Raw genomic sequence first — 52,151 nt, 5'->3', positions numbered from 1 at the left:
CCTCCAAGCCGTCGTCGGAGAAAATCCTCATCAACGAAAACGGCGAGATCGACGGCCTCAGCTGAGCCACGACAAACATCCGGCCCGGGAGCGTATCCCGGGCCGGACGGCCGACTGCCGTCACCTCACTGCGGTGAAAAAGCAAATTCCTGGCGGCGGAGCAAAAAGCGCACCGTATCCTGCCCAGACAATTCCATGATCGACGGCTCGCCTGCTCGGACGATCAGGTTTTTATCCCGCAGAAACGAGAGCCATTCACGGCTTGATATAGGTATAGCCCTGTTGCTGGAGGCGGCTGAGTTCGGCGACACCTGACGGCACGATATCTTCCTCGAATACCTCGAAGAGATCGTTTTCGTAGTCGATGTTCCTGCCCTTCAGGGTGTTGTTGCAAATGAGAAACTGCACGCCCTGCGCCTTGAGGCTCGTTACGTCGGACTGAAGCTTTTCGTTGGCCATCGCCTCGCGCAACAGGTTCACGCCATCGCCATGGAGGAGAATCTTGGCGGTCAAACGATCCCGGCCGACCGCGTTGATGTGGTTCTGAACATTGTTCAACGCTGTGCGATAGGCCTTTGCGGCTTCACCACCCGAATAGTTGATATGGTAGACGACCTTCTGTTCGCCATATCTATCCTCCGCCTTTGCCGGCGCCGCCAGCGACAAGCCGGCAAAGACAAAGGCGACCACGAGCAGCAAAAATTTCGGCATTCGCATGCATTCCTCCCATTGGCCGCGTGCTGGCGGCGTGTTTATTCGAACCTCTTCAACTGGCTTGCGTGCCTATGATGAACTTGCGCTTGAGCGCTATTCTATGCCGGCCGTGGGAGCTTCATCATCCGCCGCATTGTCCGGCGTGACGTCCAGCACGGCGGCGTGCATGCGGATCTCGGCCTTGCCAGGCTTGCAGTCCTTCATGCACGGCTCGGCCTTGTCGGCATAGTGCTTTTCGGAAAGCCGGTCGTCGTCGACGAAATTGTCTTCGTTAGGCAGCCGGATCGAGGTGAAATTCTCCTTCGACAGCTCGAATTCCTCGTCGGTGACGACGTTGTTCAGATAAAGCACATAGGCCGTCAGCGCGTAGACGTCGTCGTCGCTCAGCGAACGGGCATCGCCGAAGGGCATTGCGCGGCGAATATAATCATAGACGGTCGACAGATAGGGCCAGAAGGAGCCGACGGTCTTTTCCGGGCGATCGTTGGTCAGCGTATCCTGACCGCCGGCAAGTACCGGCCAGCGCCCGACGGCCTCGCCGAAATCACCGTGGCAGGACGCACATTGATCAGTGAACAGCGCCTCGCCTTGGGCAACCGTGCCGCGCCCCTCGGGCAGACCGGCTCCATCGGGCCGAATATCGATATCCCAGGCGGCAATTTCGTCTTCCGTTGCTGCCCGCCCGAGATGATAGACACCATGGGCCGGGATCTCCTCGGCGACCTCGGCTGCTGCCTCCGCAGGGGCGGCTTCGGTCGAAGCCGCAGCCTTCGTCTCAGTCGGTTCGGCAGCAGCGCCCGATTTTTCCTCCGCCGGCGCTTCGGGAGCTTCACCTGCCGGCGCAGCGGGCGCCGCATCCGCCGAGAAGGTCTTGAGGTAGGCGGTCAGATCGGCGACCTCCTCTTCCTTCTTCAGCCCGGCAAAAGCCATCTTGGTGCCTTTGACGAACTCCTTGGGCTTGGCAAGAAAGGAGGCAAGCGTTTCCTCCGTCCAGACCAGGCCGCCCTCGCCCGCCTTGGCCATGGCCGACGAATATTTAAAGCCATCGGTGCTGCCAGCGACGCGTCCGAAGAGATCGTTCAGATGTGGACCGACACGGTTCTTGGCGCCTTCGCCGACGGCATGGCATGCCTTACAGCGGGCAAAGACGCTCTCGCCCTTGGCCGCATCCTGTGCGGCAACCGAGGTGACGGAGGCGAGGAGCGCGACCCCTGCCGCGAAAGCTCCGCTACGAAATCTCGACATTTTCAATCACTCCGTCGCGGTTTACGTGCCAGGTCTGGATGCCGTTATTGTGGTAGATCGAGTTCTCTCCGCGCGCGGCGCGCAGCTCATCCTTGGTGGGCTGGATGAAGCCGGCCTCGTCGATGGCGCGCGACTGCAGGAACAGCTCCGAACCGTCCCAATCGAACTCGTGGTAGAATCGGTGCAGCGACTTGGAGAGGCTCGGTCCGTCGATGCGCGCCGTCACCCAGTTGCGGCCGCCATCGAGGCTGACATCGACACGCTTGATGGTGCCGTTGCCGGACCATGCCAGCCCGCTGAGCACGGTGCGGCCGCGCTTGTGTTTGATCGGCGCCTGCGGACTTGGATTGGTGATCACCGACTTCACGTCCATCAGCCAGGTAAACCGGCGCGCCTTGCCGTTGGCCAGCAGGTCTGTGTATTTCGAGGTTTCCTCGCGCTGGTGCCAGGGCTCGTCGCCAACTTCGATGCGGCGAAGCCATTTGATCCACATATTGCCTTCCCAGCCGGGCACGACCAGGCGCAGCGGATAGCCCTGCTCGGGGCGCAGCGCCTCGCCATTCATCTTGAAGGCGACGAGGCAATCGTCGAGAGCCTTTTCGAGCGGGATCGAGCGCGTCATCGCAGAGGCGTCGGCACCCTCAGGCATGATCCATTTGGCGCTGGTTTTGACGCCGGCTTCCTCGAGCAGATATTTGAGCGGCACGCCCGTATACATCACGCAATGCACCATTCCATGCGTGAACTGGCAGCCATTGAGCTGGGCGCCGCGCCATTCCATGCCGGAATTGGCGGCGCATTCGAGGAAATAGACGCGGTTTTCGCGCGGAAAGCGCATCAGGTCGGCCATGGTGAAGACCAGCGGCGTGTCGACCAGACCGTTGATCATCAGCCGGTGCTTCTGCGGATCGACCACGGCGATGCCGGCGTGATGCCGCTCGAAACACAGTCCGTTCGGCGTGATGATCCCGTCAAGCTCATGCAGCGGCGTGAAATTGACCGACGAGATAGGATCGGCCGTCAGCCACGCCACGTTGCGGCGGATGACCTCGCTTTCGAACTGCGACGGCTTGCCATAGGGGTGGGCATCGACGCCGTCGCCGGAATAGCGGTTCCAGTCCTGAATCTCGGTGATCGCCGGATCGCCTGCGGCAAGCGCGCCACCGGCGACCGAGCCGGCAGCAGCCGCCACCCCGCCGGCAAGCCCGGCCTTCAGGAATTGCCTTCGCGACGCTCCGGTCTTCGCGACGCTGTCCACAACGGTCATAGATTCCTCCCGGTTTGCTGCGGAATCATATTCAATTTTTTCTATATATCAGAGCGCAATCGGTTTGTCGAATGCCGGAACGCCGGCTTAAGCATCGGACCGAAACGTCGAATCCGGTTTGGACGCCCGGCGCCTAACTCAATCCGCCAGCTTGACCGAACGGTTGGCTTCGAGCTTCACAACCGGGTTTTTGGCGAGGTAGTCCTCGACAACATCCCAGATCGGCGGACCTTCGGTATTCTCGTTGACCGAGGCCCAGCCGGCGACGACATAGTCCTTATCGGCGGCGATGGGCTCGCCGGATTTGAGCAGCGTCATATTGGAAATGCGCCCGCCCATCTCGCCTTGCGGGTCGATGGTGTAGCCCATGCCGCCGACACGCACCATGTCGCCGCCCTGCTGGTAATAGGGATCCTTGTTGAACAGATTGTCGGCGACGTCCTCGAGGATTTCCTTCAGCACCTTGCCGCTCATGGTCGAGCGATAGGCGGCCGGGTAGGTCATGGCGCAGGCGTTGTGGAGATCCTCGACAGTGATTTTCTGGCCGGGCAGAACCGACGTGCCCCAGCGGAAGCCCGGCGACAACGCGATATCGGCTTCGCGCACGTCGAGCAGCGCCTGGCAGATCAGGTCGTCGAAGGTGCCGTTGAAGTTGCCGCGCCGGAACAGCAGCGATTCGGTGGTGGCGAGTTCGCGCTTGAGTTCCTGTTCATAGGGCGCACGCAGCTCGCCGATCAGCTTGGTCATTTCGGCATCGGGGGCGATCACGTCCGAGAATACCGGGATCAGGCGATGGCGGAAGCCCTTCATCTCGCCGCCCTGCACGTCGAGATCGAGCCGGGTGACGAACTTGCCGTGCGAGCCGCTGGCAATCAGCAGGGTCTTGCCGACCAGCACCGGCTCCGGCAGCGCATCATGTGTGTGCCCGGTGAGGATGACGTCGATGCCCTCGACGCGAGAAGCAAGCGCGCGGTCGACATCGAAGCCGTTGTGCGACAGGAGCACGATCAGCTCGGCGCCGTCTTCCCTGGCGGCCGCGATGTTGGCGACGATATCCTCCTCGCGGATGCCGAACGACCAGTTCGGGAACATCCAGCGCGGATTGGCGATCGGCGTATAGGGAAATGCCTGGCCGATGACGCCGACCTTCACGCCGCCCTTCTCGAAAACCTTGTAGGCCTCGAAGGCCGGCTCGTTCCATTCGGCATCGTAGATATTGCCGCCGAGAAACGTGAACGGCAGCGCCTCGACGATCTCCTGCACCCGGTCGGTGCCATAGGTGAATTCCCAATGGCCGGTCATGGCGTCGGGCGCCAGCGCGTTCATGGCGTCGACCATGTCCTGGCCCTTCGTCTGCAGCGAAGTGTAGCTGCCCTGCCAGGTATCGCCGCCGTCAAGCAGCAGCATATTGTCGCCGCGCTCGGCACGGATACGCTTCACGATCGTGGCGATGCGGTCGAGCCCGCCCATCTTGCCATAACCCTTGGCCAGCGCCTCGAAGTCCTGCGCCGTCAATGCATAGGCATGCGGCGATCCCGGAGTGATGTCGTAGAGTTTCAGGAAATCGGCGCCGGTGACATGCGGCGGCAGGCCGGCGACCGGCCCAACGCCGAGATTGACCGAAGGCTCGCGGAAATAGACCGGCATCAACTGGCCGTGGATGTCGGTGACATGGACGAGCGTTACGTTGCCGAAGCTGTCAAAGTCGAGAAGGTCGTTCTCCGACAGTGCCTGCTGAGCGGCCGCGCGCGACCATTTGCCGACAAGGGCGGGGCCCGCAATCGCCGAAAGCGCTGCCGTGGCCATCAGGAATTCGCGTCGTGAGAACATCTTTACTCCAGAAGAACCTGCGGACCTCCGGCGCGCGGCCAGATGCGTCAGCACACAGGGAGTGAAGGCGGGTCAGCCCGCCGCGACCAGAGCGCCGTGAGTCCCGACGGACCGTACTGGCGCTCTTGTTGTTTCCACTGCATCGCCCCAAAATCAGAATCGACTTTAAGGCAGCACGATGCAGCAATTCAAAGCGTTAGCGCGTCCTTTGTGCGTCCGGAATAGACGCACAGTGCGCTAATGCCGGACGGCCGGCGTCTCGACGGCAAGCCCGGTGCCGCGCCAGGTCACGTAAAGCTCCAGCGCCATAAGATCGTCGGAAAAGGCCTTCGGCGTTTCCGCGCGGGTGTCGCGAACGCAACCGCGGAAACGCTTGTGCAGCGATACCAGACCATCCTTCAGCCGGTAGGTCGGGAAGCCGTTGGCCTGTCCCTGGCTCAAATGGTCGGCGCGGATCATCTTGCCGGCATTGGCTTCGTGGCACGACGCGCAGGCGAGATTGAGCTGACCGGTGCGCGTGTAATAAGTCTCCTTGCCGCGGTCCCACCAGCTTTGCAGGTCGCCCTGGGTAAGGTCGAGCGACACCGGCTCACCGAGCGACTGGTGCTTGATGTAGCTGGTCAAGGCGACCTGTTCCTCGGCATCGAACTTGTAGGCTTCCGCCCCCATATTCTCGACGCGGCACTTGTCGATCTGCAGTTCGATGTTGATCGGGCGCTTGGCGTCGGCGTCCCATTTGGGATAGTGCGCGCCGACCCCCTTCATCGTTTCGGACGCGTCATTGTGGCAGGAGGCGCAGGACTTGCCCTTGGTGCCATCGACCGTGTTCCAGACTTCCTCGCCGCGTTCGACCGCCAGCATGCCGGGATTTTCGAACGAGTCTTCCTGCAGCGCGCGGGTTTCGGCCTCGCGGAACAGCCAGCCCGACAAGACCTCGTCGAAGGGCAGGCCCTCCGGCGCCTTGGCGTGGGTGATGATTTCGACGCCGTCGATGGAAAGTTTGGCATCGATGGGATCGGCCGTGGCCATCGTCAAGGCCGTCGCCGACGCCATGAACGCGCCCAATGCGACAGCGGCAAATTTATGTTTCACGGCCTTCCTCCCCCAGCTTGCTTGTCGGGACCGCCAGCGCGGCCCCTCGCGGCTTACTTCACTTCGATCTTCTGCTCGTCGGAATAGACCGAGCCGTCATCGTCCACCCAGGTGAACTTGAACGTTCCGCTTTCGTTGATCTTGGCGTTGAACTCGAAATAGGGATTTGCCGAGACCGCCGGATCCAGATCGCAGGAAAACACCGGCGCGCCGTTGAACTCGCAGGTGAACTTATTGATGATCTGGCGCGGGATAACCTTGCCTTCCTTATCCTTGCGCTGGCCGGATTCCATCTCGTGGCTGATCAGCGTCTTGATGGTGATGACCTCGCCGGCCGAAGCCGACTTCGGCAGTTTCACGCGTGGTTTTGGGGTAGCCATGTGAATATTCCTTCCTGACCGCTCAGCCGCCGCAGCCGCCGATGGTCACCTTGACCTGCTTCTTGTCGACGAACACCGAGCCATCCGCCATCTTCGCAATCGCAATGACGTTCTGCGTCTTGGCCAGACGCATGCGGGTCGTCGCCGCGGCCGCGCCGCTTGCCTCGGTGAAATTGAAAGTCGCCACCGCCGGGTTCGGATTGCCGTCGGCAAGGATGATCACCGACTGAACCAGGTCGTCGCCGCTCATCGCGCTCTCGACATTGACGGTAATCGGCACGGTGTTGCCATTCTCGGCGATTTCGGGCGCCGTCAAAGTGATCTTGCCGGCCTCCGGCGTCTTGCCGCCGGTAAACTCCATGATGCTCTTTTCCGTCTCTTCCGCGCTGGCATAGGCCGAAGAGACCTGGAGGCCCATCATGGCGAAGACGGCCGCTCCGCCCGAAAGGGCCAGCGCTTCGCGTCGGTTGATTTTCATCCGCTTGCTCCTGAGTTCCAAATCATTCCTTGAGCGTCGACAGATAGGCGACGACATCCTCGACCTGCTGCGCGGTCAAAATGGTCTTGCCGACAAAATCCTCGCCGACATTCTTGCCGACCTCCAGCGAGTAAAAGCCGGGCATCACCGTCTCCTCGCCAAAAACCTTTTTGGAGTTGGTCACGATGGCGCGCAACTCCTCCGGCGTCCACCGCTCCGCGACGCCGTCCATAGATGGGCCGACAGTGCCGTGGAACAGCTCTTTTTCCATGTCCGCGTTGGCGTGGCAGGCCAGGCAATTGCCAAGGCCGCGATCCTTGAACACCTCGGCGCCCGCGGCCGGATCACCCGGGCCGCCGCTCAGCGAAACGGCAACCGCATTGTCCTCGAACTTGACGGCGTCGGGCGCGATTTCGGCGGCAAACGCGACGCCTGCCTGCAGGAGAAATGCCCCGGCCAATGCCAGTTTCAAGCTATTCATCGGCCTGTCGTCCTCCCCTCGATTGTCCTGCGTCGATCCGGCGCAGCCGCTCCAGAAATCACTTTAGACACGTTCGGCATCTTACTTCAATTCAAAAATATGATTTTCTGCATATGTCGCCCAGGAAGAGGCCTGCCGATGCCGCTCACTCAACATCCAGCCGGCCGGCGGCACGCAGTTCTTCCAGCATGCGGGCGTGGTATTTCTGGAAATGCTCCTCGCCTTCATAGCCCTTTTCCGAAACCCACTGGAACATGTGCAGGAACGTCCATTTGCCGAATGCGCCCGGCATCGTCGCCACCGCTGCCTCGGCCGCAGTCTTGCCCTCCGGCGCCTCCTCCGGCAGGAACAGGATTGTCGGAGTAAACACCACCGACCATTTGCGGGCGGCGGTTTTTTCGGTCAGCTTCTCGCCGTCGAGGTCGGTCACCTCCTCGTCGCCGAACATATTGTACTGGACGACCTTGAAATTCGCTTCGATGAAGTCGCGCACTTCCGGATCGGAAAGCAGCTTCTCATGCATGGCCGCGCAATAGATGCAGCCACGTTGCTCGAAGACGATAGCCAGCCGCTTTCCCTCTTCCTTGGCGCTGGCAATGTCCTCGGCGATGTCGCGGAAGGTCATGGAGAACCACGCCTCCTTGTGCAGCCCGTCGTCGCCTATCTCGGCGGCCGCCGGCAGGGCGAGCGCAATCAGCATTCCAAGAGCGGCAAAGATTGTCTTCAGCATGGCGGCAACTCCTACCCAATTGTCGCGAAGATTGGAAATGTTTCGAGCAGCCAATACGAGATGACGGACATCTGCCCGGTGATGAACAGGATGCCGGTTAAGATCAGCAGCACGCCCATGGCGATTTCGACCTTATGCATGTGACGGCGAAAACGCGCCGCCCAGGAAAGAAACCGGCTGGCGAACACGGCGGCCAGAATGAAGGGGATGCCGATGCCGAGCGAATAAAACGCCAGCAGGCCGGCGCCGCGCAGCGCCGTTCCCTCAGAGCCCGCAACGAACAGGATCGCGGCCAGTACCGGACCGACGCAAGGCGTCCAGCCGAAGGCGAAGGCCAGTCCCATGACATAAGCACCGAGCAGGCCGGCAGGCTTGCGGTCGACCTGTATGCGGGCCTCGCGATACAGGAACGCGATGCGGAACGCACCGACGAAATGCAGCCCCATGACGATGATGATGATGCCCGCAATGACGGACAGAATGTCGAAATATTGCGCGATGGTCTTGCCGATCACGCTGGCGGTGGCGCCGAGGGCGACGAATACGGTCGCGAACCCCAGAACGAAAGCCACCGCCGCCAGAACGATTCGCCGGCGCGTGCCGCTTTCGATTTTCTCGGATTTGAGCTCCTCGAAACTGAGACCGGCGAGCCACGCAAGATAGGGTGGCACGATCGGCAGGACGCAAGGCGACACGAAAGACAGCAGTCCTGCCAGGAACGCCCCGCCTACACTCACATCCAGCATGTCATCGCCCCCTCCCGGCCGCACGACCGCGGCAAACCCCTGTTCCATGGTCGGGGTGGCAAATATACGAATATTTCTATATGTTGCAAACGGAATGAGGTTGTGCGGTGCGGTTTATGTTTCGCTCGATGATTGCAGCGTGTTTCGTCGTGCTGGCCCTGGCCACGCCGGCAGTGGCCGCGGAACTGGTCATGCTGGAAAGGCCCGGTTGCGTCTGGTGCGCCCAGTTCAATGCCGAGATCGCGCCGGCCTATCCGAAGACCGAGCAGGGACGGCGGGCGCCGCTGCGCCGGGTCGATGTCACCCAGGATTGGCCCGCAGATCTCGACGGCATTGCGCCCGAGCCCTTCACGCCAACGTTCATCCTGATCGAAAACGGCAAGGAGATCGACCGAATTCGCGGTTACCCTGGCAGCGAGTTTTTCTGGTATCTTCTAGACGAGCTTCTTGCCAAGCTCGACCGAGCGACAGCCGGCTAAGGCGACCCACCCAGGCCGTGGTAACGACAGGTAGTTCGAATGAGCCTTCCGAAATTCGACAGCAAGCAGACCCGTGCCGACTTCGAGGCGCTGGTGGCGCAGGCGCGCAAGGCGAGCGATCTCCTGAAGGCGCTTTCGCATGAAAGCCGCCTGCTGATTCTGTGCCTGCTGGCCGAAGGCGAGAAATCGGTTTCCGAACTCGAGGAGATCATGAACCTGCCGCAGGCCGCCGTTTCCCAGCAGCTTGCAAGGCTTCGGTTCGACCGGCTGGTCAACACCAGGCGCGAGGGGCGCGTCATCTATTATTCGATCGCCAGCGCCGAAATATCGGCCGTCGTCGGCACGCTCTACGATCTGTTCTGCGCCTCGGTCAGGAAGCCGAACACATAGGATAGGCTGCGGTTATTCGGCCGCGACCGGATGCGCCTGCTGGCTTGCCGCGCTCTGCGCGCGCCCGTCGATGACCCGGTCGGCCACGCCGGCGCCGATCATCATGGCGGCAAGGCCGGTGAGCGAAGAAACGGCCAGCACGGACCCGCCGGTGAGACCCGCACCCACCGTGCAGCCGACGGCAAGGATGCCGCCGAATCCCATCAGCAGACCGCCCGCCGCGTAGCGGATGATCGACGGCGTTCCGGGCTCGGAGAAGGTGGAGATGCGGAAATTGCGGAAGATCACCGCCGCGGCAAAGGCGCCGAGGATCGTTCCGATCAACAGACCCTGATCGAGCCCTGCCGCTGATGATCCGCCGAGCAGCGCGCTACTTGTGGCAAGCGGGCGAATGAAGGACAGGCTTTCTGCCTGGATGGGCTCGAACACCTGCGTCGACAGGGTATAGGTGAAATACCAGCCGCCGGCGATGGTCGCGCCGACACCCGCAGCACCGAGGAAATTCCAGACGGAAAGCCGGGCCGCGACAGCGAGCGCCACGGCACCGAGCGCCAGAACCAACCCCAGCCAGACGCCGGCCGACTGCGGCAGCGCCGCATGCGCCAGAAGATCGTTGCCGCCGATCGCGGCCGTGTTCCACAAGCCGCCGATCGAATCGCGCAGCGGCACGAGGATGCCGTCATAAGTGGCGAGGCCGACAATCGCCGTGACAAGGATCGTGAACACCGCCCTCAGATTGCCGGACGCGCCGAGCACCAGGAGCCGCGAGACGCAACCGCGCGCCAGCACCATGCCGACGCCAAAGAGGCCGCCGCCGATCAGGGCGCCCGACAGGCTCTGCGCGGTCGAAAAGAAACGCGTCTCGGCAACATCGAGCGCGCCATAGGCAAGCAGCAGTTGAACGCCGAACATGGCAACCGCAAAGCCCGCGAACCAGATCGCGAGCGAGGAAAGCCCACGAGCGCGCACCACGTCGAGCACGGCCGAGCGCGTGCAGAACCTGGTTCGTTGCGCCAGGAACCCGAAGACCGCGCCAAGCATGGCACCTCCCGCAAGCGCGGTGCCATTTTCGCCGATCACGTCGATTGCCGGGATGAGGTCCATGAGGCGGCTCCAGAGAGGGTTCTTTCTACTTGGCCGCGAATTCTAGGGGAGACATTCAGAAAAATCGGGGTATCGAAATGTGCACGGCGGTGGAAACACAGGCAGGGTTTTCTTCGGAACGGACGAGAGAGAGAATAAAAATCCATCTTGTCGCATCTCCTCCCTTGTCTTTGCCGGCCGGCTGCACCAGCATGACAGGTACTCTCACGAGCTACCGACGGCGCGTTTTGCGCCGCTCGTGCGCAGGAGCCAAGTGACCGTCACGCAAGGAGGAGATGGTGGAAATTTTCGGATCGCCGTGGTTCCTGCCGGTCGCCGGACTTCTAGCGGGCACGTTACTGGGGTTCGTCGCCCGCCGCTCGCACTTCTGCACGATGGCGGCGCTGGAGCGGCACTGGTATGCTAATGACAGCCGCGGCGTCCGCACCTGGGCGCTTGCCGCGGCGGTGGCGCTGGCGGCAACCCAGATGCTGATCGCCGCCGACCTCGTCGACCTTCGCGACAGCTTCTATCTCTCCCCGCTTTTCGGACTGACCGGCGCCATCATCGGAGGGCTGGCATTCGGCTTCGGAATGGCGCTGGTCGGCACATGCGGCTTCGGCGCGCTGGTGCGCACCGGCGGCGGAAGCCTGCGCTCGCTTGTCGTGCTCCTGGTGCTCGGTCTTTCGGCGCTCGCTGCGCAGCGCGGGCTGGTCGGCCTGGTGAGGGTGCAGGTCGTGGACAATCTGGTGATCGACCTTTCCCATGCCGGCGACCAGTCGCTCGGCTCGCTTGTTTCGGCCCTGGTCGGCATCGACCTCAGGCTGGCAATAGCAATCGTCGTGGCGCTCGCGCTGTTCTGGTGGGTGTTTCGCGACGGCGATTATCGCCGCGCCCATGCCAGCATCCTGACCGGGGCCGTGGTCGGACTGGTCATTGCGTTCGGCTGGCTGGCGACCAGTCTGGCCAGCCGTCATGCCTTCGACCCGGTGCAGTTGGAGGCGGCCTCGTTCGTCGTGCCTGTCGCCGACACCATCCTGCAGATGATAACCTTCACCGGCGTCTTTCCCGACTATGGCGTCGGCCTGGTGATCGGGGTGGTATTGGGCGCGGCACTTTGCGCCTTCAAGCGCAAGGACGTCCGCTGGGAAGCCTGCGACGATGCGCGCGAACTGAGCCGCCATATCGCCGGCGGCTTCCTGATGGGCGCCGGCGGCGTTTTCGCCATGGGCTGCACCATCGGACAGGGCGTCAGCGCCGTCTCGGTGCTGGCGATCTCGGCGCCCTTTGCCATGGCATCGATCGCGGTCGGCGCGCGGATGGGCCTCGGCTATCTAATCGAGGGATCGCCCTTCGCTGCATTCCGCGTATTTTCCAGGGCATGACCTGAAAGCGGGAAGCGGCCCAAGCGGAGCCGGCTCGAAGGAGTCTGGCTATGCGGCCGGCACGAACCGATAAGCGCCATCGTGAGCCTCGGCCGTGCCTGCACCCGGATGCGGCAGGTGGAAGCCGATGAGCCGGACCTTCTCGGCGGCAATGCGGTCGAGCAATTTTTTGCGCGTCGCCGAGCCGATCTGCGGGTCATGGTCGGTGCCCCAATGCCAGTCCGGCCTGGCGAAGGAAACCGGATTGGCGAGCACATCGCCGACGATCAGCACCGGATCGCTGCCGCCATGCACCATGAAGGAGACGTGTCCGGGCGTGTGGCCCGGCGTGTCGACCGCCTCGACCTGCGGGAAGACCTCGGTTCCCGGCGTGAACAGCTCGATTTTCTCCTCGATCAGCGGCATGCGGCCCTGCGCGCCGACAACGAAGGACTTGCGATCCTCAGGCATCTTTTCCAGCGTGTCGTCGGCCCGCCAGAAGTTCCATTCGGCCTCGGCCATGCGATAGGTGGCGTTGGAAAAGATCAGTTCGTCGAACTCGTCGGTCAGTCCCCAGAAATGATCCGGATGCGCGTGGGTGAAGATGACATCGGTGACATCGGCCGGATCGATCTCGGCCTCGGCGAGATTCTCCAGCAGCTTGCCGGCGCTCGGCATGAAGTTCGGCCCCGAGCCGACATCGAAGATCGCCAAACGATCTCCGGCGCGCACGAAGGATATGTTGCAATCGGGATTGAGCGTCTCAGTCGACATGCCATTGCCCGACAGAAGCGCGGCGCGGTCGGCTTCCGGCACGTCGGGCAGCACGAATGGCGCCGGCAATACCAGATGACCGTCGCTGACGATGGTGATCTCCGCGTCACCCGCCGCGATACGGCCGATGGCAGCCGCCGGCCATGGCACACCCGCAACGGCAAGCGCGGCAGCGCCTCCCCCCATGAGCAGCGCCTGGCGCCGTGAGAAAAGCCCGGACCGGCAAGTTGGCATCGTCGGCATCTGACCTTCCCCCATCACATATTGGTTTTTGAATGTATTTGGCGCGGCCACCGCCGTCAAGCAGCAGCGGCTTGACATCCGAATCCGAACATATTCATCTTGGCATATATTTCGGCGCGTCGCTCACCGGCGAAAGCCTTCCAGGAGATAGCGATGAAATACGCCTTCCTTTCAGCCTTGGCATGTCTCGCCGTCTCCCTCCTTTCGGCGGCACCGGCCAACGCATCCGAGGATGTCGTCGTCTACACGGTCGAGGCACCGTTCGCCGACGTCGCCAGCGACGTGAATGACGCCATCGTCAACCGGGGCTATCTGGTCGACTATCATGGCCTCATCGGCGAGATGCTGAAGCGCACCGCCGCCGATGTTGGAGCGAGCAAGACGCTTTACCGCAATGCCGAGTTCTTCCAGTTCTGCTCGGCGGTGGTTTCGCGCCGGGTCATGGAACAGGACGCGGCCAATATCGCCTATTGCCCATACATACTCTTCGTCTACGAAACCGAGGATGCGCCCGGAAAGGTCAATGTCGGCTTCCGCCGGTTGCCCGAGGGCGGCGGGCGCGACGAGGTCAACACCTTGCTCGATGAAATGGCACGGGAAGCCAGCGGCAATTAACTGGACTGGCTTTCCACCGAAAATTGCTTTGGCGGCACAGAAAAGCCACAACTGGCGTTTTTATTCCGCCGACACTGTTCGGGGACGTACGTTTTCAGGGTTCAAGGCCATGAAGCGGACGGCGGAATAGATTCTTGTTTCGATCGTTGCGTGGAGCCGATTTGTTTAAAAGCACGAACGACACCGATGAGCACGACGCCGATCAATCGGAGGCGTCGGACAATGCAGCGCCTGTAGCGGACACCTATCGCCGAACTGCTCCGGCAGCGTCGCCCGCACGACGCGCCGGCGAAGCCGTCGCCGGCGTTGCGCAGAAGACCGCGCCGGCCTGCCGTTACGACTGGAACGCCAAGGCCGAGGACGGCCATGCGCAGGATGATCGCTCGGTGATCGATCGCGCGGCCGACATCTACCGGCTGATCGAGGCCCAGGCGGTCAGGGCATTGCCTTTGCTGCGCAAGCTGGCAATCCCCAGCGCAAGCGCGGTCGTGCTCGCCGGCATCGGCGTCGGCACGACGCTGCTCTACGATCCGCCGGCAATCCGCGTGGAGCCGGCGACCTTCGCCAGCATCGAGGCAAAGGCCGAGCCCAAAACCGCACCGAAGACCGATCCACGACCGTTGCCGATACAGGGAGTGCCCGCCCCGCGTACGGCGAGCGCTGCCGCACCGGCACCCGCTCCTGCAACCCCGGCCGAAGTCGACACCGCACAAGCCAAGCCGACGCAACCAGGCCACGCCCCGTTCCCGCTGGTCGACGACATCGCGAAGGCGGACGGGAAGGCCGGGCCGGAAATGGCCTATCTGCCCGACAGGGCCACGACGACCGGCTCGATTCCGGCCGCCGTTCTTGAAGCAGCGGTGAAGGACACGCGGCAGGCGCCGAAGGCGGCTGAAGCCGCCGACACCGATGGTGCGGGCCGTACCGCCCATGTGAGGAAGGCGGTGAACATGCGCGCCTCGCCCGACCAGGATGCCAAGGTGCTGACGGTCGTGCCGGCCAAGGCATCGGTCAATGTCATCGAATGCAAGTCCTGGTGCAAAATAGCCTTCGACGGGCGGGAAGGCTGGGTCTACAAGACCTACATTAGGTAGCCGGCCCTTTCGCGGCTCCTTCGGAATCCACTTGCTCCGTCCCGCATTCGCCGCTATGGGAAACCATGACTTCGATTTCGAACACGACGCATTGGTGGTGGGCCTGCTGAAAGCGGCCTGACGAGCGCGTGCGCGTGAAATTTGGTGGCCGCAACGGATATCCGGGCGGCCATTTGTTTTTTCAAGAGCTTTCCGGGTTTGCCTGACGGCGAAAATGGAGACGGGAAATGTCGGTCGAAACTCTTGAAAACGGCGCCGAGCGCTTCGTAACCACAGGCGGGGTGACCGTTACGCGCAGCCGCCACGATACCGGCTATGCCGGCTCCATCGAGGCCTACATAGACGGGTTGAACTCGCGGCGCGGCGCGGTGTTTTCGTCCAACTACGAATATCCCGGACGCTATACCCGTTGGGACACGGCAATCATCGACCCACCGCTGGTGATCAGCGCGCGCGGCCGTGCCATGCGCATCGAGGCGCTGAATGCGCGCGGCGAGGTGATGCTGCCGGCGATCGCGGGGGTCCTTTCGCCGCTTGCCGACGTGACCATCGCCGAGAGCAGCGCCCGACTGATCCGGCTCGACGTCGCCATGCCCGGCCGCGTCTTTGCCGAGGAAGAGCGCAGCCGCGTGCCTTCGGTGTTCACGGTGCTTCGCGCCATCACCGCGATGTTCAGGACCGAAAATGATGCCAGCCTCGGCCTTTACGGCGCCTTCGGCTACGATCTCGCTTTCCAGTTCGACCCGGTCGAACACCAGCTAAAACGCGCCGAGAGCCAGCGTGACCTGGTGCTCTATCTGCCCGACGAAATCCTCGTCGTCGACCACCATCAGGCCAAGGCCTGGCACGACCGCTACGACTATTCCGGCGACGGCTTTTCGACCGAAGGTCTGCCGCGTGAAAACGAGGCGCGGCCTTTCAAGCCTGCCGATCACGTGCCGCCGCGCGGCGACCACGAGCCCGGCGAATATGCAAGGATCGTCGAAAAGGCCAAGGAAAGCTTCCGGCGCGGCGACCTGTTCGAGGTGGTTCCCGGCCAGATGTTCTACGAACGCTGCGAGACCGCGCCCTCCGACATTTCGCGACGGCTGAAGACGATCAACCCCTCTCCCTATTCCTTCTTCATCAATCTCGGCGAAAACGAATATCTGATCGGCGCCTCGCCTGAAATGTTCGTGCGCGTAAACGGCCGGAGGGTCGAGACGTGCCCGATCTCCGGCACCATCAAGCGCGGCGACGATGCCATCTCCGATTCCGAGCAGATCCTGAAGCTGCTCAATTCGAAGAAGGACGAATCCGAGCTGACCATGTGCTCGGACGTCGACCGCAACGACAAGAGCCGTGTCTGCGAGCCGGGTTCGGTGCGCGTCATCGGTCGACGCCAGATCGAAATGTATTCGCGCCTCATCCACACGGTCGACCATATCGAGGGGCGACTGCGCGAAGGCATGGATGCGTTCGACGCGTTCCTTTCGCATGCGTGGGCGGTGACGGTGACCGGCGCGCCGAAGCTGTGGGCGATGCGCTTCATCGAAAAGCACGAGAAAAGCCCGCGCGCCTGGTATGCGGGCGCCATCGGCATGGTGCATTTCAACGGTGACCTCAACACCGGCCTGACGCTCAGGACGATCCGCATAAAGGACGGGATCGCCGAAGTCCGAGCCGGTGCTACATTACTATATGATTCCGTGCCGGAAGACGAAGAAGCCGAAACAGAACTGAAAGCATCCGCCATGCTGTCTGCCATCCGTGACGCCAAGGCCGGCAATTCGGCCGCCGTCGAACGCCAGTCCGCCCGCGTCGGTGACGGGGTGAAAATCCTGCTGGTCGATCATGAGGACAGTTTCGTCCACACGCTCGCCAACTATTTCCGGCAGACCGGGGCGGATGTTTCCACCGTACGGGCGCCGGTTCCCAACGAGTTGTTCGACTCGCTGAAGCCCGATCTTGTGGTGCTGTCGCCCGGCCCCGGCACGCCGAAGGATTTCGACTGCGCCTCCACCATCGGCAAGGCGCGGGCGCGCGACCTGCCGGTATTCGGCGTCTGCCTTGGGCTGCAGGCGCTGGCCGAAGCCTATGGCGGCGTGCTTCGTCAGCTCGACATACCGATGCACGGCAAGCCCTCGCGCATTCGCGTCTCGGATCCCGGCGTGGTGTTTTCCGGCTTGCCGCAGGAAATCACGGTCGGCCGCTATCACTCGATCTGCGCCGATCCGGTGCATCTGCCGGCGGAATTCACCGTGACTGCCACCACGGAGGACGGCACCATCATGGCGATCGAGCACAGGCACGAGCCGGTGGCCGCGGTGCAGTTTCACCCCGAATCGATCATGTCGCTCGGGCAGAGTGCCGGCATGCGCATGATCGAGAACGTCGTCGCCCATATGCCGCGCAAGGCGAAGGATAAGGCCGCCTGATCCCGGTGGGTCGACCGACGGCCGCATTTGACTTATCTAGGCATGGCCGCCCGTACAGACGGGTGGCCGCGCTCGTTCTATTTGATACCGCGCAAGGCATCGCGGCAAACAGAGTGACATCGTGACGTCCAGCATGATGACATCCAAGGAAAGCATCCGGCGCCTGGCGCTGTGGTCGATCTTCATCGCCTTCGGCGTGATGGGGCTGAAATATCTGGCCTATCATCTCACCGGCTCGGTGGCGCTCTATTCGGACGCGCTGGAATCGGTCGTGAACGTGATTGCAGCCGCGGCCGCCTTCTGGGCGATCCGTGTCAGCCACAAGCCGGCCGACAGCGGCCATCCCTACGGCCATCACAAGGCCGAGTATTTTTCAGCCGTCCTTGAAGGCGTGCTGATCGTGCTGGCGGCGCTGCTCATCCTGCGCGAAGTCTGGCTGGCCTGGCAGACGCCGGCTCCACTCGAGCAGCCTTGGCAGGGGCTTGCCGTCAACGGGCTCGCCGCAATCGTCAATGGCGCCTGGGCGCTGATCCTGATCCGCACCGGGCGCCGCCACAAATCGCCGGCGCTGCTCGCCGACGGCCAGCACATCATGACTGACGTGATCACCTCCGTGGGCGTCATCGCGGGCCTGGTCGGTGCCGTCGTCACCGGCTGGACCTTCCTCGACCCGGCACTCGCCGTGATCGTGGCGCTGAACATCCTGTGGCAGGGCTGGCACGTCATCAGCGCTTCTCTGAACGGGCTGATGGACATGGCGGTGGACAGCCAGGAGCACATGCGCATCCGCGATGTCATCTCGACCAATTCGAAGGGCGCCCTGGAAGTCCATGACCTCAAGACGCGCATGGCCGGCCGCGCCGTCTTCATCGAGTTCCATCTGGTCGTCGACGCCGATATGAGCGTGGGCGAAAGCCACGTCATCTGCGACCGCATCGAGGAAGCGCTGAAGGCCGAAATACCCGGCGTGCGCATCACCATCCATGTGGAGCCGGACGACGAGGCCAAGCTGCCGCTGGGCACCAGCGCGGTGCCATTCGCTTGAGAAGAAGCGAGGCCGAGGCACTGGCCGGCCTGGCGCCGGCGCTGCAATGGGCGCTGATCCTCACCGTATCGCTGTTATTCGCCGGCATATTGGAACTCGCCGATCTGCCGGCCGCCCTTCTGATCGGCCCGATGCTGGCCGGCATCGTGGCCGGCGCGAACGGCGCCACGGTGCGCCTGCCGCGTCCCGCCTTCTTTGCCGCGCAGGCAATCATCGGCTGCCTCATCGCCGCGTCGATCGAGCTCGATATCCTCGCGTTGTTCGTCGATGACTGGCCGCTGTTTCTCGGCGTCGTGGTGGCGACCGTCGCCGCCTCCAGCTTCCTTGGCTGGCTGATCAGCGGCTGGAAGATCCTGCCCGGCACCACCGCCGTCTGGGGCTCCGCTCCGGGAGCGGCGACCGCCATGGTGCTGATGGCCGAAAGCTTCGGCGCGGATGCCCGCCTCGTCGCCTTCATGCAATATCTGAGGGTCATCTGCGTTTCGGTCGCGGCAGCACTCGTTGCGCGCCTTTGGGTGGACACGTCGGACGTGAGCGTGGCGGAGACGGTGTGGTTTCCCGCGATCGAGTGGCTGCCCTTCGCCACCACGCTCGCTGTTGCGGCGGTCGGCGGGATCGGCGGCTATCTCCTTCGCCTGCCCTCGCCCTGGTTCCTCGGCAGTCTCATCGCCGGCGTGGCGCTGCATCTTTCAGCCGAGGTGCAATTCCAGCTTCCCGAATGGCTGCTCGCCGTCAGCTATGCGCTGATCGGCTGGGCGATCGGCCTCAATTTCAGCCGGCCGATCCTGCGCCATGCCGCCCGCGCGCTGCCGCAGATCATGCTGTCGATCCTGGTGTTGATGGCTTTCTGCGGCGGGCTGGCGTGGCTTATCAGCCGTTATCTCGGTGTCGACCCGCTCACCGCCTACCTGGCGACCAGCCCCGGCGGCATGGATTCCGTCGCCATCATCGCCGCCGCCGCCGACAATGTGAACATCTCCTTCGTCATGGCCATGCAGACCGCCCGCTTCCTTTTCGTGCTGATGTTCGGCCCCTCGCTGGCACGACTGGTGACCAAGTTGGTGAAGGAGTGATCCGCCCCTTGAAGGCGATTTAGCTGTGCGAAGCCGAAAGATTTTTGCGGCGCGCCGAACCATAGAAGTGTAGTGCGCATTGTCGGAGCAGAGTTTCGGAAGGCTGAGGCACAGACAATGCTGAGATGGTTTCGAGCGATCATGCCGCGCGAGGATCGTTTCTTCGATCTGTTCGACCGGCACGCGCAACTGGTCGTGAATGCCGCCGATGCCCTGCAGAACCTTCTGGCCGGCGGCGATGACGTCAGCCGTTACTGCAACGAGATCATTGCCTTCGAGCGACAGGCCGACACCATCACCGACGAAGTGATGCTGGCCGTGCGCCGCAGCTTCGTCACGCCCTTCGACCGCAGCGACATACAGGACCTGATCCAGTCGATGGACGACGCCATCGACATGATGCGCAAGACGGTGAAGACCGTGACACTTTACGAGCAGACGCGCTTCGAGCCCCGCATGCAGGAAATGGGCGCGCTGATCGCGAGGACGGCGCGGGTGCTGGTCGAGGCCATACCGCTGCTGCACAAGGTCGGAACGCATGCCGCGCGCCTCACCGAACTCGCCGCCGAAGTGAAGCGTGCGGAGAGCCGCGCCGACAACTTGCATGATGACGGGATGAAGGAGCTTTTCCAGCAGTACGGCCGGACCGATCCGATGGCCTTCCAGATCGGAAAGGAAATCTACGGGCAATTGGAAAAGGTGATGGATCGGCTTGAGGACGTCGCCAACGAGATAAACGGCATCGTGGTCGAGAACGTTTAGGACCATGAGCCGTCCTTCCAGCTTCGTTTCAGGATCGGTCTAGCCCGGATGGATGCTTCCCTCGCCTTTCCGGTGCTGATTGGCCTGATTGCGGTCGCGCTGTTTTTCGATTTCCTGAACGGCCTGCATGACGCGGCCAATTCCATCGCCACCATCGTTTCCACGCGGGTGCTGCGGCCGCAATATGCGGTCATGTGGGCGGCCTTCTTCAACTTCATCGCGTTCCTGTTCTTCGGGCTGCATGTGGCCGAGACGCTCGGCACCGGCATCATCGACGCCAGCATCGTCGATCCGCGCGTGATCTTCGCAGCCCTGATGGGCGCGATCGCGTGGAACATCATCACCTGGCTCTTCGGCATTCCCTCGAGCAGTTCGCATGCGCTGATCGGCGGACTTGTCGGCGCCGGCGTGGCGAAGGCGGGCGGTGGCGCCATCGTCTGGACCGGGCTTTTGAAGACGTCCGCGGCGATCGTGCTGTCGCCGCTCACCGGCTTCCTGCTGGCGCTTGCGCTGATCCTCACCGTCTCCTGGGCCTTCGTCAAGCAAACGCCGTTCGCGGTCGACCGCACATTCCGCGTCATGCAGTTTGCGTCGGCCTCGATGTATTCGCTGGGCCACGGCGGCAACGATGCGCAAAAGACCATGGGCATCATCGCGGTGCTTCTGTTCTCGCAGGGCTATCTCGGCAGTGAATTCTATGTGCCGTTCTGGGTCGTCATCACCTGCCAGGCGGCGATAGCGCTCGGCACGCTGTTCGGCGGCTGGCGCATCGTCCACACGATGGGCTCGAAGATCACCCGGCTCAACCCGATGCAGGGCTTCTGCGCCGAGACCGGCGGAGCGATCACGCTGTTCATGGCGACAGGGCTCGGCATACCGGTCTCCACCACCCATACGATCACCGGCGCGATCGTCGGCGTGGGTGCTGCCCGCCGCCTCTCGGCCGTGCGCTGGGGCATCGCCGGCAATATCGTCATCGCCTGGGTCATAACGTTGCCGATCGCCGCGGCAATCGCCGCTTTGTGCTACGTCGCCGTGGGACTGGTGCCGTCGTTTTGACCGGCGCTTGGCGGGGGTTGCGCGCGGCGTTCGGCTCTTGTATCAGTGCGACCATGACTTCGCGTCCGAACAGAACCGCCGTCCGTGCGTCCGCCTTTGCGGGCGAAACCGTTCGCGCGCTTTCGGCAACGCTGCTTCTTCTCGGCCTTATCGGCGATCGCCGGGCTCGTTAAGGAGCGTCCGGCGGTCGATTGCCGCCGAGGCACCTGCTCCTTTATTCTTAGAACAGAACAAATTTCTGGGTATAAGACCGCCGGACGACGCGTAATCTTTTCGCGCATGGCGGCAGGAAAACGAGACTGACAATGACCAAGATGACACCGATATCCGCCGCTTCCGCGCGCGCCGGCATGCCTTTGGCATCGACCAAATACGAACCCGCCGCCAGGGTGGACCTGCCCGACCGGGCCTGGCCTTCCAGGATCATCGACAAGGCGCCGATCTGGTGCTCGGTCGACCTGCGCGACGGCAACCAGGCGCTGATCGACCCGATGGGCCACGATCGCAAGGTGCGCATGTTCAAGCTGCTCGTCGACATGGGCTTCAAGGAAATCGAGATCGGCTTTCCCTCCGCCTCGCAGACCGATTTCGACTTCGCCCGCTGGTGCGTCGAGGAAGGCGAAGTGCCCGACGACGTGGACCTGCAGGTGCTCGTGCAATGCCGGCCGGAACTGATCACACGGACCTTCGAAGCGTTGCAGGGCGCCAACAGCCCGATCATCCACTTCTATAATTCCACCAGCGAATTGCAGCGCCGCGTCGTCTTCCAGAAGGACGTCGCCGGCATCAAGCAGATCGCCACCGACGCGGCCAAGATGATCACCGACATGGCGGCCAAGGCCGGAGGCGGCTATCGCTTCCAGTATTCGCCGGAAAGCTTCACCGGCACCGAACTGGAGGTGGCGCTGGAAATCTGCAACGCGGTGGCCGAGATCGTGAAGCCGACGGCCGACAACAGGCTGATCCTCAATCTGCCCTCGACGGTCGAGACTTCGACGCCCAATATCTATGCCGATCGCATCGAATGGATGTGCCGGCAGCTCGACAACCGCGAAAACCTGATCATCTCGCTGCATCCGCACAATGATCGCGGCACCGGCATCGCCGCCACCGAGCTCGCGTTGATGGCCGGCGCCGACCGCGTCGAGGGGACGCTGTTCGGCAATGGCGAGCGCACCGGCAATGTCGATATCGTCACGCTGGCGCTCAACATGTTCACGCAAGGCGTCGATCCCGAGTTGGACTGCTCGAACATCAACCGGATGAAGGAAGTCTACGAATATTCCAACCAGTTGAAGATCCCCGAGCGCCACCCTTACGTCGGTGAACTGGTCTATACGGCGTTTTCCGGCTCCCACCAGGACGCCATCAACAAGGGCATGAAGGCTATCAAGACCGCGAACAAGTCGCTGTGGGAAGTGCCTTATCTGCCGATCGACCCGCAGGATGTCGGCCGCACCTATGAGGCGATCATCCGCATCAATTCGCAGTCGGGCAAGGGCGGCATCGCCTATGTGCTGCAGGCCGACTACGGGCTGAACCTGCCGCGCGGCCTGCAGGTGGAATTCAGCCAGGACATCCAGTCGATCACCGACGCGGAAGGCAAGGAAGTGCCCTCGAAGCGCATCCATGAACGCTTTGTCGAGCGCTATATCGACCAGCCGGGCGGCCGGTTGAAATTCATCGATCACCACACCTTCCCCGACCCCGACACCAAGGGTCGCCGCATTCTCGAAGCAAGCATTTTCGACAATGGCAAGGAAGTGAAGATCAACGGCGTCGGCAACGGTCCGGTGGACGGCTTCGTCGATGCCCTGTCGCGCCACGTCGGCATTCCTCTGTCGGTGCTCGACTATTCCGAGCATTCGATCCAGCGCGGCTCCAATGCCTCGGCCATCTGCTACATGGAGATCGAGCATCCGGGCGGGCGGATCTTCGGTGCCGGCATCAATACCAACATCGTCGGCGCTTCGCTCGAGGCCGTCGTCTCGGCCGTCAATCGCATCATCGGCTGATGATCGCGGCAAGGGCCTGAAATTCGACAGCGATTTCGGGCCCTTGCTGAATTAACCATGTCACATTCTGGACAGGGGAAAACCGCCCCCCGCTCCGTACCGGCGGGGACTGCGCGCTTGTGCATGCCCGCAAGAGCGTTATGATCGCTCGATTTTTGGCGCCGATCTCGAAAGGTCCGACGCTTGCAACATGACAGGCCTGCTGCCCCCGCAGTGCTGGAAACGCTGGAAAAGCTGCTGGCCAGCGAAACCTTTGGGCGTTCGGAGCGCGCGCGCAACCTGTTACGCTACCTGGTCGAACAGGAGCAGGCCGGCAACGCCGACCGGTTGAAAGGCTTCGCAATCGCGGTGGACGTGTTCGGCAAGGACGCCGGCTTCGATTCCGCCACCGACGCGGTGGTGCGGGTGCAGGCCCGCCGGCTGCGCGAACTTCTGGCACAATATTCCGCTTCCGAAGGCGCCGACGATCCGGTGCGGATCACCATTGCGCGCGGCACCTATGTCCCCACATACGAACTGATCGTCGAGCGGCAGGAAGCGAGCGCCGATGCGGCCGCCCCGCCAGAAGAAGCGATAATCCTGCCTGCCGCCGCGCCGGCCGACAGCACGGCCGCGTCAGTCGAATATTCAGCCGAGGCGGCACCCGCCCCCCTGCCCCCCAACCCGCTGGTCATGCGGCATCTGCATTTCTTCTGGGCGGCGATGATGGTCATCATTGCCATGCTCGGATATCTGGTGTTTCGCATGGCCTTGCCCGGCGAAGCGGGAGATGCCTCGATTGCGGCGGGAAGAGACCTGCACCCCGAGGCTGCCGCCATCACCGCGGCCATTCACCATGTGTCGCTGCCACGGATCTACATAGCGGACCATTCGGACGATGCCCCCGCCAACCGCGTCGCCGCCGTGCTGCGCACCGGCCTTTCCAGTTTCGATACGGTCGAATTCATTGCCCGCGAAGCACCCACGCCGGCGAAATCGGCAGCGGACGCCTTGCAGTTCGTGTTCAATGTCTCGCCCGGCCCGACGCCAGGAACGGTGACGATCGAACTGCAAAGCAGTGCCAGCGGCAAGGTTCTTTTTTCGCGCGTGCTGACCGCTGCCGACCAGCGTGCGCAGGTGCTCGACGATCGCATCGCCGATATTCTGAGCTCGACGGTACCGACTGCCGGAACGATCTACGGCTATATCGACCAGAACGGGTTCGCTTCGGGGCTGATTTCCTGCCTGCTGCTAAACGAAGCCTATTATCTCGACCAGACGCCGCAAAAACATGAAGCCGCCTATCGCTGCCTGACCAGCCTCACCGGGGCGGACGCCAAATCGCCGCTGGTCAATGCCGAACTCGCCTCGCTTCACATGGAAGCGGTCACGGACAACCACCCTTACCCGCCCGAGGCATCCGAGCAGGAGGCGCTGGCTCTGGCCAACCGCGCCGTGCAGACCGGAGCGACCAGCCCTTACGCGCACCGGGCCTATGGCTTTCTGAATTCGCGAATCGGCAACCAGGCCGAGGCGATCCGCTGGATGCGAAAGGCATATGAACTCAACACCTACGACCTGACCATGGCCGCATCCTATGGCTATGCGCTGGTGCTTTCCGGAAACTACGCCGCCGGCGCGCCGATCATGGAACGTGCCGTCGAGGCATCGAGCGTGCATCCGAGTTGGTGGGACTACGGCCTGTTTCTGGCAAAATTCATGAATGGGGAAACGCAACGCGCTGCAGAGGCGACGGAAGCGCTGGCGATGACGCCGAAATCGCATTACCTGGCAGCCCGCCTGATCGCCGCCGACAGCACCGGCAACGCCGATCTGGCCAAAACCCTGACAAGCGAGATCGACACGGAGTTTCCGGATTTTGCCGCAGATCCCCGCGCGACCTTCGAGAAGGCCAAATATCCGCCCGATCTTATCGAAAAACTGCTGAGCAGCCTTCGCGCCGCAGGCCTCGACAGCCCGAGCTGACGCGCCCGCGCAACGTCATGCCAGAAAGCCACACATGACACATACGCTCTTCGCACAGGAAAATGGTGATGGCTCCGAGACGATCGTCCTGCTGCATGGTTTCGGCTCGTTTCATGGCATGTGGGATCGGATTGCGACGGCACTTTCGCCGGATTTCCGCACGCTGGCCTATGATCTGCCGGGCCACGCCGGCTCGCTCGATTGGCCGCAGGCGGGGCCTGCGAAGGTGGCGATCCGCGCCATACTCGCCGACCTCGAGGCGCGGCAGATCGGCAGGGCCCATTTGGTCGGCCACTCCATGGGCGGCGCCTTTGCCGCGCTTGCCGCAATTTCCCGGCCGGAGCTTGCCGCCTCGCTGACGCTGCTTGCGCCGGGTGGCATCGGCGAGCAGATCAACGGTCCTCTGCTGCGCCGTTATGCGGCCGCGCGCTCGAAGGCGGAAATCCGCTCGTGCCTCACGCAGATGTCGGGTCCACATGCAGTCGTGCCGGACAATCTCGTTCAGGCTCTCGAACGGATGCGGGCGCAGCCGGGCCAGACCGGGAAGCTGGTCGAGATCGCCGCCGCGATGACCAAGGGGGATCGCCAGGGCGTAATCGCGCGCGAGATGCTGGCGGCGCTGCCGATGCCGGTCTGCGTTGCCTGGGGGACCGAAGATGCCATGCTGCCCTTCTCGCAAACCGCCCATATGCCCGTAGGCTTTGCGCTGTGGCCGCTGCCCGGCGCCGGCCACATGTTGGTGGAGGAAACGCCGGATCATGTCGTCGAGATCATCCGCCAGACCGTCTCGAAATGATGCATTGGCCCGATGGCTGTGTTAATGCTTTCTTAACGTTGCGTTGAGGCTGGAGTATCTTCCCATGAGCGATGCCGGGGAAAACGTGATGCCTATCGAGACGCCGCGCCGCCTTGCCGAGGCAGTGCGCGACGTCAAGAATGCCGCAGCCGATCGCGAGGATGTCGTGGTGGAATTGCGCGAGGCAAGCCGCACGCGGCTGGACCTGCTCGCAGCAGAACTGGCGCCGGTGTTCGAGGATGTTCCGGCCGAGATCGACATTTTCGACTTCGCGATCTCCTCAGGACTCCAGCCACGACTCTGGATCGACGCGGTCAGCCATGTCAGCCTCGGCCGCGACCGCCGCACCTATCGCTTCCTCAAGGACACGCGTCTCGGCCGCGTGGTGCTGGTCGAATCGAGCAGCATCAAGCCCGTCGCCGACCAGGTGACCCGCTACATCGCCGAGCGGATCGTCGAGCGCGAGCGCCTGCTGGAAGGTGGCATCGCCCATGCCTTCGGCCACGGCGAGACGGCCGAGCCGCCCAGGCAAAGCCGCGGCGGCGGGTGGAAGGCGTTCTTTTCCGGGCTTTTACTGGTGCTTGCCGGCGCGCTGGCCGGACTTGCCGTCACCATGCTCCTTTTGCGCGACCGGCTGGATTCGCTGAACCTGGGATTCTAGCAAAATCGGCATTCAGCGCGCCGACGCAAGCTCCATCGCCATGATTTCGGCCGGCGGCAGCGCAGCCCCGGTGAGCCCGCGACGGCTGAGGCGGATGCCCCACGCGTCGGGCTCTCCATCGATTTCGATGAGGTTGTACTGTGCCGCCGGCTTGCGGCCGCCCGCCGCCTGTCCCGCCGCAGCGACGCCGACCACGGGCACGGATTTTCCGCGCGCGCCGATCCAATGCAGCGACGGCAGATGCGAATGGCCATGCAGGATGAGTTCGGCGCCATGCCGGTTCATGGTCCTCTGAAAACGGGAGATGCCGAACAGGCGCTTATGCTGCGCGACGGCATTGCGCACCGGCGGGTGGTGGATCATCACCACGCGAAAAAGGCCACGCGCCTGCGCATCGTCCAGCATGTGGCCGAGCCGGCGCGCCTGGGCATCGCGGAAGAAGCCGTTGGCCATGAACGGCGCGGTCGCCCGGGCGGTCGACACGCCGATCAACGCCACCTGCCCGCGCACGCGCATATAGGGAAAGCCATGGCGATCGGACGGCGCGTTCTGGCCATCGCCGGTCATCCAGGCGCCCCAGGCGCGGCAGATCTTGTCGAAGGCGCCCGGCACATAGGCATCATGGTTTCCCGGCACCACGGAGACATCCTCCGGGCTGCCCAACGTTTCAAGCCATAGCCGCGCCAGCTCGATCTCCCCGTCCAGAGCCAGGTTGACCAGATCGCCCGTCACCGCCAGATGGTCGGCGCCCGCGGCCTGGAGATCGGCAACGATTGACCCGATCACTCCCTCATGAAGAAAGCGTTTGCGGTTGCGCTGCCAGTTGACGTAGCCCACCATGCGCTTCGAGGCGAGATCGCGGTAGCTTACGGCCGGCAGAGGTCCCAGATGGACATCGGAAATATGGGCGAGCCTGAACATATGCTCTTTGTAGAATACGCCATCGCCGCTTTCCAGCCGCCTATAGGCCGGCGATGACAGGCGATGATGATGATCAGGAGCGGTTTCGGCAGCGCGGGTGGCCGGCGCTGCGCGGACGGCTGTTTCACACCTATTTCCTGCTGCGCAGGCCGATGACGCTCGGCGTGCGCGGTCTGGTGCATGACAGAAGCTCGAATTCGGTCTTCCTGATCCGCCACACTTATGTGCCGGGCTGGCAGTTGCCGGGCGGCGGCGTCGAGGCGGGTGAGATCATGACCGAATCGCTGGCGCGCGAATTCGTCGAGGAAGGAAACATCGAATTCACCGCGCCGCCGGTCTTGAGATCGTTCCACCTCAACCGGCAGGCGAGCCGTCGCGACCATGTCGCCTTTTTCCTGATCGAGGCGTTCCGCCAGACCGCGCCGAAGCTGCCGGATCGCGAAATCGCCGAAGCCGGCTTCTTTCGGCTCGACGCCCTGCCTGAGGCGACGACGCCGGCGACGCTGCGGCGCATCGCCGAGGTTTTCGACGGAGTGGCGGCGTCGCCTTACTGGTGATCAGTCAGATTTGCCGAACCGATCACGGTCATGCGGTGCATTGAGGTCGATCTCCGGTCCCACCGGAACAATGCCGGTCGGATTGATGGTCGCATGGCTGCCGTAATAATGCGACTTGATGTGCAGCATGTCGACCGTGCCGGCGACGCCCGGAACCTGATAGAGCTCGCGCAGGTAGTTCGACAGATTCGGATAGTCGGCGATGCGCCTGAGATTGCATTTGAAGTGGCCGACATAGACCGGATCGAAGCGCACCAGCGTCGTGAACAGCCTCCAGTCGGCTTCAGTCAGTTGGCCGCCGACCAGATAGCGCTGCCGTGACAGCCGGTCTTCCAGCCGGTCGAGGGCGGAGAAGAGTTCGTTGAACGCTTCCTCATAAGCGTGCTGCTTGGTGGCGAAGCCCGCCCGATAGACCCCGTTGTTGATCGCCGGATAGACGAACTCGTTGATCTCGTCGATCTCGCCGCGCAGCGCCTCCGGGTAGAAATCAAGCGAGGCGTCGCCCCACTCGTTGAAGGCCGAATTCAGCATGCGAATGATTTCGGAGGATTCATTGGAAACGATCGTCTGTTCCTTCTTGTCCCAGAGCACCGGCACGGTGACCCGGCCCGAATAGCCCGGGTCGGCCTTGGTGTAGATCTGGTGGAGAAAGTCGAAGCCATAGAGCGGATCGCCGGTCGCACCGTCATCGGTCCGGAACGTCCAGCCGTTTTCGCCCATGTAATGGTGCACGACCGATACGGTGATGAGGTCCTCGAGCTTCTTCAACACGCGAAAGATCAGCGTGCGGTGCGCCCATGGGCAGGCGAGCGAGACATAGAGGTGATAGCGACCGGGCTCGGCCTTGAAGCCTCGCGTTCTGTCGAGCGCGGGAGTGCCGTCGGGCGTGATCCAGTCGCGAAACTGCGACCGCGAACGCACGAAGCGGCCGTCCGTGTTCATGGTGTCGTACCATTGGTCGACCCATTTTCCGTCTACCAGCAATCCCATGACAAACTCCTGTGTTGTCTGCAATGTAGGGCCAAAGGCGGTTGAGGGGAAACACTTGCGGCATGAACAGTGCGTCACCGACACTTGCGCGGACGCAAATGCCCGATGGACGCCACCGGAAAATGATGCTAGCCGGTCGTCCATGGTGGATTTTGCACATATCCGGTTCGACCGACGACGAATGAGCGCTCGCGCCTGAGCAGGCGCATGACGCTGGCTGTCACGCGCAGCCGACATTCCTTGCCGTACCGGATGCAAAGACCATGAGCCTTGCCGTAATCTATCAGCCGGAATCGCCGGCGCATGATCCCGAAATCGACGCGATCAACGAAGAGGCTTTCGGGCCGGGCCGCTTTACGCGCGCGGCCTACAAGATCCGCGAAGGCGGACCGCACGAGCGCGATCTGTCCTTCGTCGCCATGCATGACGGTACGGTGATCGCCTCGGTGCGAATGACGCGCATCGTCGCCGGCAGGGGCCGCGCGCTGCTGCTTGGACCGCTTGCGGTCCGGCCCGCTTTCAAGAATATCGGCATTGGCCGCCGGCTGGTGGCGATAGCGCTGGAGGCAGCCCGCAACGCTGGCGAGCCCTGCGTCGTGCTGGTCGGCGATGAACCCTATTACGGGCCACTCGGCTTCAAGCGCATTGCACGCGGCCAGATTACGATGCCGCGCCCGGTCGATCCCGACCGGCTGCTGGCCGTCGAGATTCTGTCCGGCGCGGTTGCCGCGCTGACCGGCGAGATACGCCACGCCGACGCCTGACATGGTTGCGCGCCGGCGCAAGCCTCCCTACGCTGATCGGGAACTCGAAAGGGGAGTCTCGGTATGAAACTCGAAGGACAGGTTGCGATCGTCACCGGCGGCGGTTCGGGACTGGGTGAAGCCACGGCGCGGGCGCTCGCCGCGCGCGGCGTCAAGGTCGGCGTGCTCGACATCGGAGCGGACCGCGCCCGACAGGTCGCGGCCGAGATCGGCGGCCATGCCGAGACGTGCGACGTAAGCAGCGCCGAAAGCGCCGAAAGCGCCATCGCCGCCGTTGCCAAGACGCTCGGCGAACCGCGCATCCTGGTCAATTGCGCCGGCATCGCCATAGGCGTGAAGACCGTCGGCAAGGACGGCCCTCATCCGCTCGACGCCTATCGACGGGTGATAGAAGTCAACCTGATCGGCAGCTTCAACATGATCCGGCTCGTCGCCGAGCGCATCGGCAAGCTCGATGCGCTCGAAGGCGGCGAACGCGGCGTCATCGTCAACACCGCCTCGGTAGCAGCCTATGACGGGCAGATCGGACAGGCGGCCTATTCCTCCTCGAAAGCCGGCATCGTCGGCATGACGCTGCCCGTCGCGCGCGATCTGGCGCGCTCGGGCATCCGGGTGATGACGATCGCGCCCGGCATCTTCCGCACGCCGATGATGGCGGGCATGCCGCAGGAAGTACAGGATTCGCTTGGCGCCGCGGTGCCGTTCCCCTCGCGCCTCGGCGAGCCGGCCGAATATGCGGCCCTTGCCCTGCACATAATCGAAAACCAGATGTTGAACGGCGAAACCATTCGCCTCGACGGCGCAATCCGCATGGCGCCGAAATAACGGCCGGCAGATGAAGGAGCCGCCCGCCACGCCGAAACCGGGACCTCTTGCCGGCCTGACGGTTGTGGAGATGGCCGGGCTCGGCCCGGTGCCGCTTGCGAGCCTCATGCTGGCGGAAATGGGCGCCGATGTCATTCGCATCGAACGGATGCACAGCGAGCGGGCCTTCCTCGACAACATCGCCCCCGAGCACGATCTCGACCGGCACGGCCGCTGCGTGCTGCGCATCGATCTGAAGCGGCCGGAAGGAGTGGCCTTCGCCTTGCGGCTGATCGACAGGGCCGACGTGCTGGTGGAGGGCTTTCGGCCGGGCGTAATGGAAAGGCTGGGGCTCGGACCGGAAACGGCGATGGCGCGCAATCCCGGGCTGATCTATGGCCGCATGACCGGTTTCGGCCAGCACGGGCCGCTCAGCGAACGCGCCGGCCATGACGTCACCTATCTCGCCTATTCCGGGGTTCTCCACGCCATCGGATCAAAGGGCGCCAAGCCGTTGCCGCCGCTCAATCTCGTCGCCGACTATGGCGGCGGCACGATGTTTCTGATCGCCGGGGTGCTGGCGGCACTGTTCGAGCGTTCGCGCTCCGGAAAAGTCAGGTCATCGACGCTGCCATGACCGATGGTGCGGCCATGCTTGCGGCGCCCTACCATGCCTGGATGGCCGCCGGGCACTGGGTGGACCGTCGCGGCGAAAACCTGCTCGATTCCGGCACCCCCTTCTACGACACCTATGAGACGGCGGATGGAAAGCACATCGTCGTCGCCTGCCTCGAGCCGCAATTTTTCGCCGAATTCGCCCGCCTGCTGCCCCTCGACCCAAGCTTCGTGACGGCGCAATATGACCGCAGCCGATGGGAAGAGATGCGCGCCGCAATCGCAAAGCGCGTCGCCGAAAAGAGCCGCGACGAATGGGCAGCGCACTTCGAGGCGACGGATGCCTGCGTGGCGCCGGTGCTGTCGCTGATCGAGGCGCGCGACCATCCGCACAACCGCGCAAGGCGGACATTTACACAAGCAGGCGGGTTGCGGCGCCCCTCTCCCGCGCCGCGCTTTTCGCGCACGCCCTCGGCCCTTGCGGAAAGTGGCACGCTTGACCCGGCCACAGCGCTCCGACGATACGGGTTTTCTGCCGCCGAGGTGGAGGCTCTTGCAAAGTCGGGAATAGTCGGGCGATAAGTAGATCAGTCTTATCAGGATTTGTGAGGCCGCGTTGGAGAAGAAGAAGGACGTCATCCGGGAAACCGACGCCGGCGCGATCCGGCTTGGCAAGACGCTGCTGCGGGAAGCGCGCTATGGCGCGCTCGGCGTGCTCGATCCCGAAACCGGCGCGCCGGCAGTCAGCCGCGCCGGGGTGGCCACCGACGTCGACGGCACGCCGCTGATCCTGATATCGCTGCTTGCCGCGCATACGCGCGCGCTGCTGGCCGATCCGCGCTGCTCGCTGCTGCTTGGCGAGCCCGGCAAGGGCGATGCGCTCGCCCATCCGCGCATCACGCTGGCCTGCAAGGCGGTGAAGCTGGAACGCGGAACAGCCGAACAAGCGCGCGCCGAACGGCGTTACCTCAACCGAAATGCCAAGGCGAAACTCTATGTCGGGCTCGGCGACTTTTCCTTCTTCCGCCTGGAAATCCAGAACGCGAGCCTGAATGGCGGCTTCGGAAAGGCCTATCTGCTGACCCGCTCCGACCTGCTGACGACAGGCCCGGCAGTCGAGGCTTTGGCTGAAAGCGAGCAATCGGCGCTGGACCACATGAATGCCGAGCATCTCGACGCGGTCGAAGTCTATGCCCACCACTTTGCCAAAGCGAGCGGCAAGGGCTGGTCGCTTACCGGCATCGACGCCGACGGCATCGATATCGTCTGCGGCGACGAGGTACGGCGCATCTTCTTCGACACGCCGCTGGCAGATGCGGGCGCGCTGCGCAAGGTGCTGGTGGAAATGGCGAAGACAGGGCGCGGCGGCTAAACGCCTGGCCGGAAGACCCATATGATCCAGGCCGCGAGAACCAGCCAGATCGCGACGATCGCCGCCAGGCCGAGATAGCTTTTCGGGCGCCCGGCGCGACGCAGTGCCTGCTCCCGGCATTCCCGCATCAGCGGTGCCGGGATCAGCTTCACCGCGAGGAGAATGCCAAGCGGCACGATGACGGCGTCGTCCAGATAGCCGAGCACCGGGATGAAGTCCGGTATCAAGTCAACAGGGCTGAGCGCATAGGCGGCGACCGCACCGGCAGCCAGCTTCGCATACCAGGGCACGCGAGGGTCGCGGGCAGCGATCCACAGGGCCACCACATCGCGCCGGATGTTTCGAGCCCAATTCATGAGTGCGGAAATTGCCTTCATTGCATTCTTTGCCTGAACCCGCGGCGGAGCCTGCCTTCGTTCCGATTCAAACCACTTTTGCGCGCAAAATCGCGACGAGGAGGACGTCGCGCGCCTCAGGCAGCATGGTAACACATTGAATACATGTGGCATTCCTCTCGAAAAATCGATTTTGATTCCACAGCTAATGCGCTAGAGTGCCGTGGTTTGAGCGATGATGGCTTGCATCGCGATCGTGCCTGAATCTACCAACGTTATTTGCCCCCATAACGTTCGGAGAACGAATAGCCAGTGGGGTATTGATGATTTCCCGACCCGTTTTGAAGAATGCCAATGAGGCGGCGACATTGCTGACGCTGCTCGGCAACGAGAAGCGCCTCGCTATCCTGAGTCTCCTGCTCGACGACGAAATGTCGGTGGGCGCGATCGCCGAAAAGGTCGAATTGAGCCAATCGGCGCTTTCGCAGCATCTGGCGAAATTGCGCAATGTCGAATTGGTCGAAACGCGCCGCGACCGCCAGATGATCTACTATTCATGCAATTCCGACGCCGTGCGCCAATTGATGGGCACGCTCGACGGGATTTTCGTCGCTCCGTTGAGTTCGAGCGCGACTTGATCCAAACAGGGCCGCCATGGACCCTGTTTACATCGAAGATCCGGCCGACCCGCGCGTCGCCGCTTATTTGAACATCCGCGAACGCGACCTCGCCGGAAGGCAGGGGCGCTTCGTCGCCGAGGGCAAGGTCGTCCTCAACGTGCTGTTCGGGGCCCGGCGCTTCGAAGCCGAATCGGTGCTGCTGCTCGAAAACCGGGTAGCCGGCATGAAGGACACGCTGCGGCATGCCCCGCCGGACCTGCCCGTCTATGTCGCCTCATCCGCCGTGCTCGACCAGATCGCCGGCTTCCACATGCATCGCGGCGTGCTGGCGATTGGCCGCAAACGGGCGCCCGAAACCGCTGAAGACGTCATCCGCTCCCTGCCCGGGCAGGCGCTGGTCGTGGTGCTTGTCGGCATTTCCAATCACGACAATATGGGCGCGATCTTTCGCAACGCGGCCGCTTTCGGCGCCGATGCGGTGCTGCTCGACGAAACCTGCTGCGACCCGCTTTACCGCAAGGCGATCCGGGTTTCGGTCGGAGCAGCGCTCAAGGTTCCGTTCGCGGCCGCAGGCCCGGCAAGCGATCTGGTCGAATTGCTCGCGGCGCGGGGCTTCGAGCAGATCGCGCTATCGCCGCAAGGCGCGGTCGACTGTCGGGACATGAAACGTCCCGAACGGCTGGCGCTCTATTTCGGCACAGAGGGCGAAGGCCTGCCGGAAATCCTGATGGATCGGCTGAAAACGGTGCGGATTGCCATGACCGGCGGCTTCGATAGCTTGAATGTGGCAGCGGCTTCGGCAATTGCGCTGCATCATTTCTCGAAACTTTAACCTGCGCCCGATCTCAGCCGACCGACACCACCTTGCGCAACGCCCTGATGCGGTCTGCGAGGCTTGGTCCCGCCTGATTGTCCGCGTTGTCGCCCTTGTCCTCGTCCAAGGCCTTGAGAGCGGGCGAATCCGGCCCCTCCACCAGCGATATCAGGTGGACCACTTCGGCGGCGAGATCACTCATCTGCTCGCGCAGCCGCGCATCTTCATCATGCGACGCGGAAGCAGCCGCGCCTTGCGCCCTCAGCCGTTCGTTCTCTTCCGCCAACGTGGACAGGCGCGTCTCCAGCCGATCCCTATCCGCCGACAGGCTGGCCAGCGCCCGCCCGATCTCGGTGTCGCTCATCACCGGCGGCGCCAGTTCTTCCCCCATACCGGACAAGGTCGCTCCATCCTGAGTATCCATTCCCGCACTGCCGCGAGACCGCGCCAACTCGCGGCCCAGCCGCTCCAGCCTCTCGTCGCGATCGGCGACAGTGCCGATCAGGCCTTCGATCTTGTCGATCAGTTCGCGGACCCTTGCCTTTTCGGCGGTGAGTTCATCGCGCGCGGCCTTGGCCTCTATCGCCGCCGCCTGGCCGCGGGCCTCGGCCTCCTTGCGCTGCGTCCTGAGCTGCAGCACTTCGCTGGTCAACTTATCGACGTCGCTTTCGCGCGCCACCAGTTCGATCTGGCGGCTGCTGGAGAGGTATGCCGTCTCTTCGTAGAGCCGGCCAAGCCTCTCAAGCTCGTTGGCACCGGCTTCGTTTTTCTCGGTGAGTTCGGCAAGCTTGTCCAGGAGAGGCTGCACCTCGGTCTGGTTTTTGCGAAAATCCGCGCCGAGTGCGCCAAGCCGGGTTTCCAGTGACAGGATCGTCCGCGCCTGCTCGTCGCGCTCGAGGCTCAGCGCCTTGATCTCCTGACGGGCGCGATTGAACTCGACCGACTGCTCGTTGAGCTTGCGACGCACGGCATCGCCGCTCATTTCGAGCCGTCGGATCGACATGGCGTATTCGGCGCGCAGCGCGTCCTTCTCGGCCTGGAACTCATTCGGCGTCAACGCCATGGAGCGCTCGATGCGCTTGCGCGTCAGCCTGACGGCGCGTCGCCACGCGGCAGGCGCCACAAGCACCGCGATAAAGCCGGCGCACAGGAATCCGAGAACGAAAAACAGGATGGATTGGATCACGCTGCTCTATCCGCCGCAAGCGACCGCGCCTGCGTTTCGAGCGCTTCTGTGCCACAGCCGCGCTGCCGGGGCAACGTGTCGCAACAGGCCGCCGGCCGCGTCACCTCCACCGGCGCAGGAACTGCCGGACTTGGGTTCAGAACGGATTCCAGGTCGGCTGCTGGGTGAGCTTCAGATAGCCGATATTGATGCCGAGCCTGGCGCCGACCCCCGTCTTGACCGGAACCAGAAGCATGTTGCCGGCCTTGAGCACGTTGAAGCCGACGCCGGCGATCACATAGGCCTGGCCGGCGGCGCCGCCGAAACGGGTGTAGAGGCTGGAAACGTCGTCGAGATTGTAGACCAGCATCATGCTGCGCGAGCCCTGCCCGCCGAAATCCCAGCCAAGCGAGGGTCCCTGCCAGTAAACACGGTGGTCGCCGGCATTTTTCGTGTAGAGCGTGCCTTCGCCATAGGTGAGCCCGCCGATCAGCGCGCCCGATCCCTCCTCGCCGAGGATGTAGCCGTTGGGCAGGCCGTAGGAGGCGAATATCTTCTCGATGGCGCTTGCAAGTCCGCCCGAAGTCGCGCCGAAGAAGCGGTGGCCGGAATCGATGATTTCCTGAGCTGAATACTCCTGTGCCCGCAAGGCCGATGATGAAAATGCCAGCATGCTTGACACTGCGAGCATAACTGCGATCAGCCGGAAAAACTGCCGGTCGAATAGTCGGGAATACATGCTTCCAATCTCCGTTCGGGAGCCAATTCGCCGACGCCTCTGCCCGTCGCCACTCTTGTCGGTCGCTTTGGGGTGATTCACGCGCAAACTATGCCGTAATCCTTTTTCAACCATTAAGCTTCCACATGAAGATGGCCGTTCAAGGGCTGCAACGGTTCTCGCGAGAGGCCAGAGGTGCGGCCCGGTCGGCTAAGACGGCAATGGCGGCTTTTTCGCCTTGCCGGGCGTTGTATAGTCACGCCGCGAAGTGGTGGTGATTCGTCCGGCCTGGGCGCTTGCGATCGGCATCGATTTTCTGGATTTGAGGACGTTCCTACATGGCTGAACTTTTTACCTTGTCCGCTCCCGATCTCGCAGCGCTTCTGTGCAGCCGTGTCTGCCACGACATCATTTCGCCGGTCGGCGCCATCAACAACGGACTGGAACTGCTGGACGAGGGCGGCGCCGATGAAGACGCCATGAACCTCATTCGCGCCAGTGCCACCAATGCCTCGGCGCGCCTGCAATTTGCCCGCATCGCGTTCGGCGCAGCCGGTTCCGCCGGCATGATGATCGACACCGGCGACGCCGAAGCCGTAGCCACCGCCTTCCTCAAGAACGAGAAGCCGGAACTCGTCTGGAGCGGCGGGCGCGCCCTGCTGCCCAAGAACAAGGTCAAGCTGCTGCTCAACCTCATCCTGGTGGCGAATGCTGCCATTCCGCGCGGCGGCAAGCTCGTCGTCACGCTCGAAAACGTCGAAACCGATCCCAAATTCACGATAGCGGCAAGCGGGCCCATGCTGCGCGTGCCGCCGAAGTTTCTTGAGTTGCACTCCGGCCACAAGCCCGAAGACGCCATCGACGCCCACGCCGTTCAGCCTTACTACACGCTGCTGCTGGCTCGCGAGGCGGGAATGTCGATATCGATCCATGCCACCTCCGAAGAAATCCTGTTCACGGCGAGCCGGATGGCTACTGAAGGTGGCGACGAAACGCCCCGCGCGTGAGTGGCAATAGGGTGTGCCTGGCAAGCCCCGATACACACACTTCGTAAGCATGTACTTACGGAGCCTATCTCTTATTTTTGAGTACTCGGCACCGCGCTTTTACGGAACCTTTACCCAACCGCTTTCCCGCTTCTTTACGGAGTTGCACTAGGGTCCCGCCCAAATCGACCCGTCCCTTCGGCGCATTCGGGGGAAGCAAGGAAAGCGGGATATGAAGCGTTGCATGTTCATCGATGATTCGAGCGTTGTCCGGAAAGTCGCCAAACGCATTTTGAATGGCCCGGACCTGCTGGTCATCGAGGCGGCGAGCGGCTCTGACGCCATCGACATGTGCGCTACGGACATGCCCGACATCATCGTCGTCGATGCATCGCTGCCGGACATGGCGAGCACCGATGTGATTCGCCGCATCCGCGCCATTCCGGCTCTGATCAAGCCGACCATAGCCATATGCCTGTATGAGGTGGACGTCGGCGCCATCATGCGCGCCAAGCGGGCCGGGGCTCAGGACTATATTCTGAAACCGTTCAACCGGCCGCAGCTTCTTTCCCGGTTTCGTAGCCTGCAGGCGGCGTGAGCATAAGCCGCCGATTTCGTTTTGCGGGAGGCACTGCCTGGACCGCTAAACGCGAAAAACCCGGCAAAAAACCGGGTTTTCAAAGAGTTGGACGTTTGAGTGCAGCGCGCCCCAAGGGGCGCGTTAGCGAATCAGGCGCTTTCGCGAATGTCTTCCGGCTCGCGCAGCACATAGCCGCGACCCCAGACGGTCTCGATATAGCTCTGGCTGCCGGATGCGGCGTCGAGCTTCTTGCGCAGCTTGCAGATGAAAACGTCGATGATCTTCAATTCCGGCTCGTCCATGCCGCCATAGAGGTGGTTGAGGAACATTTCCTTGGTGAGCGTGGTGCCCTTGCGCAGCGAAAGCAGCTCCAGCATCTGGTATTCCTTGCCGGTCAGATGCACGCGCTGGCCGCCGACTTCCACGGTCTTGGCGTCGAGATTGACGACGAGGTCGCCGGTGGTGATGACCGATTGGGCGTGCCCTTTCGAGCGGCGCACGATGGCGTGGATGCGCGCCACCAGCTCGTCCTTGTGGAAAGGCTTGGTCATGTAGTCGTCGGCGCCGAAGCCCAGGCCGCGCACCTTGTCCTCGATGCCGGCCATGCCCGACAGGATGAGGATCGGCGTCTTGACCTTCGACAGGCGCAGCGTCCGCAACACTTCATAGCCCGACATGTCGGGCAGGTTGAGGTCGAGGAGAATGATGTCGTAGTCGTAGAGCTTGCCGAGATCGACACCCTCTTCGCCGAGGTCGGTCGTATAAACGTTGAAGCTCTCGGATTTGAGCATCAATTCGATGCTTTGTGCGGTCGCACTATCGTCTTCAATCAGCAGAACACGCATTTCAGTCCCCTTTTCTGCCGCCGAACCGTCTCAAAACCACCCGGTACCGGAGCAGCGATTGCCTTGGCCGCAGGCTGACATCGAATGGTTAACAAAATCTAATTTCGCTTCGCAAGCCATACCAGATTTTTTAACCTTCCGCCACACCTTCTTGAATCTAATGGCGAATCCAAAAGCCTATTTCTTAATGCAGCACATTAAACCCAGTCACTAAACGATTCATTCGACTCCGCATGCGGTCGTTAGGCTTCGAACCCAAATCTTTACCGCCCCTTAAGTCCTGCCCCGTATGATTAACAATGCCCGTAAACGAATGGTTACCAGCGGGCGGAATTTTAGGAATTTGTTTCCGAATGGGGATCCGGCCGCATCGGTCGGGTGGTTGGCCGGAGGGGCCTAGAGTGGCGTTTGAGTGGAGTGAACGCGTGCACGGGAGTATCGACCAATGAAATCACGTGAGAACCTCGTGAGGCTGAAGCAGTTCCAGGTCAATGAAAAGCGCCGCCAGCTGCTGCAACTCGACATGATGATTGCCGAATTCGACCGGATGGCGGGGGAGCTGGAACTGCAGATCAACGCTGAGGAGAAGAAGGCCGGCATCACCGACATCAACCATTTCGCCTATCCGACCTTCGCCAAGGCGGCACGCCTGCGCCGCGACAACCTGAAGAACTCGCAAGCCGACCTCCTGCAGCAGAAGGCGGCTGCCGAATCATTACTGGCCGAAGCTGAAGCGGAGCTTTCCAAGGCGGAATTGCTGGAATCGCGCGACGGCAAGCGAAGCGAGCCGGAAACGCCCAATCGTAATGTCATGATCGGCTGACGCGATCAGCAATCGCCACCGCTGCTTAACCGATACTGCGGGGCAGCGCTGCTATCGCCCGATCGACGCCATGAAATTCGCGTTGATCCGCTGCGCCGCCTGGCCGAAAGCCGCAAGGCGGGATGCGACAGCCGAGGAGAGCCCTGCGGCTTCCTCGATGCCGAGAGCCTTCTCCAGACTGGCCTTGTATTCGGGAATGCGCTCCCAGTCACCGACGGTCCGGTCGGTGATCTCCATGTGGTATTGGAAGCCGTAAGCGCGGTTTCCCCATCGCATTGCCTGGATCGGACAGGCGGCATTTGCGGCGAGCACATGGGCGTGGTCCGGCAGCACTGAAACCTCGGCGCCATGCCATTGCAGGGTTTCAAGTGTCGGCTCCAGGCCGTTGAAGAGCGGATCGCCGCGTCCCGAGGCGGTGAGTTCCACCTTGGCCAGCCCCACCTCCGGCCGCGCCATCAGCGAGACCTTCCCGCCAAGAGCATCGGCAAGCAGCTGGTGCCCAAGGCAGATGCCGAGATAGGGCCGTTCAAGCTCCCTCACCCAGCGCCTGATCGCCGCCTTTTCCGGCACGAGCCACGGATGAATGTCCTCCTGCCAGACATCCATCGGACCGCCCATGACTGTGAGCAGGTCGAAGTCCTCCAGCGCGGGAATGGGCTCGCCCTCGTCGAGCTCGACGATCTTCATCTGATGCCCGGCTTCGCGCCAGAAGTCGGCGAAGACGCCGGCATGCTCCACCGCAAGATGCTGGAATATCAATATGCGCATCGCCCCCCTCCCGTCACATGCCGTGGAAGATTGCTTAGCGCATGCACCCGAAAATCGGAAAGAATTTTCCGGAGGACGCGATCAGTGGCGATATTGCTGGATACGTGTGGTGCGCAGACCCGCCAGACCGTATTCGTCTATGGATGCCTGCCAGGAGAGGAATTCCTCTGTTGTCAGCTTATAGCGCTGGCATGCCTCGTCGAGGCTGAGAAGGCCGCCGCGGACCGCGGCCACGACTTCCGCTTTGCGCCGGATAACCCAGCGACGCGTATTTGACGGCGGAAGGTCTGCAATCGTGAGCGGACTGCCGTCGGGACCAATAACATATTTGACACGTGGTCTAACCAGATCGGTCATAAGTACTCTCTACACAAAACTCAGAGACCCAATCGCGATCACACTACCGTCACAGCTTTAAAAATTGCCTAAACCGATGGTAAGCCTTGCGTAATCATCGTAAACCCGTTGTTAACCAACCTTACCGCCCGGCGCGGCCGCGAAATGCCGCAGCCGAAATGGATGGTGTGGCGCTTCGCCGCCACTTCACCTATATTCGGGCGATCAAGATGAAGCGCGCGAATAGCTTGAAACGGACCACCCTCCATGAACAGCCTGGATCTGCCCGGTCGGCCTGAGGATACGCGTGTCGTGGTGGCGATGTCAGGCGGGGTCGACTCGTCCGTCGTCGCCGGCATCCTCAAGCGCGAAGGCTACGATGTCATCGGGGTAACGCTGCAGCTTTACGATCATGGCGCGGCAACCCACCGCGCCGGCTCATGTTGCGCCGGTCAGGACATTGACGACGCCCGCCGTGTTTCCGAGACGCTCGGCATCCCGCATTACGTGCTGAACTACGAGGAGCGGTTCCGCAAGGCGGTGATCGACCCCTTTGCCGAAAGCTACGTTTCGGGCGAGACGCCCATTCCCTGCGTTTCCTGCAACCAGACGGTGAAGTTCGCCGATCTGCTGGAGACGGCGCGCGACCTCAACGCCGATGCGCTGGCAACCGGCCACTATATCCGCAGCCGGCCCAACGGTGCGCACAGGGCCCTTTACCGGCCGGTCGACGCCGATCGCGACCAGAGCTATTTCCTGTTCGCCACCACGCAGGAGCAGATCGACTATCTGCGCTTTCCGCTCGGTGGCCTGCCCAAGCCGGAGGTCCGCGCCATCGCCGAGGAGTTGGGGCTGAGCGTCGCAACCAAGCATGACAGCCAGGACATCTGCTTCGTGCCGAACGGCAAATATTCCGACATCATCGCCAAGCTGAAGCCGATGGCGGCGACGCCCGGCGACATCGTGCATATCGATGGGCGGGTGCTCGGCCGTCATGAGGGCATATTGCGCTATACGATCGGCCAGCGCCGCGGCATCGGCATCGCTTCCGGCGAGCCGCTCTATGTCGTCCATCTCGACGCCGAGCATGCGCGCGTCATCGTCGGCCCGCGCGAGGCGCTTGAGACCCACAAGCTCTACCTGCGCAACGTCAATTGGCTGGGTGACGCCCCGCTTAGCGATATCGCCGCGGAGGGCGTCGAGCTTTTCGCCAAGGTGCGTTCGACCCGGCCGCCGCGCCCGGCCATGCTCCATGTCCATGAGGGTGTGGTCACGGTGGAACTCGGCGACGGCGAGTCCGGCATCGCGCCGGGCCAGGCCTGCGTTCTCTATGCCGACAACGGCAATGAAGCGCGGGTGCTGGGCGGCGGCTTCATCGAACGCTCCGAGCGTGGCGCCGAGGCCGAAGCCATGCTGACGAAGCTGGCCGCGATGCCCTCGCACATCGCGGCGGAGTAGTCGGGGGCGCTAAAGTCTCTGGGTCAGCCAGTTCTTCGAATTTCGCACTGTTCCTCGCTCTTACCGGCGCGCCCGAACGGGAAGAGGGTATCGCCGCTTCTTCTCCCCGTTCACGAGGAGAAGGTGAGGCTTCGAGCCGAGGATTACCCGAGCGCTCTAATAGTGCGTGACCGAGCCGGCGGTCAGTATGCGCAGCACCGTAACCGCCTCCTCGCCGTCGGTCAGCGGCGGCGTTCGGGTGCGGATGCAGTGCAGGAAATGCTCCAACTCACGCGTCAGCGGCATGCCTTCGCCGACGGGCACATAGGTCGGCTCGTTGGCGGTGAACGCCCAGTGGCCGCTGTCCTGCCAAACGGCGTGGCGATAGACGGCAAGCTTGCGCTCCCATGGCTCGACATCGTCGAACACCGCCATGGCGCGGGTGCCGACCACCGTCAGCCGCCGCTCGCGGTAGGGATTGAGGCGCGAGGTGAAGAGATGGCTGCGCAGTCCGTTAGCGAAGCGCATGTGGACATGGGCGAAATCGCTCAGATGGTCGAGGATCGCCGCGCCCTCGCCGCGCACTTCCACCGGCGCCGAGCCGGTGATCGCCAGGATCATCGACAGGTCGTGCGGGGCAAGGTCCCACAGCGCGTCGTTTTCGGTGTGGAACTTGCCGAGCCCGAGGCGATGCGAGTGGATGTATTTGACCTCGCCCAATTCACCGTCGTCTATCAACTGCTTCAGCTTCTCGAAGGCGGGATGGAAGCGCAGCACATGGCCGACCATGAAGATGCGGTTGTTGGCCTTGGCGGCGGCGACCGCCCGCTCGGCATCGGCGACCGTCAGCGCCACCGGTTTTTCGACCAGCACGTCCTTGCCGTGTTCCACCGCCTTGATGGCGGTCTCCGCGTGAAACTGCGGCGGCAGGGCCATGACGATGGCATCGATGTCCTTGCGCGCAAACAGCGCATCGGGCTCGATCGCCAGGCAATCCTGCTCGCTGGCAAAACCCTCGGCGCGCGCGCGATTGGCATCCGAAACCGCGTGAAGGACGCCCAGCGCCTTGAGGGTGCGGATGTGGTTCGAGCCCCAATACCCGCATCCCAGGACTGCAATACGCGATTTCATCAAATTTTGAACTCTAGAAGACCGTGGCCGAGACATAGCGGTGCGCCCGCCCGAACTCAACCCCCGGCGGGCCGGCCAATCTGCGGAATCGGCGCGCCAATGCGTCAATTCGTGAAGCTCGCACCTCGTTGCGCGCTTGACAGAGCGGCCATCGCCACCTTATATCCGCGCGTCCTCGGCGGACGCTTCGAAGGCACGGCCTCGAACCTTCGCCATGTGGCGGGATAGCTCAGTTGGTTAGAGCACGGGAATCATAATCCTGGGGTCGGTGGTTCGAGTCCACTTCCCGCTACCATCACTTTCTTCCGAAATTGATCTGCGTCTCCTGTGGCACGGTGTTTTTGTGCCTTCGGCACGGTGCTTGAGTCGCGCCGGAGTCACACAAGATTTCATTCTGTCAATTCCCGTTTGAAGTCGGATTCGTCGTCGGTTAGATTAGACCCGAATCAGCCGGTCCGTGGGGGGCACGGCAACCACCAAAGTCTGATGTTCCGGGTGCGCCCGGTGCAGGGCGCGGACGGTTTCGCGTTCCCCTTATGGATTCGTCCGATCGGGCGCGGCCACGCGCCGGTACTGCGTTATTCGTAACACGTGATGCGTTTGCGGTTCGACCGCTGGCCAGGCCAGGGGTTCGTGCCCACGGATCGATTCGGACTTTTTTTAGACAATGATCAGCGCCGCCGCCAACCATCAGGATTCCACGCCGCTCGCCGCCCGGCTGGCTTCGCGCGGCGATCTCACCGCATTCCTGATGGGCATCACGGCCGATATCGGCGCTCATGCCTATATGCTGATCGCCATTCTCCACGACCAGGACCGGAGCGAGGCGCGCATCGTCGCCTCCAACTGGATACACGACGCCATCCAGCTTGCCGGCCATGGGTTGATCGCGGCGCTCGCCCAGGATCCGCTGGCGACCGCGCCGGGCCATCTCCCGCAGCGGCTGCTCACCGCCGAAGCGCCGGCCCTCGGCGGCGGGATCGGCGGCGAAGAGGCGAAACTGCTCGATGTGCTTGGCCATTGTGAAATCTACTCGCTGAAACTCAATATCGGTCAACAGCGACTGTTCGTCCTGTTCTCCTCGGCGATCCCCGGAAGCATTGACGTCGACAGCCTTGCGCAGGCGCAAATCCGCTGCTGCTACGCGCTCTCGCAGGTGCCGGGCCTGCTGGCCGCCGCATCGATGGCCGATCCGCTTTCCGACCGCGAGCGGGAATGTCTGTTCTGGGTATCCGAGGGCAAGACGACCGACGACGTCGCCGTGATCCTTGGCGTCTCGGCCAACACCGTCAACAGCTACATCACCCATGCGATCCGCAAATTTTCCGCCAGCAATCGCGCCATGGCGGTGGCGACCGCGATCAGGAGTGGCATCATTTGACCCCGACAGCCGCACGGCAATTCGCCGATCCGCAATTCAGTTTCGACGCCACCACGCATGACGCGCCCACCGTTGCCGATCTGGTGCGCCGCTGCCGCTGGATCGCGGTCGATATCAACGCAACCTCGTTCGCGCTCTATTCGGTCGCGCCTTCGATGGAACGGCAGCGGCTGGTGGCATGCTTCGATTCCGAGCATCCGCGCGTGTCGCCGGCGACACGCTATCTGTCCGGCAGCATGGGCGAGGATTTGGTCCGTCATGCGAGGCTCTCGACGCTGCCTTGCTGGTGGATCGGCAATGAGGATGCCAATTCGCCGGCGGCACTCGTGCCGGAGGATTGGACGGTGGAAATTCCGGCTCCCGTTCCCGAAAGCACGGGCATCGCCTTTCCCGTCTATGGCGAACGCGGCCAGAGCGGACTGGTACTGTTTTTCGGCATCGACATCGCCCTTTTGGCCAGCCAGCTTCCCGAAATCCATGGGCGTTGTTTTTCGCTGTTTGCCGCCACCATGCGCAGCCGCTCGGCCGACGAAGGCAGGGCCCCGGTGATTTCAAGGCGCGAACGCGAATGCCTGAAGCTTACGGCGAACGGCCACACCAGCGAGGAAATCGCCAAGCTGCTCAAACTGTCGGTGCATACCGCCAACCAGTACCTCACCAACACAGTGCAGAAGCTGAACGCGGTCAACCGCATGCATGCCGTGGCCAAGGCCTTGCGCCTTGGACTGATCGAGTAGGCCGTTTCAGGCCAGGCTGGACCTCACCCGGCCTTGGCGAGCGGCGTGCGGCAGATCTTCGACCGTTGCAATGCGGCGCGCAGATATGCGGTGTTCACCTCCGGGTCCGGATGCGGCTTGTCGAAGGCGACATAGTTGACCTCGACGGCGGCATGGGCGGCCGTCAGCGTCAGCGCGAAATAGACGGTGGCGCCTTGCGGCCGCAATTCGAGGTCGAGCACGATGCAGGGCGGCTCGGCCCAATCGACGCGCGCCTCGCCGCCATTGCCGACGCGCAGCACCCGCGGCATGAAGTAGAGCTCGGCCGCGGATTCCACGAGGTCGGCTATGCAGGCGAAATGCTCAAGCCGGATGAAGGCGATATAGTCGGCTACGTCGACCAGGCGAAGTTCGCTGACCACCTCCTGGATGGCGTCGGCGACGATGATTTCCCGTGTCGATGCATGAGGCTGTCGGTTCATGAAACATCTTTGCGTTGTGCCTTGCCGGCGTAGACGATGCGGACCAGTTCCGCGACGGCCTGATAAAACTTAGCCGGTATCACGCTATCGACTGAAACTTGCTTGTACATGGAGCGGGCGAGCGCCACGTCCTCGAAGATCGGTATGTTGTGCTCAGCGGCGATCTCGCGGATCCTGAGCGCCACCAGATCCTGCCCCTTGGCCAGCACCAGCGGCGCTGAATCTTCGTCGCGCACATATTTGAGCGCGATCGAAAAATGCGTCGGATTGGCAATGACCAGCGTCGCACGCGGCACCGCCGTCATCATGCGCCGGCGCGCCCGGTCACGACCAAGCGAACGCAGGCGCGACTTGACGATCGGATCGCCTTCCGACTGCTTCAGCTCGTCCTTGACCTCCTGCCGCGTCATGCGGAGCTCCTGGCGCCAGTGGAAGCGCGACCACACAAGGTCGACCGCCGCAATCAGTCCCATGACAAAGACGATCGACAAAAGGATGTCGATGGCGATGTCGCGGATCACCAGGGCAAAGGCGGTCGGCTGCGTGATCATGCCAGCCAGCAGCCGGTTGTGAGCCTCGCTCAGCGTGAAGATTAGCACGACGGTGGCGAAGCCGATCTTGCCGAGCGATTTCAGGAACTCGGCCAAACCTTGCGCGCCGAACAGCCGGTTCCAGCCCTTGGTCAGCGATATCCGCGACGCCTGCGGGCGAATGCGCTCGCCAATGAATTGCGGCATGTTCTGCAGCACGGAAGCACCGATGCCGGCGACGACCAGAAGCACCATCATGGCGGCCAGGAACTTGGCGATCTCGAGGAACACGACCTGATAGAGCGTGATCACGTCGCGCTCGGTGGCGAGCGGCCAATCGTCCGGCTTTTCCAGGAAGATCGACAGGAACATGCCGGCCTGGCCGATGCTGTCCTGTGCAAAGAAGACCGCGAAGATGAGGATGGCGACGAAGGACGAGAGGATCGCCGCTTCCTTGGCGACCGGCAGCTTGCCCTTCTCGATCGTATCGCGGACCTTCTTTTCGGTCGCTTCCTCGGTTTTGCTTTCCTTGTCGGCGTTGTCGGACATGGCGCGAGCGACCGTTCAGGATCGGTGTCAGGCTGCGTCGCGGACGGCAGGCAACTCGAGCGCTCCTTCGAGCGACATGCGGATGGCCGTGGAGGCGACGGTGCGCCGGGCGCCGGCGATGTCGGCCGCGGCGATGTCCTCACCGCCCTGGGCCAACTCGGATTCGATCATGCGGCGCGAGCGTGCGCCGATCGACGACAGCACCGCCTCCGTCAGCTCCGGTGCGGCACCGCGCAGGCACAGTGTCACTATTTCCGTCGACAATCCGTCGAATAGCAAGACGCGCGCCTTCTGCGTCAGATGCACGACATCCTCGAATGCGAACAGCCTGGCGCGGATGCCATCGAGGGCCGGCGTGCCGGTGGCCTCCAGATCCTGCATCACCTCTTCGAGCTGCGACTTGTCCATTTCGTTGAGCAGGCTGGCGACGCGGCTTTGCCCGGCCGACATGTCCTTGGCGGAGCGATCCGACAGCACCCGGTCGCGCAGCTGTTTCTCGACGATCCGCGTGGCGGTGTCGGGTATCGCCGTCATCGACATCATGCGCCGCACGATATCGACGCGCAGCGGCTTTTCGAGCACCAGAAGCACGGCCGCGGCGGCCGCCGGCGCCAGCTTCGACAGGATCAGCGCCGCCATTTGCGGGTGCTCAGCAGCGAGGAAAGCGCCCAGGCGCGCCGGCTCGACTTTCTCCAGCTCGCTCCAGACCGGCGACGGCCCCTCGGCCACGACGACCGGCTTGCTCTCGCCCATGATTGCGCTCATCTCCTCCGGAGAGAGCGACTCATTCATGATCTTGTCCATCTTGTCGGCCGAATCGAGCAGGCCGGCGCCCTCGGTGAACTCGGCCTCGAACTCGGCGACAATCCTTTCAAGCTCGCTTTGCGGGATGGTCTTCAGAAGCCGCGCGCCCTCGATCAGCGCCTTCAGCTCTTCCTGCTTGAAGAATTTCAAGAGCCGGCTCGCCGCCGGTTTGCCCATGGCAACCAGTATGGCGGCCGCCTTCTGCGCCCGCGTCAGCGTCGTCGGCAGGGTCATGCCGCCCCCTCCCCGCACCCGACCATCAGTCGAGCTTCGCCGTTGTGATGATCTCGGTCAGCCTGATGCCGAAGCGCGAAGGGTCGCTCTCCAGCACGGTGATTTCGCCGCGCGCGATCTTGCGACCGTTGACGACCACGTCGACCGGCTCGCCGACGCGCCGGTTGAGCGCCACCGTCGAGCCCTTCTGCAACGCCATCAGGTCCGATACCGGCATTTCCGTGCTGCCGAGCAATATCTGCACGTCGACCGGAATATTCATGATCACGCCCATGTTCGGCGCCTGCGCCTCCTGGGCGGTATCGGCGGACGTTCTCTTCTCCTGTTCGTGAAGGGCCCCGCGCAGTTCCTCGATCGCCTGATTGAGCTGCTCTTCGGGCAGGTCCAGGTCGGGTTGCGCATTGGTCTGGGTCATCAGCCTTCTCCACTTCGGGCATTCTCGGAACGGTGCGGTGCCTGGGGTCAGGACCTATTAATCTGGTCGAAATGGTGTGAGACCAGATTAATAGGTCCTGACCCTAGCCCGGCAGCAGCGTGTCCATCAGGTCCTGACCGGCATCGAACGGATGCCTGATTCGCACGGTGTAATTCTGCCCGAGCTTGCCGAATTCGCACATAAACAAAGTCTTGCCGCGCGACGAAAGCCGGGCATCCGAACGCGCATTCTCGTCGAGATCGACGATCTGGCCCTCGCGCAGCATCGCGATGTCGCTAAGCGTCATGCGCGCCAGCGGCATCGTCGCCTCGAGATTGACGGCCGAGCGCATGATCTCCTCGCCGAAGCGCGCGCTCCAGTTGGTGTCGGCCTCGCCGCCCGCCGTCTCGCCGCGATGCTTCAGCAGCACGCGCTGCGGCATCATCAGGCTGATGCGGCCGACACCTGCCGGCGTCGACACCAGCAGGACCACGCGCACCCCCGGCCCGTCGCGGATGACGTGCTTTCGCAGTTCCGCGCCGGTGATCACTGTCGGCAACGGAAGCTTGAAATCGAAGGCCCGCGCGCCCGAACCGTTCACCGCCAGCGCGATATCCTCGAATACCATCGCCGCCACATCCAGTTCGGTGGGCGACAGATCGCGCTCGATCGGCGAGATCGGCAGTTCGGGATCGCCACCGAACAGCGCGTTGACGATGAGCGTGACCGCCGCCGCATCCATCGAAAGGATCAGCGCGTCGGGAGACGAGGTGGAGGAGGTGATGGTGGCCGCGTGACGCCCGGCGGTCGGCCGCGCCTCGGCCAGCCGCGCCAGCGTGACCGCCTCGATGTCCAGCCCGAGCGGCGCCGACAGCTTTTCGCTGAACGCCTGCACGATGGCTGGAAGCGCCCGTTCCGCCAGCTTGCGGGCCGCGCCTATGACATGATCCGGCTCGCCGGTATCGCCGAGCAGGCGCTCGAGGATCAGCGCGCGCGCTTGCGCGGGATTGGACGGGTTTGCCATGGTCAGCGATCGTCTCGTTTGCGCACGCGCATCGCTCAGGCCGCCTTCTTGGTGGCGTCTGCGACGACGCCGTTGCTCATCGTGCTTTGCTCGACCGCATCGATGGAGGGCCGGTCATAGGCTGAAATAGTCTTGCGGCCGAACTCGATCGCCACCTGCGGCAGCGAGCCGTTCATGTAGGCAAGCAGCGTCTGCTTGACGATGACATAGACTCGATTGTTCTTCTCACGCACGATCTTGATCTTCGTCGCCACCGGCCCGACCACCGCATAGGAGAGAAAGATGCCGAGAAAGGTGCCGACCAGTGCCGCGCCGATCAGCGCGCCAAGAATTTCCGGCGACTGGTCGAGCGCGCCCATCGCCTTCACCACGCCAAGCACCGCGGCCACGATGCCGAGTGCCGGCAGACCGTCGGCCATTGCCGTCAGCGAATGATAGGGCTTCATCTTGTCGGCGCGGATCGTCTGGATCTCCTCGTCCATCAGCGCTTCGATCTCATGCGGGCGGGCATTGCCGATGATGATGAGGCGGCAATAGTCGCAGATGAAATTGGTCAGGTCGGAGTTCTTCAGCACCATCGGAAACGCCTGGAAAATGGCCGATTCCTCCGGATTGTCGATATGGGCTTCGACTTCGCTGCGCGACTTGGCGCGCAGTTCACGCATCAGGCTATGCAGCACGCCCAGCGTTTCGAGATAGTCGCGCTCCTTGGGAACCGACTGCTTGAAGGCTTCGATGCAGGCCTTGCCGGTATCCTTCACGGTTTTCATCGGGTTGGCGACCAGAAAGCAGCCCAGCGCCGCGCCGCCGATGATGACGAATTCCCAGGGTTGGAGGAGCACGCTCACATGGCCGCCCATGGCCATGAACCCGCCGAGCACGCAACCCAGGGTCACGACAAATCCGATCAGTATGCCCACCGATAGTCCTTCCGCACGTCTTTGCGAGCAACGCAAATAAACGCCGTGCCTTGTGTGAGGCTTGAATCAGTCCGCTGCAGCCGAAAATTCCGATTCAGCCTCGCGCAAGGAAGCCCGGACTAAGTTGTCGGGCAGCTTCGGCCGGAGGCACCTTGAATGCTCAACACCTATACCAGCTACCAGTCCATCGCCAGGAACCTGCAGACTTCGCTCGAACGGGTGGAAAAGCAGCCGCTGGTCGACCGCGAAACCAAATATTACCTCGAAAACATCATCAAGGTGACGTCGATCGAAGAACTCGTCGACAATGACCGGCTATTCAAATACGCCATGAAGGCGCACGGCCTGGAGGACATGGTCTACGCCAAGGCCTTCATGGTCAAGGCGCTGAAGGAAGGCATCACCGACCCGAACAGTTTCGCCAACAAGCTGACCGACAAGCGCTACGCCGATTTCGTCAAGAGCTTCAATTTCGTCGCCAGCGGCCCCGATGCCACCGTCTTCGTGAAGGCACAGCAGGGTGCCGTCACCAACTATTTCAAGCAGGCGCAGATCGCCGGCGTCGATCCCCGTTCGGAAGCCGTGCGAACGGAAACGAACTACTACCTCGCCAACATCGGCAAGATAAAGTCGATCGACGCATTCATGGCGAACGACAGGGTGCTGCGCTACGCGCTTGCCGCCTTCGGTCTCAACGACACCGCCGACAACAGGCAGCTTGCGCGAGAGGTTCTGGAAGGCGGCGTGCGCGATCCCGAAAGCGCCGCCAACAAGATGGGCGATCTGCGCTTCCTGGGCTTTGCCACCATGTTCGATTTCGAGGCGCTTGGAGAGGCCACGACCACCTACAATCCGGCGCAGCGCCCGGTGGTCGACAAATATATGCGCCAGACGCTGGAGCAGGATGAGGGCGCTCAGAACGAAGGTGTACGGCTCGCGCTCTATTTCCAGCGCAAGGCGCCGACCATCTCGTCCTTCTATCAGGTGCTCGGCGATCCCGCACTTGCCAAGGTGGTTCGCACCGCCCTTGGCCTGCCCGACTCCTTTGCCTCCGCCAATATCGACAAGCAGGTGCAGCTTTTCGAAGCCAGGCTCGACGTCAAGGATTTCTCCGATCCGGAAGCCCTCGGCAAGTTCCTGACACGCTTCACCAGCCTGTGGGAAATCGAAAACCCGACATCGACGGCGCAATCCTCGCTGAGCGTACTTTTCGCCCAGCCTGTCGAATATGGCGTTTCGACCAATCTGATGCTCGCCATCCAGAAAATGAGAAGCTGAGGAGCAGGCCGTGCAGGATGGTCTCTATGTCGCCCTGTCGTCGCAGATCGCGCTCGAAAAGCGTCTGAACACGATTGCGGACAACGTCGCCAATGCCTCGACTGTCGGCTTCCGCGCGACCGGGGTCAGATTCGAGGATGTCGTTTCCGGCCTTGGCGAAAAGGCGGTGTCCTTCGCATCCACCGGCGATACCTATCTTTCCGCGGCGTCCGGTTCGCTGCGCGAAACCGGCAACCCGTTCGACTTCGCCATCAAAGGCGATGCCTGGTTCGGCATCGAAACGCCAGCCGGCACCGTCATGACCCGCGACGGCCGCTTCACCATGCTTGAAACCGGACAGCTCGTCAGCATCGAGGGCCATGCGGTTCTCGACGCCGGCGGCGCGCCGCTGCAACTCGATCCGCGAGGTGGCGCTCCGGAGGTCGGTGCGGATGGCGTC

General features: G+C 62.8%; 55 protein-coding genes, 1 tRNA gene and 1 pseudogene (1 of these 57 running past the window's edge). 30 read left to right on the top strand and 27 right to left on the bottom strand.

All coding sequences use genetic code 11. The features are described 5' to 3' along the window. Positions 1–255: 255 nt before the first annotated feature. The 10 genes from ACLKMW_RS13265 to ACLKMW_RS13220 all read right to left on the bottom strand — a co-directional run bounded on the left by ACLKMW_RS13265 (position 256) and on the right by ACLKMW_RS13220 (position 8,963). A complete protein-coding gene (locus ACLKMW_RS13265) occupies positions 256–711 on the bottom strand; it encodes a DsrE family protein (RefSeq protein WP_415724927.1) in 456 nt (151 codons plus the stop codon). 96 nt (positions 712–807) lie between these two features. Next, on the bottom strand, positions 808–1,959 hold the full coding sequence (locus ACLKMW_RS13260; RefSeq protein WP_415724926.1) for a c-type cytochrome: 1,152 nt from the start codon (positions 1,957–1,959) through the stop codon (positions 808–810). Continuing rightward, positions 1,943–3,226, bottom strand: coding sequence for a sulfite dehydrogenase (soxC, locus tag ACLKMW_RS13255; protein ID WP_415724925.1), 1,284 nt, complete (start codon positions 3,224–3,226; stop codon positions 1,943–1,945). The genes ACLKMW_RS13260 and soxC overlap by 17 nt, the downstream gene beginning before the upstream one ends. Before the next feature lie 138 nt (positions 3,227–3,364). Next, positions 3,365–5,056, bottom strand: coding sequence for a thiosulfohydrolase SoxB (soxB, locus tag ACLKMW_RS13250; RefSeq protein ID WP_415724924.1), 1,692 nt, complete (start codon positions 5,054–5,056; stop codon positions 3,365–3,367). A 237-nt stretch (positions 5,057–5,293) separates the two neighbouring features. Then, a complete protein-coding gene (gene soxA / locus ACLKMW_RS13245) occupies positions 5,294–6,109 on the bottom strand; it encodes a sulfur oxidation c-type cytochrome SoxA (protein WP_415724940.1) in 816 nt (271 codons plus the stop codon). A gap of 92 nt (positions 6,110–6,201) precedes the next feature. Continuing rightward, on the bottom strand, positions 6,202–6,528 hold the full coding sequence (gene soxZ, locus ACLKMW_RS13240; RefSeq protein WP_415724923.1) for a thiosulfate oxidation carrier complex protein SoxZ: 327 nt from the start codon (positions 6,526–6,528) through the stop codon (positions 6,202–6,204). A gap of 22 nt (positions 6,529–6,550) precedes the next feature. Further along, complete coding sequence (gene soxY / locus ACLKMW_RS13235) at positions 6,551–7,006, bottom strand: thiosulfate oxidation carrier protein SoxY (protein ID WP_415724922.1); 456 nt, start codon at positions 7,004–7,006, stop codon at positions 6,551–6,553. A 22-nt stretch (positions 7,007–7,028) separates the two neighbouring features. Further along, positions 7,029–7,487, bottom strand: a complete 459-nt coding sequence (soxX, locus tag ACLKMW_RS13230) for a sulfur oxidation c-type cytochrome SoxX (RefSeq protein ID WP_415724921.1) — start codon at positions 7,485–7,487, stop codon at positions 7,029–7,031. Positions 7,488–7,632: 145 nt separating this feature from the next. Further along, positions 7,633–8,217, bottom strand: coding sequence for a SoxW family protein (locus ACLKMW_RS13225; RefSeq protein ID WP_415724920.1), 585 nt, complete (start codon positions 8,215–8,217; stop codon positions 7,633–7,635). A gap of 11 nt (positions 8,218–8,228) precedes the next feature. Continuing rightward, positions 8,229–8,963 (bottom strand): cytochrome c biogenesis CcdA family protein, encoded by a 735-nt coding sequence (locus ACLKMW_RS13220; protein WP_415724919.1) that lies wholly within the window; start codon positions 8,961–8,963, stop codon positions 8,229–8,231. Positions 8,964–9,079: 116 nt separating this feature from the next. Between ACLKMW_RS13220 and ACLKMW_RS13215 the strand changes: the two genes are divergently transcribed. Both ACLKMW_RS13215 and ACLKMW_RS13210 read left to right on the top strand, forming a co-directional pair. Next, positions 9,080–9,442: a thioredoxin domain-containing protein gene (locus ACLKMW_RS13215; RefSeq protein ID WP_415724939.1), complete on the top strand. Its 363-nt coding sequence runs from the start codon at positions 9,080–9,082 to the stop codon at positions 9,440–9,442. A 39-nt stretch (positions 9,443–9,481) separates the two neighbouring features. Continuing rightward, entirely contained in the window at positions 9,482–9,832 is a 351-nt protein-coding gene (locus ACLKMW_RS13210; protein ID WP_415724918.1) for an ArsR/SmtB family transcription factor, read from the top strand. Positions 9,833–9,844: 12 nt separating this feature from the next. On the opposite strand, the gene ACLKMW_RS13205 is transcribed toward ACLKMW_RS13210, so the two are convergent. Beyond that, positions 9,845–10,936: a YeeE/YedE family protein gene (locus ACLKMW_RS13205; protein WP_415724917.1), complete on the bottom strand. Its 1,092-nt coding sequence runs from the start codon at positions 10,934–10,936 to the stop codon at positions 9,845–9,847. Positions 10,937–11,211: 275 nt separating this feature from the next. Here ACLKMW_RS13205 and ACLKMW_RS13200 point away from each other — a divergent pair, with 275 nt between their 5' ends. After that, positions 11,212–12,300: a YeeE/YedE family protein gene (locus tag ACLKMW_RS13200; protein ID WP_415724916.1), complete on the top strand. Its 1,089-nt coding sequence runs from the start codon at positions 11,212–11,214 to the stop codon at positions 12,298–12,300. A 48-nt stretch (positions 12,301–12,348) separates the two neighbouring features. Here the strand turns inward: ACLKMW_RS13200 and ACLKMW_RS13195 are convergent, their stop codons facing one another. Then, positions 12,349–13,296 (bottom strand): MBL fold metallo-hydrolase, encoded by a 948-nt coding sequence (locus ACLKMW_RS13195; protein ID WP_415724915.1) that lies wholly within the window; start codon positions 13,294–13,296, stop codon positions 12,349–12,351. Between the two features lie 153 nt (positions 13,297–13,449). On the opposite strand from ACLKMW_RS13195, the gene ACLKMW_RS13190 reads away from it, so the two are divergent. The 11 genes from ACLKMW_RS13190 to ACLKMW_RS13140 all read left to right on the top strand — a co-directional run bounded on the left by ACLKMW_RS13190 (position 13,450) and on the right by ACLKMW_RS13140 (position 26,798). Further along, positions 13,450–13,911, top strand: coding sequence for a DUF302 domain-containing protein (locus ACLKMW_RS13190; protein WP_415724914.1), 462 nt, complete (start codon positions 13,450–13,452; stop codon positions 13,909–13,911). Between the two features lie 161 nt (positions 13,912–14,072). Continuing rightward, positions 14,073–15,005 (top strand): SH3 domain-containing protein, encoded by a 933-nt coding sequence (locus ACLKMW_RS13185; protein WP_415724913.1) that lies wholly within the window; start codon positions 14,073–14,075, stop codon positions 15,003–15,005. 227 nt (positions 15,006–15,232) lie between these two features. Further along, on the top strand, positions 15,233–17,422 hold the full coding sequence (locus tag ACLKMW_RS13180) for an anthranilate synthase (protein ID WP_415724912.1): 2,190 nt from the start codon (positions 15,233–15,235) through the stop codon (positions 17,420–17,422). Between the two features lie 136 nt (positions 17,423–17,558). Continuing rightward, positions 17,559–18,467 (top strand): cation diffusion facilitator family transporter, encoded by a 909-nt coding sequence (locus tag ACLKMW_RS13175; RefSeq protein ID WP_415724938.1) that lies wholly within the window; start codon positions 17,559–17,561, stop codon positions 18,465–18,467. Next, entirely contained in the window at positions 18,464–19,540 is a 1,077-nt protein-coding gene (locus tag ACLKMW_RS13170) for an AbrB family transcriptional regulator (protein ID WP_415724911.1), read from the top strand. The genes ACLKMW_RS13175 and ACLKMW_RS13170 overlap by 4 nt, the downstream gene beginning before the upstream one ends. A 117-nt stretch (positions 19,541–19,657) precedes the next feature. Next, entirely contained in the window at positions 19,658–20,302 is a 645-nt protein-coding gene (locus ACLKMW_RS13165) for a DUF47 domain-containing protein (RefSeq protein WP_415724910.1), read from the top strand. A gap of 48 nt (positions 20,303–20,350) precedes the next feature. After that, complete coding sequence (locus ACLKMW_RS13160; protein ID WP_415724909.1) at positions 20,351–21,361, top strand: inorganic phosphate transporter; 1,011 nt, start codon at positions 20,351–20,353, stop codon at positions 21,359–21,361. Positions 21,362–21,666: 305 nt separating this feature from the next. Continuing rightward, the gene (gene leuA / locus ACLKMW_RS13155) at positions 21,667–23,376 is read left to right on the top strand and encodes a 2-isopropylmalate synthase (RefSeq protein WP_415724908.1); all 1,710 of its coding nucleotides are present in this window, start codon (positions 21,667–21,669) and stop codon (positions 23,374–23,376) included. A 183-nt stretch (positions 23,377–23,559) separates the two neighbouring features. Continuing rightward, on the top strand, positions 23,560–25,341 hold the full coding sequence (locus tag ACLKMW_RS13150; RefSeq protein WP_415724907.1) for a tetratricopeptide repeat protein: 1,782 nt from the start codon (positions 23,560–23,562) through the stop codon (positions 25,339–25,341). Between the two features lie 34 nt (positions 25,342–25,375). Further along, positions 25,376–26,137 (top strand): alpha/beta fold hydrolase, encoded by a 762-nt coding sequence (locus ACLKMW_RS13145; RefSeq protein ID WP_415724906.1) that lies wholly within the window; start codon positions 25,376–25,378, stop codon positions 26,135–26,137. A 64-nt stretch (positions 26,138–26,201) separates the two neighbouring features. Continuing rightward, positions 26,202–26,798, top strand: a complete 597-nt coding sequence (locus ACLKMW_RS13140) for a hypothetical protein (RefSeq protein WP_415724905.1) — start codon at positions 26,202–26,204, stop codon at positions 26,796–26,798. Between the two features lie 12 nt (positions 26,799–26,810). Here ACLKMW_RS13140 and ACLKMW_RS13135 read toward each other — a convergent pair whose 3' ends face one another. After that, on the bottom strand, positions 26,811–27,719 hold the full coding sequence (locus tag ACLKMW_RS13135; RefSeq protein WP_415724904.1) for a metallophosphoesterase family protein: 909 nt from the start codon (positions 27,717–27,719) through the stop codon (positions 26,811–26,813). Positions 27,720–27,772: 53 nt separating this feature from the next. Between ACLKMW_RS13135 and ACLKMW_RS13130 the strand changes: the two genes are divergently transcribed. Next, positions 27,773–28,276: an NUDIX domain-containing protein gene (locus tag ACLKMW_RS13130; RefSeq protein WP_415724903.1), complete on the top strand. Its 504-nt coding sequence runs from the start codon at positions 27,773–27,775 to the stop codon at positions 28,274–28,276. Here ACLKMW_RS13130 and ACLKMW_RS13125 read toward each other — a convergent pair whose 3' ends face one another. Beyond that, a complete protein-coding gene (locus tag ACLKMW_RS13125) occupies positions 28,277–29,266 on the bottom strand; it encodes a glutathione S-transferase family protein (protein WP_415724902.1) in 990 nt (329 codons plus the stop codon). It abuts the gene before it with no gap. Positions 29,267–29,529: 263 nt separating this feature from the next. On the opposite strand from ACLKMW_RS13125, the gene ACLKMW_RS13120 reads away from it, so the two are divergent. The 4 genes and pseudogenes from ACLKMW_RS13120 to ACLKMW_RS13105 all read left to right on the top strand — a co-directional run bounded on the left by ACLKMW_RS13120 (position 29,530) and on the right by ACLKMW_RS13105 (position 32,821). Next, complete coding sequence (locus ACLKMW_RS13120; protein WP_415724901.1) at positions 29,530–30,030, top strand: GNAT family N-acetyltransferase; 501 nt, start codon at positions 29,530–29,532, stop codon at positions 30,028–30,030. A gap of 63 nt (positions 30,031–30,093) precedes the next feature. Then, on the top strand, positions 30,094–30,855 hold the full coding sequence (locus ACLKMW_RS13115; RefSeq protein ID WP_415724900.1) for a 3-hydroxyacyl-CoA dehydrogenase: 762 nt from the start codon (positions 30,094–30,096) through the stop codon (positions 30,853–30,855). Positions 30,856–30,865: 10 nt separating this feature from the next. Continuing rightward, positions 30,866–32,031, top strand: a pseudogene (locus ACLKMW_RS13110) (CaiB/BaiF CoA transferase family protein). A gap of 34 nt (positions 32,032–32,065) precedes the next feature. Beyond that, positions 32,066–32,821: a HugZ family pyridoxamine 5'-phosphate oxidase gene (locus tag ACLKMW_RS13105; RefSeq protein ID WP_415724899.1), complete on the top strand. Its 756-nt coding sequence runs from the start codon at positions 32,066–32,068 to the stop codon at positions 32,819–32,821. Here the strand turns inward: ACLKMW_RS13105 and ACLKMW_RS13100 are convergent. Further along, complete coding sequence (locus ACLKMW_RS13100) at positions 32,818–33,198, bottom strand: YkvA family protein (protein ID WP_415724898.1); 381 nt, start codon at positions 33,196–33,198, stop codon at positions 32,818–32,820. The two genes, ACLKMW_RS13105 and ACLKMW_RS13100, sit on opposite strands and share 4 nt — an antisense overlap. A gap of 281 nt (positions 33,199–33,479) precedes the next feature. Between ACLKMW_RS13100 and ACLKMW_RS13095 the strand changes: the two genes are divergently transcribed. Together ACLKMW_RS13095 and ACLKMW_RS13090 are read left to right on the top strand one after the other, a co-directional pair. After that, positions 33,480–33,794, top strand: a complete 315-nt coding sequence (locus ACLKMW_RS13095; RefSeq protein WP_415724897.1) for an ArsR/SmtB family transcription factor — start codon at positions 33,480–33,482, stop codon at positions 33,792–33,794. Between the two features lie 16 nt (positions 33,795–33,810). Further along, positions 33,811–34,608, top strand: coding sequence for a TrmH family RNA methyltransferase (locus ACLKMW_RS13090; RefSeq protein WP_415724896.1), 798 nt, complete (start codon positions 33,811–33,813; stop codon positions 34,606–34,608). A 13-nt stretch (positions 34,609–34,621) separates the two neighbouring features. On the opposite strand, the gene ACLKMW_RS13085 is transcribed toward ACLKMW_RS13090, so the two are convergent. Further along, positions 34,622–35,776 carry a coiled-coil domain-containing protein gene (locus tag ACLKMW_RS13085; protein ID WP_415724895.1) on the bottom strand — a complete coding sequence of 385 codons (1,155 nt, stop codon included), beginning with the start codon at positions 35,774–35,776 and terminating at the stop codon, positions 34,622–34,624. A 136-nt stretch (positions 35,777–35,912) separates the two neighbouring features. Continuing rightward, entirely contained in the window at positions 35,913–36,446 is a 534-nt protein-coding gene (locus tag ACLKMW_RS13080; RefSeq protein WP_415724937.1) for a DUF1134 domain-containing protein, read from the bottom strand. A 365-nt stretch (positions 36,447–36,811) separates the two neighbouring features. On the opposite strand from ACLKMW_RS13080, the gene chpT reads away from it, so the two are divergent. Continuing rightward, positions 36,812–37,480, top strand: coding sequence for a histidine phosphotransferase ChpT (gene chpT / locus ACLKMW_RS13075; protein ID WP_415724894.1), 669 nt, complete (start codon positions 36,812–36,814; stop codon positions 37,478–37,480). Positions 37,481–37,691: 211 nt separating this feature from the next. Then, complete coding sequence (locus tag ACLKMW_RS13070) at positions 37,692–38,057, top strand: response regulator (RefSeq protein WP_415724893.1); 366 nt, start codon at positions 37,692–37,694, stop codon at positions 38,055–38,057. A 131-nt stretch (positions 38,058–38,188) separates the two neighbouring features. On the opposite strand, the gene ctrA is transcribed toward ACLKMW_RS13070, so the two are convergent. Further along, a complete protein-coding gene (gene ctrA / locus ACLKMW_RS13065) occupies positions 38,189–38,884 on the bottom strand; it encodes a response regulator transcription factor CtrA (RefSeq protein WP_415724892.1) in 696 nt (231 codons plus the stop codon). A gap of 445 nt (positions 38,885–39,329) precedes the next feature. Between ctrA and ACLKMW_RS13060 the strand changes: the two genes are divergently transcribed. Then, positions 39,330–39,707 carry a flagellar export protein FliJ gene (locus ACLKMW_RS13060; protein WP_415724891.1) on the top strand — a complete coding sequence of 126 codons (378 nt, stop codon included), beginning with the start codon at positions 39,330–39,332 and terminating at the stop codon, positions 39,705–39,707. 51 nt (positions 39,708–39,758) lie between these two features. On the opposite strand, the gene ACLKMW_RS13055 is transcribed toward ACLKMW_RS13060, so the two are convergent. Continuing rightward, the gene (locus ACLKMW_RS13055) at positions 39,759–40,475 is read right to left on the bottom strand and encodes a type 1 glutamine amidotransferase (protein WP_415724890.1); all 717 of its coding nucleotides are present in this window, start codon (positions 40,473–40,475) and stop codon (positions 39,759–39,761) included. Positions 40,476–40,556: 81 nt separating this feature from the next. Continuing rightward, positions 40,557–40,832 (bottom strand): CtrA inhibitor SciP, encoded by a 276-nt coding sequence (gene sciP / locus ACLKMW_RS13050; protein ID WP_019173843.1) that lies wholly within the window; start codon positions 40,830–40,832, stop codon positions 40,557–40,559. A 246-nt stretch (positions 40,833–41,078) separates the two neighbouring features. Here sciP and mnmA point away from each other — a divergent pair, with 246 nt between their 5' ends. Then, positions 41,079–42,269: a tRNA 2-thiouridine(34) synthase MnmA gene (gene mnmA, locus ACLKMW_RS13045; protein ID WP_415724889.1), complete on the top strand. Its 1,191-nt coding sequence runs from the start codon at positions 41,079–41,081 to the stop codon at positions 42,267–42,269. A 156-nt stretch (positions 42,270–42,425) separates the two neighbouring features. Here the strand turns inward: mnmA and ACLKMW_RS13040 are convergent, their stop codons facing one another. Further along, a complete protein-coding gene (locus ACLKMW_RS13040; RefSeq protein ID WP_415724888.1) occupies positions 42,426–43,379 on the bottom strand; it encodes a Gfo/Idh/MocA family protein in 954 nt (317 codons plus the stop codon). Between the two features lie 218 nt (positions 43,380–43,597). Between ACLKMW_RS13040 and ACLKMW_RS13035 the strand changes: the two genes are divergently transcribed. From ACLKMW_RS13035 to ACLKMW_RS13025, 3 genes are all read left to right on the top strand, one after another. Beyond that, positions 43,598–43,674, top strand: a tRNA-Met gene (locus ACLKMW_RS13035). Positions 43,675–44,046: 372 nt separating this feature from the next. Next, positions 44,047–44,760 carry a helix-turn-helix transcriptional regulator gene (locus tag ACLKMW_RS13030; RefSeq protein WP_415724887.1) on the top strand — a complete coding sequence of 238 codons (714 nt, stop codon included), beginning with the start codon at positions 44,047–44,049 and terminating at the stop codon, positions 44,758–44,760. Further along, on the top strand, positions 44,757–45,497 hold the full coding sequence (locus ACLKMW_RS13025; RefSeq protein ID WP_415724886.1) for a response regulator transcription factor: 741 nt from the start codon (positions 44,757–44,759) through the stop codon (positions 45,495–45,497). Before ACLKMW_RS13030 ends, ACLKMW_RS13025 begins: the two co-directional genes overlap by 4 nt. Before the next feature lie 23 nt (positions 45,498–45,520). Here ACLKMW_RS13025 and ACLKMW_RS13020 read toward each other — a convergent pair whose 3' ends face one another. The 6 genes from ACLKMW_RS13020 to motA form a co-directional block, all read right to left on the bottom strand. Continuing rightward, on the bottom strand, positions 45,521–45,958 hold the full coding sequence (locus ACLKMW_RS13020; protein ID WP_415724885.1) for a hypothetical protein: 438 nt from the start codon (positions 45,956–45,958) through the stop codon (positions 45,521–45,523). Beyond that, a complete protein-coding gene (gene flhB, locus ACLKMW_RS13015) occupies positions 45,955–47,037 on the bottom strand; it encodes a flagellar biosynthesis protein FlhB (protein WP_415724884.1) in 1,083 nt (360 codons plus the stop codon). Before flhB ends, ACLKMW_RS13020 begins: the two co-directional genes overlap by 4 nt. Before the next feature lie 27 nt (positions 47,038–47,064). Next, a complete protein-coding gene (locus ACLKMW_RS13010; RefSeq protein ID WP_415724883.1) occupies positions 47,065–48,075 on the bottom strand; it encodes a FliG C-terminal domain-containing protein in 1,011 nt (336 codons plus the stop codon). A 25-nt stretch (positions 48,076–48,100) separates the two neighbouring features. Then, a complete protein-coding gene (fliN, locus tag ACLKMW_RS13005) occupies positions 48,101–48,490 on the bottom strand; it encodes a flagellar motor switch protein FliN (RefSeq protein WP_415724882.1) in 390 nt (129 codons plus the stop codon). A 103-nt stretch (positions 48,491–48,593) separates the two neighbouring features. Continuing rightward, positions 48,594–49,514 (bottom strand): FliM/FliN family flagellar motor switch protein, encoded by a 921-nt coding sequence (locus ACLKMW_RS13000; RefSeq protein ID WP_415724881.1) that lies wholly within the window; start codon positions 49,512–49,514, stop codon positions 48,594–48,596. Positions 49,515–49,549: 35 nt separating this feature from the next. Beyond that, positions 49,550–50,434 (bottom strand): flagellar motor stator protein MotA, encoded by an 885-nt coding sequence (motA, locus tag ACLKMW_RS12995; RefSeq protein WP_415724880.1) that lies wholly within the window; start codon positions 50,432–50,434, stop codon positions 49,550–49,552. 156 nt (positions 50,435–50,590) lie between these two features. Between motA and ACLKMW_RS12990 the strand changes: the two genes are divergently transcribed. Together ACLKMW_RS12990 and flgF are read left to right on the top strand one after the other, a co-directional pair. Next, positions 50,591–51,712, top strand: a complete 1,122-nt coding sequence (locus tag ACLKMW_RS12990; RefSeq protein ID WP_415724879.1) for a DUF1217 domain-containing protein — start codon at positions 50,591–50,593, stop codon at positions 51,710–51,712. Positions 51,713–51,722: 10 nt separating this feature from the next. Then, on the top strand, positions 51,723–52,151 hold the 5' portion of the coding sequence (gene flgF / locus ACLKMW_RS12985) for a flagellar basal-body rod protein FlgF (protein WP_415724878.1). The gene runs 294 nt beyond the window's last position; the window shows 429 of its 723 coding nt (coding positions 1–429); its start codon is at positions 51,723–51,725; the stop codon falls past the right edge of the window.

It is taken from the genome of Borborobacter xinjiangensis, from assembly GCF_047739745.1.
In the GTDB taxonomy this organism is placed as follows: Bacteria; Pseudomonadota; Alphaproteobacteria; order Rhizobiales; family Rhizobiaceae; genus Pseudaminobacter.
Note: the sequence above shows the minus strand (reverse complement) of the source record. Positions and strands in the feature narration are given on the sequence as shown.

Bases quoted from the DNA above. Each gene is read 5' to 3' on its own strand.
- ACLKMW_RS13260 (WP_415724926.1), bottom strand. From the start codon at position 1,959: ATGTCGAGATTTCGTAGCGGAGCTTTCGCGGCAGGGGTCGCGCTCCTC.
- ACLKMW_RS13220 (WP_415724919.1), bottom strand. From the start codon at position 8,963: ATGCTGGATGTGAGTGTAGGCGGGGCGTTCCTGGCAGGACTGCTGTCT.
- ACLKMW_RS13210 (WP_415724918.1), top strand. From the start codon at position 9,482: ATGAGCCTTCCGAAATTCGACAGCAAGCAGACCCGTGCCGACTTCGAG.
- ACLKMW_RS13040 (WP_415724888.1), bottom strand. From the start codon at position 43,379: ATGAAATCGCGTATTGCAGTCCTGGGATGCGGGTATTGGGGCTCGAAC.
- ACLKMW_RS13100 (WP_415724898.1), bottom strand. From the start codon at position 33,198: ATGAAGGCAATTTCCGCACTCATGAATTGGGCTCGAAACATCCGGCGC.
- ACLKMW_RS13125 (WP_415724902.1), bottom strand. From the start codon at position 29,266: ATGGGATTGCTGGTAGACGGAAAATGGGTCGACCAATGGTACGACACC.
- soxC (WP_415724925.1), bottom strand. From the start codon at position 3,226: ATGACCGTTGTGGACAGCGTCGCGAAGACCGGAGCGTCGCGAAGGCAA.
- ACLKMW_RS13080 (WP_415724937.1), bottom strand. From the start codon at position 36,446: ATGCTCGCAGTGTCAAGCATGCTGGCATTTTCATCATCGGCCTTGCGG.
- soxB (WP_415724924.1), bottom strand. From the start codon at position 5,056: ATGTTCTCACGACGCGAATTCCTGATGGCCACGGCAGCGCTTTCGGCG.
- soxZ (WP_415724923.1), bottom strand. From the start codon at position 6,528: ATGGCTACCCCAAAACCACGCGTGAAACTGCCGAAGTCGGCTTCGGCC.
- ACLKMW_RS13200 (WP_415724916.1), top strand. From the start codon at position 11,212: ATGGTGGAAATTTTCGGATCGCCGTGGTTCCTGCCGGTCGCCGGACTT.
- ACLKMW_RS13175 (WP_415724938.1), top strand. From the start codon at position 17,559: ATGACATCCAAGGAAAGCATCCGGCGCCTGGCGCTGTGGTCGATCTTC.
- soxA (WP_415724940.1), bottom strand. From the start codon at position 6,109: ATGGCGTCGGCGACGGCCTTGACGATGGCCACGGCCGATCCCATCGAT.
- ACLKMW_RS13135 (WP_415724904.1), bottom strand. From the start codon at position 27,719: ATGTTCAGGCTCGCCCATATTTCCGATGTCCATCTGGGACCTCTGCCG.
- ACLKMW_RS13180 (WP_415724912.1), top strand. From the start codon at position 15,233: ATGTCGGTCGAAACTCTTGAAAACGGCGCCGAGCGCTTCGTAACCACA.
- ACLKMW_RS13190 (WP_415724914.1), top strand. From the start codon at position 13,450: ATGAAATACGCCTTCCTTTCAGCCTTGGCATGTCTCGCCGTCTCCCTC.
- ACLKMW_RS13055 (WP_415724890.1), bottom strand. From the start codon at position 40,475: ATGCGCATATTGATATTCCAGCATCTTGCGGTGGAGCATGCCGGCGTC.
- ACLKMW_RS13060 (WP_415724891.1), top strand. From the start codon at position 39,330: ATGAAATCACGTGAGAACCTCGTGAGGCTGAAGCAGTTCCAGGTCAAT.
- ACLKMW_RS13130 (WP_415724903.1), top strand. From the start codon at position 27,773: ATGACAGGCGATGATGATGATCAGGAGCGGTTTCGGCAGCGCGGGTGG.
- ACLKMW_RS13140 (WP_415724905.1), top strand. From the start codon at position 26,202: ATGAGCGATGCCGGGGAAAACGTGATGCCTATCGAGACGCCGCGCCGC.
- ctrA (WP_415724892.1), bottom strand. From the start codon at position 38,884: ATGCGTGTTCTGCTGATTGAAGACGATAGTGCGACCGCACAAAGCATC.
- ACLKMW_RS13265 (WP_415724927.1), bottom strand. From the start codon at position 711: ATGCCGAAATTTTTGCTGCTCGTGGTCGCCTTTGTCTTTGCCGGCTTG.
- ACLKMW_RS13115 (WP_415724900.1), top strand. From the start codon at position 30,094: ATGAAACTCGAAGGACAGGTTGCGATCGTCACCGGCGGCGGTTCGGGA.
- ACLKMW_RS13145 (WP_415724906.1), top strand. From the start codon at position 25,376: ATGACACATACGCTCTTCGCACAGGAAAATGGTGATGGCTCCGAGACG.
- ACLKMW_RS13225 (WP_415724920.1), bottom strand. From the start codon at position 8,217: ATGCTGAAGACAATCTTTGCCGCTCTTGGAATGCTGATTGCGCTCGCC.
- ACLKMW_RS13165 (WP_415724910.1), top strand. From the start codon at position 19,658: ATGCTGAGATGGTTTCGAGCGATCATGCCGCGCGAGGATCGTTTCTTC.
- ACLKMW_RS12990 (WP_415724879.1), top strand. From the start codon at position 50,591: ATGCTCAACACCTATACCAGCTACCAGTCCATCGCCAGGAACCTGCAG.
- flhB (WP_415724884.1), bottom strand. From the start codon at position 47,037: ATGTCCGACAACGCCGACAAGGAAAGCAAAACCGAGGAAGCGACCGAA.
- fliN (WP_415724882.1), bottom strand. From the start codon at position 48,490: ATGACCCAGACCAATGCGCAACCCGACCTGGACCTGCCCGAAGAGCAG.
- ACLKMW_RS13020 (WP_415724885.1), bottom strand. From the start codon at position 45,958: ATGAACCGACAGCCTCATGCATCGACACGGGAAATCATCGTCGCCGAC.
- sciP (WP_019173843.1), bottom strand. From the start codon at position 40,832: ATGACCGATCTGGTTAGACCACGTGTCAAATATGTTATTGGTCCCGAC.
- soxX (WP_415724921.1), bottom strand. From the start codon at position 7,487: ATGAATAGCTTGAAACTGGCATTGGCCGGGGCATTTCTCCTGCAGGCA.
- ACLKMW_RS13030 (WP_415724887.1), top strand. From the start codon at position 44,047: ATGATCAGCGCCGCCGCCAACCATCAGGATTCCACGCCGCTCGCCGCC.
- ACLKMW_RS13120 (WP_415724901.1), top strand. From the start codon at position 29,530: ATGAGCCTTGCCGTAATCTATCAGCCGGAATCGCCGGCGCATGATCCC.
- ACLKMW_RS13010 (WP_415724883.1), bottom strand. From the start codon at position 48,075: ATGACCCTGCCGACGACGCTGACGCGGGCGCAGAAGGCGGCCGCCATA.
- chpT (WP_415724894.1), top strand. From the start codon at position 36,812: ATGGCTGAACTTTTTACCTTGTCCGCTCCCGATCTCGCAGCGCTTCTG.
- ACLKMW_RS13000 (WP_415724881.1), bottom strand. From the start codon at position 49,514: ATGGCAAACCCGTCCAATCCCGCGCAAGCGCGCGCGCTGATCCTCGAG.
- ACLKMW_RS13215 (WP_415724939.1), top strand. From the start codon at position 9,080: ATGTTTCGCTCGATGATTGCAGCGTGTTTCGTCGTGCTGGCCCTGGCC.
- ACLKMW_RS13070 (WP_415724893.1), top strand. From the start codon at position 37,692: ATGAAGCGTTGCATGTTCATCGATGATTCGAGCGTTGTCCGGAAAGTC.
- ACLKMW_RS13205 (WP_415724917.1), bottom strand. From the start codon at position 10,936: ATGGACCTCATCCCGGCAATCGACGTGATCGGCGAAAATGGCACCGCG.
- ACLKMW_RS13195 (WP_415724915.1), bottom strand. From the start codon at position 13,296: ATGCCGACGATGCCAACTTGCCGGTCCGGGCTTTTCTCACGGCGCCAG.
- mnmA (WP_415724889.1), top strand. From the start codon at position 41,079: ATGAACAGCCTGGATCTGCCCGGTCGGCCTGAGGATACGCGTGTCGTG.
- soxY (WP_415724922.1), bottom strand. From the start codon at position 7,006: ATGAAAATCAACCGACGCGAAGCGCTGGCCCTTTCGGGCGGAGCGGCC.
- ACLKMW_RS13090 (WP_415724896.1), top strand. From the start codon at position 33,811: ATGGACCCTGTTTACATCGAAGATCCGGCCGACCCGCGCGTCGCCGCT.
- leuA (WP_415724908.1), top strand. From the start codon at position 21,667: ATGACCAAGATGACACCGATATCCGCCGCTTCCGCGCGCGCCGGCATG.
- ACLKMW_RS13160 (WP_415724909.1), top strand. From the start codon at position 20,351: ATGGATGCTTCCCTCGCCTTTCCGGTGCTGATTGGCCTGATTGCGGTC.
- ACLKMW_RS13095 (WP_415724897.1), top strand. From the start codon at position 33,480: ATGATTTCCCGACCCGTTTTGAAGAATGCCAATGAGGCGGCGACATTG.